Raw genomic sequence first — 55,891 nt, forward strand, 5'->3', positions numbered from 1 at the left:
TTCGACGAGACCGGCACGCAACAGCATCGGCGTGTTGCCCGCCATGATGACCTGCTGCCACGACCGCTCGCCCGAGCGGCGCATGGTGCGACCGTCGCGGAGCATCGTGGTCCACTTCATGCCGGTCATCTGCTTGAACTCGTTGGCGTTCCGGGCCGCGGCGTAGAGTGCCTTGGCTCGACTGCCACTCTCGAGTGCCTCGACGAGCGGGGTTCGCAGCACCCGGTGCGGCATGCCGTCGACCTTCACCGACACGACGGTGTCGCCGAGTCCGCGCTGCAGGTACTCCTGTTTCACCGAATCCGGCACGGCGCTGTCGGAGGTGAGCAGGAAGCGGGTGCCCATCGCGACACCCTCGGCGCCGTAGGAAAGTGCGGCCACCAGGCCACGACCGTCGAAGAATCCGCCCGCCGCGACCACCGGAATGTCGATCCCTTTCGCCGACAGCGCATCCAGCACCGACGGCAGCAGCAGGGTGGTGGCCACCGGTCCCGTGTGGCCCCCGCCCTCGCCGCCCTGCACGATCACCGCATCGGCACCCCAGGACGCCACCTTCACCGCATGCTTGGCCGCCCCGATCGACGGGATCACCACCACCCCGTGGTCCTTGAGCTTGGCGATGAGTTCCTGCTTCGGGGCCAGCGCGAACGACGCGACCTTCACACCCTCGCGGATGAGGAGATCGATCCGCTCCGGAGCGTCGGTGGCGTCGGCGCGGATGTTGACGCCGAATGGCTTGTCCGTCAGCGACTTCGTCTTGGCGATCGCCGCCTCGAGTTCGCCGAAGGTCATCGTCGCCGACGCCAGGATGCCGAGGCCACCGGCGTTGGATGTCGCCGAGGTCAACGACGGACCGGACACCCAGCCCATGCCGGTCTGCACGATCGGGTATTCGATGCCGACGAGGTCGGTGAAGCGTGTGGATAATCCGGCGGCCCGGGCTGAGGCGGCGCCGGATCCGCCCGCTCGCTCCGCTCCCGGCGCGGCACCGGATCCGCCCGCTCGCTCCGCTCCCGGCGCGGCGCTGGATCCGCCCGCTCGCTCCGCTCCCGGCGCGGCACCGCCTGAGGGAGTCATTTCACTTCTCGATTCCGTACGCCCTTGGGATCGAGCACATCCCGGATGAGCGACAGTTCCTCGGCGGACGGCGTGCGGGTGGTGGGGGCCGCGTCAAGGCCGGCGATCTCGAAACCGGTGTTCTCCGCGACCTCGTCGGCGGTGACGCCGGGATGCAGCGATCGCGCCCGCATGGTGTGGCCGGGTCCCTCGAAGTCGAAGACACCCAGATTGCTCACCACCCGCGGGATGTTCAGGAACCGGAACGCCGGGTTCTCCGGATCGACTTTGTCGTAGCCGATTCCGGACACGATGTCGACGGTGTCGGTGAACACGCGTGACGAGTGGCGGGGCACCCAGTAGCTGGTCGGATGGTTGATGGTGTTGCCGGGCGCGCCACGCACCCCGAACATCTGGCGGGTCGGATGCTGAAGCGGTCCGAAGGCCGAGAGGTTCTGGTTGCCGTGGCGGTCGATCTGGTTGGCACCCATCACCACATGCCGTCGCCCGGAGGCGACCACTTCGAACACCTTGCGGAACGGCATCCAGCCCTCGATCGGGCCGGACTTGCCGATGCCCGGGGTGTCGGCGAGGATCAGCGCCTCACCGTCTGTGATCAACAGATCGGGTTCGGTGGTGAGGCGGGCCAGGCGAGCGCCGAGCAGCGGTGTCGGGGCCATCGGCGATGCCATGATCTCGCCTGCGCCGGAGAAGATCTCGGCACATGCGACGACGCAGATCTCGGCGCGGGTGATGGTGGTCTCGACAGGCTCAACCGACGAAGAATTGGTCGTGGTGCTCACTTCTGGTCCTCCTGCTCGCCCTGCCATTCGGTGACGGCACGTTGGTAATCGGTCTCGTCGACGTCGAGGAAGCGCTTCGAGAACGCGGCCCAGGTTTCCGGGTCCTTGGCCGCCTCGACATAGAACTGCTGGAACTTCTCGTCGCGCCCGTAGTCGCCCGCAAAGGTGAAATGGGCGCCATTGGGGGTGTGCACCACCCGGTCCACGTTCATGCGGTTGAGCAGTAGGCGTTGCGTCGGAACGGTTTTGACCAGCACCTCGGTGGACACCAGCTGATCGGTCTCCAGATAGCGCCGTTCGGCCGCGGCGCAGAAGAGGTCATCCATGTACGGGTCGACGCCGGTATAGGCGGCGTTGCCGCGGCTGTCTGCCAGATCCAGGTGGACGAAGGCCGCGTCGAGGCGGAGCGCGGGCATGGCGATCAACGTCTCTGCCCGGCCGTCGGTTTCAGGGTAGGGCGAGGTGACCGTCTTCAGCTCACCCTCCCAGAAGTTGGGCACATCGGAGCCGAGGCCGGCACGAATCGGCAGGAACGGCAATCGGGCGGCGGCGGCCTCGAGGCCACACTTGACCATGCCTTCGTCCATCTCGCGCGCCTCGAGCGAACCCGATGTACGTGCCTTCGCGAACCACGGATCGTAGAACGGTGCGGAGTCCAGGGACACGAATCCGTAGTAGGCGCGGCGGACCTTGCCTGCCGCGCAGAGCAACCCGAGGTCGGGGCCACCATAGGTGACCACCGTGAGGTCCTTCACGTCGGACCGGGCGAGGGCGCGCACCAGCGCCAACGGCTTGCGGCGCGAACCCCAGCCGCCGATGCCGATGGTCATGCCGTCGCGCAGCTCGCCGATGACGTCGTCGAGGGAGCTGGTCTTGTCGGTCGGGGTGGCCGTCATCAGGCGCGTCCTCCAGTGCTGTTGGATCCGGCGGTGTTCAAGGTCTTTCCGGTGCTGACGAACGCATCCCGGTGCTCATCGGCGACGCCGGCGAGATTGAGCTCGAACGTGAAACCCTGTTCGAGTCGATAGCTGCTCTTCACGTCGACCGGATCGATGTGGTTGATGGCCTCTTTCGCGGCGCGGATCACCCGGGTGTCCTTGGCCGCGATCATCTCGGCGACCTCCATCGCCGCGTCGAGCAGACCTGCCCGAGGGACCACACGGTAGACCGATCCGAAGTGTTCGAGCTGCTGAGCGGTGACATTCTGTGCCGTGTAGTACAGCGTGCGCATCATGTGCTGCGGGACCAGACGTGCCAGGTGGGTGGCCGCGCCCAAGGCGCCGCGGTCCACCTCGGGCAGTCCGAAGACCGCATCGTCGGAGGCGACGATGACGTCGGCGTTGCCGACCAGACCGATACCGCCACCCACGCAGAACCCGTTGACCGCGACGATCACGGGCACCTTGCAGTCATAGACCGCGGAGAACGCCGCAGCGCACCCGCGATTGGCGCCGATCAGGGCATCGAAACCTTCGGTGGCCTGCATTTCCTTGATGTCGACACCGGCATTGAACCCGCGTCCCTCGGCCCGCAGGATGACCACATGGCTGGACATGTCCTCGCCTGCCGCGGTGATCGCATCGGCCAATTCGAACCATGCCGCCGACGGCAGCGCATTCACCGGTGGGTAGTCGACGGTCACCGTCACGATGCCGGTCTCGGTGCGTGTCGTGGTGATCGGCACACCTGCTCCTCTCGGGTCCAGATAGCAACCAAGCAAGTGCTTGGTTGTTTGGTAGGGTAGCACTCATGAAGGCGCAGTCACAGGTCGCAGGTCATGGGGTGGACCTCGGCTTGGAGCAGAAGATCATCCTGGTCACCGGTGGGACGCGGGGCGTCGGCGCGGGTATCACGCGGGTGCTGGCCGAGATGGGTGCGGTGCCGGTGGTGTGCGGCCGGACCCCGGCCACCGATCTCGACGTCGAGTTCCGGGCGTGCGACGTCCGTGATGCCGATGCCGTCGAGGCGCTGATGGCCGAGATCGTCGACAGCCATGGGCGGCTCGATGCCGTGGTGAACAACGCGGGCGGTTCACCGTTCGCGCTCGCGGCGGAGTCCTCGCCGAGGCTTACCTCGAAGATCGTGGAACTGAATCTCCTCGCCCCGTTGACCGTTGCGCGCGCGGCCAACGCCGTGATGCAGCAGCAGGACGGTGGTGGTGCCATCGTGAACGTATCCAGTGTGAGCGGGCATCGGCCGTCGCCGGGAACGTCGGCATACGGTGCGGCGAAAGCGGGCCTCGACAACGCGGTGACGTCGTTGGCCATCGAATGGGCGCCACGGGTCCGGATCAATTCCGTCGTCTGTGGTGCCGTCCTGACCGAACAGGCGCATCTACATCTCGGCGACGATGAAGGGGTCGCCGCGGTCGGAGCCACCATTCCGATGGGACGGCTCGCGGAACCGGCCGATGTCGGTAACGCGGTCGCGTTCCTGCTCAGCCCGCTGGCCGAATACATCACCGGCTCCACACTGACGGTGCATGGTGGTGGGGAACGGCCGGCATTCTTGGCCGCGGCCACCGCTGACAACAAGGTCTGACCGCGTCTACGCGGCATCGCAACAGAAACATGATGAAGGGGAGAAGTCTTGGCTGACAAGCTGAATGAGGGTCGCGTCGCAATCGTGACAGGTGCCGGGCAGGGGATAGGCCGCGCCCACGCGCTGGCGTTTGCCGCCGACGGGGCGAAGGTCGTCGTCAACGACTTCGACACCAACTCGGCGCACGCCGTTGCCGACGAGATCGTCGCATCCGGTGGCGAGGCCATCGCCATCGTCTCCGATGTCGCCGACTGGGCCGGTGGCGCCGCGATAATCGACACCACGGTCAAAGAGTTCGGCGGCCTGGACATCGTCGTCAACAACGCGGGATTCGTCCGCGACCGGATGCTCGTCGCCATGTCCGAAGACGAATGGGATGCGGTGATCCGGGTGCACCTGAAGGGGCATTTCGTCACGCTGCATCATGCGGCCGCCTACTGGCGCGCGCAGTCGAAGGCGGGCAGTCAGCCGACGGCGCGCATCATCAACACGTCGTCGGGGGCCGGCTTGTTCGGGTCGGTCGGGCAGGGCAACTATGTTGCGGCCAAGGCCGGCATCACCGCTCTGACCATTCAAGCCGCGGCCGAACTGGGCAACTACGGCGTGACCGCGAATGCGATCGCACCGTCGGCGCGGACTCAGATGACCATGGGTGCCGGCGACGCGATGGCCGCGCAGATGGCTGCGCCGGCCGATGGTTCGTTCGACGCGATGGACCCGGCGAACATCTCGCCATTGGTGGTCTGGCTCGGGTCGCCGGAGTCGTCGGCGGTCACCGGCCGCGTCTTCGAGGTCGAGGGCGGCAAGGTCACCGTCGTCGACGCATTCCAGCGAAGTGCCGAGCAGGACAAGGGTTCTCGATGGAAGCCGGGTGAGTTGGGGCCGGTGATCGAGGAGATCCTCGCCAAGTCGCCCGTGCCGGTACCCGTCTATGGTGCGCGGTAGCCGTGACACCCGACCTCGACCCGGAACGCGCGGCTCGGCGCGTGGCTGCCGCCCGCGCGTACGTTGACGCCCTGGTCAGTCACGACCCGTCGGCGATCTCGTTTCATCCTGAGTGCACTCGCACCGAATTGGGCATCAAGACCGGGCGCAATGCGGCGCACCTTGCGCGCAGCCTCCGTCGCGGGCCGCAGTACCGGTTGATCCACCGCATCAGTGAGTTCAGTGCCGACGTGGACGGGCACATGGTCTCCACGCGCTATTGGGTTCACGTCCGGCCGAAGGTGCTGGGCCTGGCGGCGCACGTCACCGAGTCCTTCGTGGTGGATGAAGATGACCGTATCCGCAAGATCGTGGCTCGGTTCGGGGTGCCGCGGCGACGCGTCTGAGGCTCGACTTTGTGCATCGAGATTACATACGGCCGATTTGATCGTGTACGATTGATTCGTGCCTGAGCAGTCGATGACCCGTGACCAGTCCCGCCCCAAGGGGCTGCAGTATGTGCGATACGCCTATGGGGCAAAACTGCCGTCGTCGATGACCGAATGGGTGGCCAACGATCTCGCCGGCCCCGGCGCGACGCGCCGAATGGTGCTCCGGTGGTTGGTGCCGTGCCTGATCCTGGTGCTGCCCTTCATGTTGGTGCCTGCGCCCTGGGATGTGCGGATCACCATGGCCCTCCCGATTCCGATCGCCTACGTCTTCTTCTCGTTCGCCCTGAACCGCGTTTACCGGCGTCACCGGCTGAGCCAACACGGTCTCGACCCCGACCTGATCGACAAGCGCGAACGTGAACGCAACGCGGATCTGTACGACGAGTACTACCGCAAGTACCGCGGGAGATGAGCGATGAGTGACCTGGACGAAGCGGTGGCCGAGGAGGCGAACCCGCTGCTACTGGAGCGGCAGGTGTGCTTCGCGCTGGCTGTCGCGAATCGGTCGGTGCTGAAGATCTATCGCCGGCTGCTCGAGCCTCTCGGACTGACCCATCCCCAATATCTGGTCATGCTGGCGCTGTGGGAGACCTCGCCCCGCGCTGTGAAGGACATCGGTCATGTCCTGCAACTGGATTCGGCGACTCTCTCGCCCCTGCTCAAGCGCCTCGAGTCGGCCGGCCTCGTCATGAGGCAACGTCGCGGCGACGACGAACGCAACGTCGACATCGCCCTGACCGACGAGGGTCGAGCGCTGCGCGAGCAGGCGCTGGCCATCCCTCCGGCCGTCGTCGAGGCGCTCGGCGTCGACCTCGAGGTGCTCGAAGAACTCCATGGGGTACTCACCCGCGTGAATGCCGCTGCGGTGCAGGCTGATTCGTGATGCGGCGCCACCGATCCCGGTGGTGCGGTCACCGTCCCGTTGGGGGTTCGGTGACGGTATGCCACATGTGCCGTGGATTCGGGTCAACCGGTGACTCGAATTCACGGCAGATCGCGGAAGTCGGTTACGAGGAGTCGGAGTGCTGGCGCCACCTCCCGGTCGCTGTGGAGGTCGGGGGGGTCGGTGGCACCACCGGGTCGCCGTGGTGGTTTGGGGCGGTAGCGGAGTAACGTCACGAAGGGCCGCCCTTCGTGACGCTCGCAAGCTCGCTCCTCAGGGACCAGTGTGGGCTCATTCCAATCTCGCGCCGGGGACCGGGGTGACGTTCATTCCAATCGGCGCCAGGGGCCGGGGTGGGGTTCATTCCAATCTCGCCCCGGGGGACCGGGGTGGGGTTCTCATTCCAATCTCGCGCGGGGGACCAGGGTTGGGGTTCATTCCAAACTCGCCTCACGCACCGGATGACGCCGGTCATGTCGCCCCGACGGGAAGCGGCTGATCCCTTACGAACTCGGCGCGCGGACCACCATCGGGACACCGGGGAAGTAGGCGGCCATCTCCGAGCGCGACTTACGTAGGCACGCAGTGCCGTAGCCCTTCTTGCGATGGTCGGGGTGAATCCAGATGCGGACGTCCACTTCACCACCGGACAGCTCACCGAAGACGAAGCCGACCTTGTCGCCGCCGTCGATACCGACCAGCCAGACCGCATCCTCGTTGTGCACGCGCTCGGTGGCCTTGGCGATCTCGTCGGCGATCTCACCGGCAGGTGTGCCCGAACCGTCGCCGGCGACCTTCAGCTCCTCGGTACGGACCTTGAACAGGTCGGCGTCCTTGGCCGCATCGAAGGGGCGGAGATCCAGGGAGTCTCCGCTGCTGGCCGGGCGCTCGGCGAGCGTGAACGTGATCGCGTTGTTCAGGTCGTCGAGCTCGGCCTGATTCTTTCGCCGCTCGTCCTTGGTGAGCTGGTAGAAAGACATGCCGAGGATCGCCTCGGCACCCAGCGTGGACTTGTCGAGCAGCGTGGCGATCGCCTCGACCGCGTCATCGCGGTTCTCGGCGTCGACGATGGCGTCGAGGACCTCATGACGACGCTCTAGCGCGGTCAGGAGAGCGTCGGTGATGTCGCGGCGGGTGGTGGCCAGGTCCAGATCGGTCATGGTCACAGATCCTAGTTGAGAGTGCCGACGGATGTGACGGTGACCGCAGGGCGGCATTACCAGAAATGAAACGTGTTCTATTCCAGTAATCGGCCTGGATCGGGAAGAAATGTCCACTTCATGGCCTTCGATGCCAGCCGGTTCTTCCGTAACTCTGTAACACGTCCTAGTCTTGATCACCATGACTGATGATCAGAATTCGACGTCCGACTTCGACCATCTGCGGGGCGGCACCCATCTGGGTGATCTGCTGGTGGCCGCGCTCCGTCGGCATGCCGACCGCAAGGTGCTCTTTCTCGGGGACACCGAACTCACCGGCCGGGAGATGGCTGACGCGGTCAGCCGCTACCAACAGGCGTTCGAGGCGATGGGTGCCGGCACCGGTTCGACAGTCGGCCTGCTGGCGCTGAATCGCCCCGAGGTGTTGCTGGTGATCGGCGCCGGGCAGACACAGGGGTGGCGTCGCACGGCGTTACATCCCCTCGGTTCGCTCGACGACCACGCCTACGTGCTGTCCGACGCGGGCGTCACCACGCTGGTCATCGATCCCGTGCCGATGTTCGTCGAACGTGCGGTCGCGCTCGTCGAGCGAGTCGACAGTCTCAAACAGGTGCTCACGCTGGGCCCGGTGCCCGAGGAACTCGCCGCCTACGGGCGCGACGTCATCGCCGAGGCGGACAACTACCGGCCCCGACCACTCGTCGCCGCCGATCTGCCGCCGGAGCACGTCGTCTCGATCACCTACACGGGTGGCACGACCGGTAAACCCAAGGGCGTCATCGGAACTGCCCGGGCCATGTCGACGATGACCCAGATCCAGCTGTCCGAGTGGGAGTGGCCGGAGAACCCGCGATTCCTCATGTGCACGCCGCTCTCGCACGCCGGTGCCGCATTCTTCGTGCCGACGCTCATCAAGGGCGGATCGATGGTGGTGATGGCCAAGTTCGATCCGGCGGAGGTGTTGCGCGTGATCGAGGCGGAACGCATCACCGCGACGATGCTGGTGCCGTCGATGTTGTACGCGCTGATGGATCACCCGGACTCCAAGACCCGTGACCTGTCGTCGCTCGAAACCGTGTATTACGGTGCGTCGGCGATCAATCCGGTGCGGCTGGCCGAGGCCATCGAGCGGTTCGGCCCGATCTTCGCCCAGTACTACGGGCAATCCGAGGCGCCGATGGTGATCAGCTACCTGGGAAAAAACGACCACCCGAAGCCGGGGGAGGATCCGCGCAGATTGAGTAGTTGCGGTCGGCCGTCGGCATTCTTGCGGACCGCGTTGCTCGGTCCCGACGACAAGCCGGTGTCTCCGGGCGAGCCGGGTGAGATCTGTGTCGCCGGACCGCTGTTGGCAGGTGGCTACTGGGGACTGCCCGAGCAGACCGCCGACACCTTCCGCGATGGTTGGCTACGGACCGGCGACGTGGCGCGCGAGGACGCCGACGGGTTCTGGTACATCGTCGACCGCACCAAGGACATGATCGTCACCGGCGGCTTCAACGTGTTCCCGCGCGAGGTGGAAGACGTTGTGGCCGAGCATCCCTCGGTCGGCCAGGTCGGCGTGATCGGCGTGCCCGACGACAAGTGGGGCGAGGCGGTCACCGCTGTCGTCGTGCTGCGCGGCGACGCCGAGCAGAGCGAGGACGCCAAGACCCGCGTCACCGCCGAGATCCAGCAGGCGGTCAAGGACCGCAAGGGTGCAGTGCAGTCGCCGAAGCAGGTGATCTTCGCCGACTCGCTGCCGCTGACCGCGCTGGGAAAGCCGGACAAGAAGGCCTTGCGGGCGCAGTTCTGGGCGGACGCCGGTCGCAGCGTCGGCTGAGGGGTTCCGCGGGCGGGCAGGTGGTTTCGATACGCGTCGGGCTCGCTCCGCTCGGCCGACGCTACTCAACCAGCGGGTGGGGACGACCCATTCCGATCCCTGAGGAGCGTGCTTGCGAGTGTCACGAAGGGCGGCCCTTCGTGACGCATCCTCGCAAGCTCGGAGGCTCCTCAGGGACCGGAATGGTAGTGCCCGCAAGCGCGGAGGCTCCTCAGGGACCGGAATGGTAGTGCCCGCAAGCTCGGAGGCTCCTCAGGGGTCGGATTGGTAGCGCTCGCAAGCTCGGAGGCTCCTCAGGGACCGGAATGGTAGTGCCCGCAGGCTCGGAGGCTCCTCAGGGACCGGAATGGTAGCGCTCGCAAGCTCGGAGGCTCCTCAGGGACCGGAATGGGTAGCGCTCGGAGGCTCCTCAGGGACCGGAATGGGTAGCGCACCATTTCGCTGGTCGAGTAGCCGCCGAGGCGCCAGCCGAGGCTGCGTATCGAGACCGCTCGACATCACAGCTCAGCCCAGGTACGACACCTGCAGATCCTTGACCCCGTGTAGCCAGCCGGACCGGACACGTTGCGGTTCGGCGAGTTTGGTGATGTCAGGCACGAGGTCGGCGAGCGTGTTGAACATCGTACTGACCTCGAGGCGTGCGAGATTGGCGCCGATGCAGAAGTGCGCGCCGTTGCCGCCGAACGCGAGATGTGGGTTCGGGTCGCGGGTGATGTCGAAGGTGAACGGGTCGTCGAAGACTGTCTCGTCGTAATTGGCCGAGCTGTAGAACAATCCGACCCGCTGATCCTTGGCGATCCGAACACCGGCCACCTCGGTGTCGGTCTTGGCCGTGCGCTGGAAGCAGTGCACCGGTGTGGCCCAGCGGATGATCTCGTCGATCGCCGTCACCGGGCGCTCCCGCTTGTACAGGTCCCATTGGTCGGGGCGGTCGAGAAACGCGTTGAGGCCGTGGCTGATCGCGTTACGGGTCGTTTCGTTGCCCGCGATCACGAGAAGGATGACGAAGAACCCGAACTCGAGGTCGGTCAGCGCGTGTCCGTCGACATCTGCCTGGACCAGGGTGGTCACGAGGTCGTCGCGCGGCGTTGCGCGTCGATCCTCGGCCATGGTGTACGCGTAAGTGAGCAGGTTCGCGTTCGCGGTGAACGGGTCATATTTGTTGTCCGGGTCGTCGGGGTTGACCATGGAATCGGCCAGGTCGCACAGGTATCCGCGGTCGGTCGCCGGCACCCCGAGGAGATCGAGGATCGCCCGCAGGGGTAGGTGGACTGCGACGTCGTCGACGAAGTTGCCGGAGCCCTTGGCGGCCGCCTCGTGCACGATCTCACGTGCGTGCGCAGTCATCTGCTCCTCGAGCGAGGCCACCGCGCGCGGGGTGAACATCCGGGACACGATCTTGCGCATGCGCGTGTGTTCGGGTGGGTCCATGTTCAGTAAGAAGGCCCGCCCTGCATGCACCTGCTCGCGCGTGGCGGATTCCGGCACGCGCACCACAGCGCCCTTTTCGTAGTTGGACCACGTCGCGGTGTCCTTCGAGATGGCCCGGATGTCCACGTGACGGCTGATGACCCAGAAACCCTCGTCGTCGAAGAAGGCCGGCCCGATGGCCTGTTTGTTCCACCAGACCGGCGCGGTTGCGCGTCGCGCCGCGAATTGGGCAAGCGGAAGTCCTTGCTCGAGGAGATCGGGGTCGGTGAAGTCGATGTCCTCGAACGGCTGGGTGGTCGATGCGGTCATGTCATCCTCGCGATCCGCGCCGGTGTGCCTTACGTCACACGACGGTACCTTGTGAGTAGCGGACCGGGAGGTCCTTGACGCCGTTCAGCCATCCCGACCGCACTCGTCGCAACTCGCCGATCCGGGTGATGTCGGGCAGGGCGTCGGCAATGGCTGTGAAGATGAGATCCAATTCGAGTCGGGCCAGGTTGGCACCGATGCAGAAGTGTGCTCCGTTGCCGCCGAACGCGAGGTGCGGATTGGGATCGCGGGTGATGTCGAAATCGAACGGGTCGGTGAAGACATCCTCGTCGTAGTTTGCCGAGCTGTAGAACAGGCCGACGCGTTGACCACGCGCGATGTCGACGCCACCGACCTGGGTGTCGGCCAGTGCGGTCCGCTGGAACGCGTGCACCGGCGTTGACCAGCGCAGGATCTCGTCCACAGCGGTCGACGGCCGCTCGCGCCGGTACAGCTCCCATTGGTCCGGGTGGTCGAGGAAGGCGTTCATCCCATGGCTGGTCGCATTCCTGGTGGTCTCGTTGCCGGCGGTGATCAGCAGGATGACGAAGAAGCCGAACTCGGCCTCGTCGAGAGCGTCGCCGTCGAGATCAGCCTGTACGAGCGTGGTGACGATGTCGTCGGTGGGATTCCGGCGACGCTCCTCGGCCATTGCATAGGCGTAGCCGAGCAGTTCGGCGTTGGCGGTTGTCGGATCGATCGACTGGTCGGGATCGTCGCTGTTGATGATGGCGTCGACGAGCTCGTGGATGCGCGCGCGGTCGGCGTCGGGGACGCCGATGAGATCGAGGATGGCCTGCAGCGGCAGGTGGATCGCGATGTCGTCGACGAAGTTTCCGGCGCCCTTCTCTGCCGCCCGCTGGACGATCTGTCGCGCGGACTCGGTCAACCGCTCCTCGAGTGCCGCGACGGCCCGAGGCGTGAAGAGTCGCGACACGATCTTCCGCAGACGGGTGTGCTCCGGCGGATCGTGGTTGACCAGCAATGCCTTGGTGAACTCCAGCTGGTCAGGGGTGATGTAGTCCGGCAGCCGGATGATCGCACCGTTCGCGTTGGTCGACCACAACTGGTTGTTCTTGGAGATCTCCCGGATATGGGCGTGTCGGGAGATCACCCAGAAACCACCATCGTTGAATCCGGAGGTGCCGGACGGCTGCGCGTTCCACCACACCGGGGCGGTCTTGCGGAGTTCAGCGAATTGGGTGATCGGTATCCCGGTGGCCAGCAGGTCGGGGTCGGTGAAATCGAAATCCTGGCCGAACGGGCACACGCCCTGAGTTGCTGTCGTCATCGCTACCTCTCCGCCGTGGTCAGCTGTCGGCTGCGGCAGGCATCGACGAATATCGATGTGGCAGCTATCACTACACCATACACTTATGAAATATGCGTATGGTCTGTGGTCGGTCGCGATGGGCCGGGAGGTGCCCGTCGGAGCTCGGTTGCGGGGGTCGCGATTCTGGTCTACTCTCGAACATGCATTCGAACTTTGGTCCGCTGGGGGGTGGGTATGGCCGAGCCGAACACGCACGACACGCAGGACGCGCAGGAGTCGTTGTCGGAGGTGCCGGGTCTGCTCACCGAGTTGCATGCGGTGTTGGATCGGTTGGCGGCGGCGGATCTGACGCGCTGTAGTGATGCGGAGGTGCTGGCGGTGGCGCGGGCCTCGGAGCGGGCGGTCAATCGGCAGTTGTTCGAGGGTAATCGCCAGATTCTGGAGTTGTCGGATCGGGGTGTGCCGCGGGCGATGGGGTTTCGGAGTTTGACGAACTTCCTCAATGTCGAGGTGCGGGTCTCCGAGCCGGGTCGGCGGAAGGATCAGATCGCGGCGACCGGGCGGATGCGGCAGTTGGGTGGGCAGTGCGCCGAGCCACGCTATCCGGAGTTGGCGGCGGCGTTCGCGGCCGGTGAGGTCGGGCCGGCGCATCTGAGTACGGTGATCGACATTCTGGAGACGATCCCGCAGCAGGCGCCCCACGACAAGAAGGTGGCCGCGGAGGCGTCGTTGGCCGAGTTGGCGGTCAAGCACACCCCGGATGAGATCGTGATCCTGGGTCAGCGGGTGTTGGCGCATCTGGATCCGGACGGCGAGTTGACCGACGACACCGACCGTAAACGTAAGCGGAATCTGTGGCTGAATCGGCAGAACGCGCAGCAGATGTCGAAACTGACCGGCCATCTGGATCCGGAAACCCGGGCGTTGCTGGAGATGATGCTGGCCGCGTGGGCCAAACCCGGCCTCAACAACCCCGAGGATCCCGACGCCCCTTCGGGTGCCGAGGAGGACGCCGACCCCGAGGCACTGAAGGCGGCCGCCGCCCGCGACACCCGCACCCAGGCCCAGCGCAATCATGATGCGTTGGCAGCGTTGTTGCGGGCAGTGTTTGAGGATGGGTTGCTGGGCAAATCCCATCGGGGGTTGCCGGTGCAGTTGATCGTCAAGGCCGACCTCACCGATCTGATCCGGGAGACCGGGTTCGGTACCACCGCGACCGGGTCGCTGTTGCCGATCACCGATGTGATCCGGTTGGCCGCCGAGGCCCAACAGTATTTGGCGGTGTTCGCCGATGCGAGCCCGCAGCCCTTGTATTTCGGGCAGGCCAAACGGTGTGCCACCCGGGCTCAACGGTTGGCGTCGTTCGCCCGCCCGGATGGGGAGGTGTGCTCGGCACCCGGCTGTGATCAGCCGGCCTCCCACGTCGAACTGCATCACGCCCGCCGCGACTTCGCTGCCGGCGGGTTGACCGACATCGTCGATCTGGCCCCGGCGTGTCCGAAACACAACCGGATGGTCGGACCCGGGATCGGCCAGTTCACCACCGGCATCTACGAGGACGGCCCCCACACCGGCCGCACCTGGTGGCGGCGCAACAGCGCCGACGGTGCACCGCCGAACCCGCAGGAGTTCAACCGGCGCCCCGACATCGCCGTGCTGTACGCGCAGCACCTCGAACAGGTCCGCGCACAACTCCACCCACCACCGCAACCAGACGCGCCGCCCCCCGACGACGGCCCGCACCTACAGCTCACCGAGACGATCCCCACACCGATCTCGGTCATCGAAGCACGCCTGGCACTCGCGCTGCTCACAACCCACCGCTGAGATAACGCCAGAAACGCTTCTCTGCCGCACCAGACGCCGTTTCGATCGGGTCGACCGCCGGTAGGGTGATCAGTCATGCGCACGCACGGCTGGGGCGGTCGGGTGCCTCTCAACGACGACGAGGCGAAGAGTCGGATACTCGCTGCGACCCGCTCGACGATCGACCGTCGTGGTGCTGCGACCAGCATCGCCGACGTGGCCAGGGAGCTCGGGGTCACCCGACAGACCGTGTATCGCTACTACGGCAGCACCGACGAATTGCTCACCGCGACCGCCATCGGTGCGGTGGACGCGCTGCTCGATCGGATGGCGCTGCGGCTGCGCGGGATCGGATCGGCCGACAAAGCGGTTGTCGAGGGACTCGCGGCGGTCCTCGAGGAACTCGAGTCGGACGACTATGTGGGCCTGCTGTTACGCGCCGACCGGGTGAGCGTGCCCGTCGTCGGCGAGTTCACGTCCGAGATCGGGCGTACCTTCGCCTGGTCGATGGTCGACAAGATGGACGTCGACTGGGCCGCAGATGGCTACGACGCTGCCGCCATCGACATCGTCGTCGAGATCATATTGCGCACACTGCAATCCATGGTCCTCGACCGAGGAGATCCGCCGCGCGACGGGCCGGCGCTGCGTACTTTCTTGGACCAGTGGACAGGTGCGTCCATTCGTGCGCTGGCGCACTGATCAGCGCGGCTCGCAGATCAGCACCGGGATCGTCGGCTCCGCCGTGACATGTGGGTGGCCGGGAGCTCCGTCAGCGCGGCTCGCAGATCACCACCGGAATCGTCCGCTCCGTCCAGGCCGCGTAAGTGTCGAAATCGGCATAGAGGTCGACCAGATCGGGCCACAGTTCGTCACGTTCGGTCTCGGATGCCGTGCGTGCCACCAGCTCGAACTTGTCGCGGCCCACCTGAATGGTGACCTCGGGGGTGGCCTGCAGGTTGAGGTACCAGGCGGGATTCTTGGCGAGACCACCCTGCGACGCGACCACGATGAACGCGTCGCCGCGCCGCAGGTAGATCAGCGGAGCGGTACGGGGTTCGCCGGTCTTGCGTCCGATCGTGGTGAGCAGACAGACCGGCGCCGGCTTGCGCATGGCCGCGCCGATCCGCCAGGTGTTGCCCAGCCGTCCGCCGGTTGCCTTGTACAGCTTTGTGTTCAGGCGCGAACCGAGCTTGATCGCCTTGGCGACCACGGGTGAGTCCAACTGGTCGGGCCGTGCATCCGCATCCATCTCAGATGCGCTCGATGATCGTGCCCGTCGAGAGTGCGCCGCCTGCGCACATCGTGACCAACGCGGTCTGCTTGTCGGTGCGTTCCAGCTCGTGCAGCGCTGTGGTGATCAACCGGGATCCGGTGCTGCCCACCGGATGACCGAGTGCGATGGCGCCGCCGTTGACGTTCACCCGATCCATGTCTGCGTGGTGTACCTGTGCCCAGCTGAGCACCACCGATGCGAAGGCCTCGTTGATCTCGACCAGGTCGATGTCCGAGAGGGCCATTCCGGACTTCTCCAGCACACGTTCGGTCGCCTGCACGGGGCCGTCGAGATGGTAGTAGGGCTCGGCACCGACGAGCGCCTGGGCCTTGATGCGCGCGCGGGGCGTGAGTCCGAGCGCGCGTGCCTTCGACTCATCCATGATGAGCACGGCGGCGGCGCCGTCGGAGATCTGTGACGACGTCCCCGCGGTGTGAATACCGCCGTCGATGACCGGCTTGAGCGCAGCGAGGGACTCGAGCGTCGTGTCCCGCAGACCCTGATCGCGGACGACATCGAGAATGTTGCCGGTGAGCTCGCCGTCTTTGGTGCGTTCAGGGGCCTTCAGCGTGAGGACCTCGCGGTCGAACCGTCGCTCGTCCCACGCCTGCTTCGCCAATCGCTGACTGCGTTCGCCCAGCCAGTCGACGTCGGCGCGGCCGATGCCGCGTCGCTTGGCGATGCGCTCGGCTGCCTCGAACTGGTTCGGCATGTCGATGTCCCACGAGTCTGCGTGGTACGGACCGGCATTCGTGCCGACGTTGGCGCCGAGGGGAACCGTCGACATCATCTCGATGCCACACGCGACACCCACATCGATGGCGTCGGTCGCGATGAGGCCGGCGATGAGGTGGTTGGCCTGTTGCGCTGAGCCGCACTGGCAGTCGATGGTGGTGGCGCCGGCGGTGTCGGGGAGCCCCGCAGCCAGCCAGGCCTTGCGGGTGATGTTGCCCGCCTGGGCGCCGGCCTGCGTGACGCAGCCGCCGATCACCTGCTCGACGATCCCCGGGTCGACACCCGCCTTGTCGAGGAGTCCGCGCTGGGCCGCTCCCAGGAGTTCCTCGGCGTGCAGGCCCGAGAGCCATCCGGCTCGCTTGCCGATCGGCGTCCGAGCTGCCTCCACGATCACGGGCACACCCATGCCTGTCTCCTCGTCTGTTGGTCTACGTCGACATCATCAAATTAGAACAAGTTCCTGTTCCAGTCTACGGCGGGGTTCATCGCCGACGGGGGTTGGGGATCGAACAGGTTCTCACAAACGCCGCATGGGTGGTGGTGGGCCGGATCGGACATCGGTGGTGCCCCCGACCGGCGGCCGCGCATCGATTTCGCAATGAATATTGATACTATTTCTGCACTTCGCAGCGTTCTGGCGCCGCCAAAACTAGAACAAGTTCTCGTTGGGGACTGTTATCGGCGCCACAATGTGCTTCAATGAGATTGAAACAGGTTCTAATCTCACAGCGAGGTGGTGTGACGTGACCCAGGCTCAGGGTGCGACGACCGGCGCCGACACGGGGGGCGCTGAGGCAGGATGTCCGTTCATGGAGGAGGAGGGCTGGGACTTCACCAGCCCGGCCCTGCTCGAGAAGGGCATCCCGGTCAAGGAGTTCGCGCAACTCCGCAAAACGGCTCCGGTCTGGTGGAATGCCCAATTGCCGGGCAAGGGGGGTGGCTTCCACGACGGAGGCTATTGGGTCGTCTCGAAGCACGCCCACATCCGGGAGATCTCCAAGAACAACGACGACTGGGCGACCGCGCCCAACGGCGTCATCATGCGTTTCGAAGACGAGATGACGCAGGAACAGCTCGACGTCACCAAGGCGTTGCTGATCAACCACGACCCGCCGGACCACACCCGTCTGCGCAAGCTGGTGTCCAAGGCGTTCACCCCGCGTGCCGTGCAGGCGCTGGAGGACAAGCTCGACAACGCGGCACGCACCATCGTCGGCAAGGCCGCGGAGAAGGGAACCGGTGACTTCGTCCACGACGTGGCCGTCGACCTCCCGCTGTTGGCCATCGCCGATCTGTTGGGCGTTCCCGAAGTCGACCGCGAGAAGCTGTTCGACTGGTCGAACTCGATGATGAACTACGACGATCCCGACTTCACCGAGGACCCGCAGCTGGCCTCCGCGGAGATCCTCGGCTACGGCTACACGATGGCCGAGGAACGTCGGAAGTCGCCGGTCGATGACATCGTCTCCACTCTGGTGAATGCCGACATCGACGGACAGAGTCTCGACGAGACCGAGTTCGGCTTCTTCTTCATCCTGCTGACCGTCGCCGGCAACGAGACCACCCGCAACGCGATCAGCCACGGCATGAACGCGTTCCTGGAACACCCCGATCAGTGGGAGCTGTTCAAGAAGGAGCGACCGGCCACCGCCGTCGACGAGATCGTCCGGTGGGCCACGCCCGTCAACTGCTTCCAGCGAACCGCCAAGCGCGACACCCAGATCGGTGGCGTCGACGTGAAGGAAGGCGAGCGCGTCGGCCTGTTCTACGGCTCGGCGAACTACGACGAGGACGTCTTCGACGACCCGTTCGACTTCAATATCCTCAGGGACCCCAACCCGCACGTCGGATTCGGCGGCAACGGCGCTCATTTCTGTGTCGGCGCGAACCTGGCCCGGATGGAGATCAACCTGATGTTCAACGCGCTGGCCGACCTGGTCCCCGACATCAGTCGGCTCGAGGCCCCCCGTCGTCTCCGTCACGGATGGATCAACGGCGTGAAGGAGCTGCAGGTCGACTACGGGACGAAATGACAACCCAGCAGGCCGGACCGGGTCATGACACCCCGGCCTATCTGAACATCGATCGCGAGAATCATCCCGCGGTCGTGGCCGGCCGTCGATCTCGTGAGCTGGTCGCATCGCGCGACAAGCAGGCGTGGGTGGACAACTTCGCCGCCGAGGGGTCGGTGGAGGATCCGGTCGGGCCGTCCATGTTCGATCCCGAGGGCAAGGGCTTCCGCGGGCACGGACAGATCGCCGAGTTCTGGGACAAGTCGATCGCGACGACGGAGAGCATCGAGTTCGTCTTCGACGACGAGATCATCTGCGGTAACGAGGTCGCCTATGTCGGCAAGATCGTCACGCACATAGCGGGGCACGTCTCCGAGGCGCACGGTGTGTTCACCTACCGGGCCGACGATGATGGCAAACTCCTTGCGCTGCGGGCATTCTGGGAGGTCGAGAAGACCATCAACTCGGTTCGTCGCGCCTGAGGAGCAGATCACGAATCCACCCCGCCTCTTGTCAGACACCTTCGTCGCGTACCAAGGTGAATGACGAGAGGCGGGGTGGATGTCGTCACCGCCCCGTACCGCACTCGGCTGCAAAGGTGGAGCGATGCGCGCTGTCGGAAGAATCGGCAACTATGGCAGGGCGCTTCGCGCGTCGAAGCGGCACCGCACCGACTTGTACCGATGGCTCCTGCGCCGGCCGCAGCTGGCCGGTGCGACCGGGATCTACGAAACCGCACTCCTGTTCAGCAACCGACTCGATCCGAGTCTCAAAGAACTCGCCGAACTCAAGACCGCCGGAATGGTGAGCTGCGAATTCTGTCTCGACATCGGCTCGGCGCTCGCTCGCGGCAGCGGAATCACCGAAGAGCAGCTACGCGACCTACCCCGGTTTCGCGACAGCGGCGCCTACAGCGCGCTGGAGAAGCTCGTCATCGGCTACGCCGAGGCGATGACCCGCACACCCGCTGTCGGCGACGACCTCACCGAACTGCGTACCCAGCTCTCGGCGCATCTGTCGCGTACCCAGATCGCCGAACTCGCCGCGACCATCGCCTGGGAGAACCAGCGGGCACGGCTGAATCAGGCCCTCGGCGTGCGCCCGACGGGGATGTCGGATGGCGCGGCGTGCGCGCTGCCGGAGGTCGAGTAGGGGTTCGGGGCGCTGTCGTGTCGGACTCGGTTAGTACCGGACTCCGTTCCTGCCGAGAGAACCCATTTTTGCGCCGAGAGAACCCTCGTTTGCGCCGACGGCATCCGTTGGGAGCCGGAGGGCGGGTTCTCTCGACGCAAAAATGGGTTCTCTCGGCACCCGTGCTGGGCGCGCTGGGAGGTGACCTTTCGGGCGGCAGCCGTGCTGGGCGCGCTGGGAGGTGACCTTTCGGGCGGCAGCCGTGTTGGGCGCGCTGGGAGGTGACGTTTCGGGCGGCAGCCGTGCTGGGCGCGCTGGGAGGTGACGTTTCGGGCGGCAGCCGTGCTGGGTGCGCTGGGCGGTGACGTTTCGGGCGGCAGCCGTGCTGGGTGCGCTGGGAGGTGACCTTTCGGGCTAGTGAATGGGCTTGTCGGCCCCCACCAGCCACATCGAGAAGTATTGCGAGCCACCGCCGTAGGCGTGTCCGAGCGCCTTGCGGGCGTCGGCGACCTGATGGTCGCCCGCCTTGCCCATCACCTGGATGGCGGCCTCGGCGAAGCGGATCATGCCGGACGCGCCGATCGGGTTCGACGACAGCACGCCGCCCGAGGCGTTGAGCGGGATGCGCCCACCGATCTCGGTCTCGCCGGCCTCGGTGAGTTTCCACCCTTCGCCCTCAGGCGCGAATCCGAGGCTCTCCAACCACATCGGTTCGAACCAGGAGAACGGCACGTACACTTCGGCGACGTCGATCTCCTCGACGGGATTGTCGATGCCGCCGGCCTTCCACAGCGCGGCGGCGGCATCTCGGCTGGCCTGCGGGCTCACCACGTTGCGGTGTGCGAACGACAGCGGTTCTGTGCGCATCGCGGTGGCGTGAATCCAGGCGACCGGATTGCCGCCCGCGATGGCGTCGTCGGCGACCTGCTCGTCGCCGATCACCACGGCGCACGCGCCATCGGAGGAGGGACACGTCTCGTCGTAACGGATGGGGTCCCACAGCATCTGGCTGGCCATCACCTTCTCGACGGTGAGGTCGGACTGCTGCAGGTGAGCGAGCGGGTTGAGCGAGCCGTTGCGCCGATCCTTGGCCGCGACCATCGCACCGATGTGCTCGGGTGCGCCGGACTGCCGGATGTAGGCGCGTACGTGGGGGGCGAAGAATCCGCCGGCCCCGGCGCCCACCGGCTTGGTGAACGGAACCGGGATCGACAGTGCCCACATGGCATTCGACTCCGACTGCTTCTCCCAGGCGACCGCCAGCACACGTTTGTGCACACCGGCGAACACCAGCGACGCGGCCACGTTTGCTGTCGAACCACCGACGGAACCCGCCGTGTGCACCCGGATCATTCGTTTGCCGACCGCGCCGAGCGCCTCGGCCATCGCGAGTTCCGGCATCATCGAACCCTCGAAGAGGTCCGGCGCCTTGCCGATCACGATCGCATCCACGTCGTCGAGTGACACGCGGGCGTCGGCCAGCGCGGCGTCGATGGCCTCACGGCACATGCCGGCCATCGTGACGTCGTGGCGTTTGGCGACGTACTTGGTCTGCCCGGTGCCGATGACAGCTGCGCGGTTGTTGTGTGCCATCAGTTCTCGTCTCCTGCCAGAGTGACCACCATGTTCTGCTGCAGCAGCGGACCGCTCGACGCATGCGCCAGCGCGGTGCCCGCGTTGCCCCTGAGGATCTCGTGCGCCGCGTAACCGACGCGCTGCAGGCCCGCGGTGAACAGTGAGTTGCCGGCCAGCGAGCCGCCGGACGGGTTGACTCGCACCGACTCCGGCAGTCCGAGTGCGTTGCGCACGATGAGTTCCTGGTGGGTGAACGACGCGTTGATCTCCGCCACGTCGACGGCGCGGCTGCGATCACCGAATGCGGTGTCGCCGGCCAGCTTCGTCGACGGCGACTCCGTGAGGTCGCGGGCCCCGAAGTTCGGTGTGTCGATGCGATGATCCCATCCGGTCACGAAGGCCGGGTTGGCGACCAGTTCGCGGGCCTTGCGTTCACTCGCGATGATCACCGCCGCCGCGGCGTCGGTATACGGCGCGATGTCATGGGCGCGCAGCGGATTCGCCATGTAGTCCGCGGCGAGCAGATCGTCCACCGACGATCCGGTGGTGCGGGCGGCGACTGCCGCCATGTCCGCCTCGGTCCAGGCGCCGGAGTCGATGCCGGCCCGGGCCTGCAGGGCGCCGAGCGATCGCGCGTCCGGCCACAGCGGCCCGACGGTGTACGGGTCGAGCTGAAGGGCCAGGGTCTGATCCATGTTGCCCGAGGTGGACTTGCCGAAGCCGTAGGCCAGGGCCAGGTCGACTTCGCCGGTGGCGATCTTGACCCACGCCTCGTACAGGGCCCACGCGCCGTCCATCTCGACGTGCGACTCGTGGATGGGCGGCATGGCCCCGATCGAGTCGATCGCCGAGATGAACGAGAATGCCCGTCCGGCAAGGTAATCAGATGATCCGCTGCACCAGAACTCGATGTCGGTGCGGGCGATGCCGAGGTCGGCGTAGAGCTTGTTGAAGCATGGGATCAACATCTCGACACCATTGGTGGTGCCGTGTGTCCCGACGACGTTCGGGCTGTGTGCGAACCCGATGATCGCGATCCGGGGGAGGGTCACAGGTACTCCTTGAAGATGGAAGACGGGTCAGAGGTGGTCGCGGTAGGACTCGTAGTCGGCGTCCGGTTCACCCGTCGGGGCGAAGTGGCTGATGTTGCCGATCGAGTACTCCCATTCGTCCTCGGGTTGCCACACGGCCTTGACCCGCATGCCCATCCGGACATCGGCGGCCTCGCAATCCAGGATGAGGTGCAGGAACGGGATGTCGGTGCCGTCGAGCAACACGTAGGCCGCCACATACGGCGGCTTGATCCGCTGTCCCTGGAACGGGACGTTCACGATGCAGAAGGTCGTGACGATCCCGGTGTGCGCCAACTCGACTCGCTCGACCGATGCCGAACCGTCTGACGGGCTGACCGCCTTGGGTGGGAAGTAGACGCGACCGGCGTCGACACCCGATCCGATCCGAGAGCCGTAGAGTTTGCCGGCCTTGAGTCCCTTGAGGTACCAGGACTCCTCCTCGGTGGCCGAATGGATGATCTCGGTGGTGATCGGGGTGGGGATGACCACCAGGTCGCCCTCGGGATTGTCTGCTTCGTTCGCCGGAGCGGCGTCGGCGGTGTCTCCGGGCGCGAAGTGGGCGATGTCGTCGATGCGGCCGATGCGGGCGGCTTTCCAGACGGCGTGCACCCGCAGCCCGGTCGAGATGTCGGCTGGTGAGTCGACGGCAACGGCATGCAGGAGTGCGGTATCGGCCCCGTCGAGCTTGATGAGCGCCCACGCGAACGGCTTGTCGAGGGGTTGGGGGGTCAACGGATCCGGTTGCCACGACCAACTGACGACCGTGCCCACCGTGGCCACATCGACCAACTCGGTGGTCTTGGCGCCGCCGACCTGATCGAACTCGCGCGGCGGTACCGACACCGAGCCGTCGCTGCTGCGCGAGCCGATGATGCGGCCGTCGCGCAGGGCGAGAGCGAATTGGCTCAGCACGGGGCCGAGGGACCGTGTGTAGTCGAACGAGTTCTTCAGCGGCGCCGACAGGATCTCCGACTGCGGCTCGGGAACCTCGGCGACCGGGCTGGCCGGGGCAGGGCGGGGTGCAGTTGTGCTGGTGCTCACCCATCGAGTAGAACACGTTCTAGTATTGGGGCACAAGGTGCACGTCACGGAGCCGTGGAGGACGAACAGGTGAAGCTCGGACTACAACTCGGATACTGGGGCGCCGGACCCATCGACAATGCGCCGGAACTCATCGCGGCCGCCGAGGAATCCGGCTTCGACGCTGTGTTCACCGCGGAGTCATGGGGTTCGGATGTCTACACCCCGCTGGCCTGGTGGGGTGCGGCGACCGAGCGTATCCGGCTTGGCACCGCGGTGGCGCAGTTGTCCGCGCGGCCACCGACCTCCCTGGCGATGGCTGCGCTGACGCTCGATCATCTATCGGGCGGCCGCCACATCATCGGGCTCGGGGTGTCCGGGCCACAGGTCGTAGAAGGGTGGTACGGGCAGCCGTTCGGCAAGCCGTTGGCGCGGACCCGCGAGTACGTCCGGGTGGTGCGCGATGTCCTCGCTCGTGAGGGCGTGGTGTCCAATTCCGGCCCGCACTATCCGCTGCCGTACCCCACCGACGCGCCCGGATCGACCGGATTGGGCAAGCCGCTCAAGCCGATCACTCATCCGTTGCGGGCCGACATCCCGATCTGGCTCGGCGCCGAGGGGCCGAAGAATGTCGCGCAGACCGGCGAGATCGCCGACGGATGGCTGGCGATCTTCTACAGTTTGCGTCTGGCCGATCAGTACGAGGAATGGCTGGCGGAGGGTTTCGCCCGGCCGGGTGCCCGACGCATCCGCGGTGAGTTCGAGGTCGCGGCCACCGTCCAGGTGGTGATCACCGACGACGTGGCATCGGCCGTCGAACGCTACCGGCCGTCGACTGCGCTGTACGTGGGCGGAATGGGCGCCAAGGAGAAGAACTTTCACGCCGAGCTATACCGCCGGATGGGCTATGGCGATGCGGTCGACGAGATCGGGGCGCTGTTCCGGGAAGGCCGCAAGGCCGAGGCCATGGCGGCGGTGCCCGACGAGATGGTCCGCGAGACGATGATTGCCGGGACCCCGGATGAGGTGCGCGCACAGATCAAACAGTGGGAGGCGGCCGGCGTGAGCATGCTGATGGTGACGGCGCGTGACGAGGGCACCATCCGTCAGTTGGCCACGCTGGTATGACCCTTCGTGACGCTCGCAAGCTCGCTCAGCTCGATCCCTGAGGAGGTCCGGAGCGCTAGCGGCAATGCCGCGCAGTTAAGGATGTGACTTCTGATGCAGAAGTGACACGCGGTATCGGCGTGTCGGAATTATAAACAACGGAACTCACGGTATCGATTGGATCGTCCGCCAAGACCATCCATCAACCAGGAGTTCCGTTGCCTGATCAGTCTGTCATGCCGACCACCGTTGTGACCGGTGTCGACCCGTTTGCTGCAGGTCAGCTCGGCGAGTTGACCCAGATCATTCCCCCTGAGATGGCCGATGCGGCACTGGCCGAAACCCGCACCACCCAGCGTCGGGTTCGGGTGCTGCCCTCCCGAGTCGTGGTGTATCTGCTGCTCGCGGCGGGACTATTCGCCGAGCTGGGCTATCAGCAGGTGTGGGCTCGGTTGACGTCCTCAGTACCCGCAGCGGCCTGCCCGGGCAGCTCGGCGTTGGCCCAGGCCCGCCGCCGGATCGGCCCGGCACCATTGCGCGCGTTGTTCGAGTTACTCGCCGGCGACACCGGCGGCGCCGCCCGCTGGCGCGGACTGCACGTGTGTGCGATCGACGGCACGACGATGGTGATCCCCGACAGCCCGGCCAATGGTGGCCGCTACCGACACGTCAAAGGCACCCACGGTGGCTCGACCTACCCGATCGTGCGGCTGGTGGCGCTAGTTACCTGCGGTACCCGCACACTGTGTGATGCGGTGTTCGGACCCGACACCATCGGCGAAATTGACTACGCAACACAACTATTACGATCAATCAGGCCCGGGATGCTCATCCTCTACGACCGCGGATTTGATGCCGCGGACCTGATGACCGCCATCCACGACACCGGCGCCGATTTCCTCATCCGCGGCCAGCGCACCCGCAAATCGCCCCGGTATGGCAGCTACCCCGACGGCAGCTGGCACACCATCATCGGCGGTGTCACGGTCCGCATCATCGACGCCGTCATCACCGTCAACACCACCACCGCCGACGGCCACACAATCGTGGGCACCGGACACTACCGGCTCCTGACATCGCTGACCGACTACCGCAGCTACCCCGCGGCCGACCTCGTCGAGCTGTATCACCAGCGATGGGAGATCGAAATCACCTACCTGGAACTGAAATCGAGCATCCTGGGCGGACGGGTGCTACGCGCCCGGACCCCGTCCGGGATCACCCAAGAGGTCTATGCCCTGCTCGTGGTGTACCAAGCACTACGCCTGGCCATCGCCGAGGCAACGATCAGTACCGACACCCAACCCGACCGCGGCAGTTTCACCGTCGCCCTCAACACCGCACGCGACGAAATCATCAAGGCCCGCAACATCATCGCCACAACCACCAGCACCGTCGACCTCATCGGCGCCATCGGCGCCGCCGTCCTTGCCCACCTACTCGGCCCCCGCCGCAACCGCCGATGCCCCCGCGTCACCAAACGTGCCATCTCCAAACACCGCGCGAAAGGAACCATCGACCGCACCAACTACCAGACCACCTACAACCTCACCATCGAACAATCTGCACCCGACGGTTGACAACACACCCCGAACACTAACTACGCGGCATTGGCGCTAGCGGAGGACCGTCACGAAGGGTCGGCCCTTCGTGACGCTTCGCTCGTTCCTCGCGAGGCTCCTCAGGGGCCGGGTGGGCGTGCTCGTTCCTCGCGAGGCTCCTCAACAGGGGGCGGGTGGGCGTGCTCGTTCCTCGCGAGGCTCCTCAGGGGCAGGGTGGCCGTGCTGGTTCCTCGCAAGCTCCTCGGGGGCCGGGTGGGCGTGCTGGTTCCTCGCAAGCTCCTCGGGGGCCGGGTGGGCATGCTCGTTCCTCGCAAGCTCCTCACGGGCCTGTGGGCAGGCTGTGCACTTCGTCGAGTAACTGAGTGGCAGCGTGAAGAGTGAAGTCGCGCAGCCACTCTGCCGGTCTTCCGCGGTCGGGAAGGTGTCGCCGCACGGCGGCGTACGGCAGGTCGACCACGGCGAAGGTGAGTCGGTCCATCACCTCGGGGCCGTCGGAGCCGAATCGTCGCCGGGCGTAGGCGCGCACGGCGTCGCGGGTGGATCGGTTGTGCCTCGTGAGTTCGGCGGCGAGTGTATCCGGCCAGGATCGTGTCAGATCCTGTTTGTCGTATTGCACGAGCAGAGCCGACTCTCCCGGATGTGCGGCGGTCCAGTCGAAGCAGTGCAGGACTGCTGACATGGCGGCCTCGACGACATCGTCTGTGCGCAGCGCAGCGACAAGGCCTTCCTGGTAGCTCACTATGGCGCGCAGCCACAGTCGCGCCATGAGTTCGTCGCGGCTGGCGAAACGGTGATAGACCGAACCCGACGGCGCGCCGATCCGTTGTGCGATGGCCGTCGCGGTGGCCGCGGTCGGTCCTGATTCGACGACGATCGCGAGTGCCGCGTCGAGGATTTCGTCAGTGCTGAATCGCGCTGTTCGACCCATGGCCCCGGACCATGCTCGTGCCCTGCGCGGCTGCTACCACGCGCTGTGTCCCGTCGCTGCCCACCATGCTGATGTCACAGCGCGCAACGGCTTTGGTCCGCCCCGCATGGACGAGAGTCGCGCGCGCCACCAACTCGCTGCCGTCGCGTGCGGGAGCGAGGTATTCGATCGAGAAGCCGCTGGTGACGATGTCCGTCCCGAGGCCGAGTGCAGCAGCGTAGGTCAGGGCATTGTCAGCGAGGTAGCTCAAGACACCACCGTGGATGTATCCGTACTGCTGACGCAGGTCGTCGCGAACATCCACGGCCAGTGTCACGCCGTCGTCGTCGACATGAGTCAGGCGGGCGCCGATCAGTCGACTGAACGGCTGCGCGTCGAGCACTTTGCGCGCGAGGTCGAGGTCCATCATTTATTAGAGAATCCTCTCTAATATTCTCGGTGTCAAGGTTGCCGGTCGAGGCGGATCTCCACCCGCAGATGGATTGACATCGGCTGCGGGCGGGCGCAAGGTCGAAATCGTGGTCAGGAAACTGAAGAACGACTGGTCGGGGCAGTCCTTTCCGCACGCCGGCCGGCGCAAGCCAATCGTCGGGGATCTCGGGGTGTCAGATCCGCGGCACCCGCTGCTCGATCTGCTCGTATGGGGCGCGGACCTCGGGCCGATCTACGAGATGCAGATCTTCCGGCAGAAGTTCGTATTCGTCTCGAGTGCGGAGCTCGCCGCCGAGCTGTGTGACGAGACCAGGTTCTGCAAAGGTTTGCCGCCGGCGATCACCGCGCTGCGGCAGTACGCCGGCGACGGCCTCTTCACCGCGTACAACGACGAGCCGAATTGGCAACTTGCGCATGAACTCCTGATTCCGGCGTTCACGAAGTCCGCGATGCAGTCGTATCACCCGATCATGCTGGCGACCGCAAGTGAGCTGTTCGAATACTGGGACAGGCAGGACGGGCCGGTCGACGTCACGCGCTCGATGACCAAGCTGACACTCGAGACACTCACCCGCGCCGCCTTCAGTCGCGACTTCGGTTCGTTCACCACCGCGGAGCCACATCCGTTCGTGGGTGCGATGATCCGCGCGCTGGAAACGGGACGACGCAAAGGAGCGCTGCTGACCGCGCCCGGTGGGGGACTGCTCGGCCGATACCTCGACCGCCGCAACGCCGATCAGCAGGCCTACGTCGACAGCCTGCTGGACGAGCTGATCGCCGACCGCGCCGAGTCCGACGACCAGCACGACCTTCTCGGCATCATGCTCAACGTCTCCCATCCGGAATCAGGGGAGAGATTATCGCCGTTGAACATTCGCTACCAGATCCTGACGTTCCTCGTGGCGGGACATGAGACCTCATCGGGTGCATTGTCTTTCGCGCTCTACTATCTGTCTCGCAATCCGGACTGCCTCGCCGCAGCGCAACGCGAGGCCGACGACATCCTGGGCGCTGATCCTGTCGCGACCCCGACCTTCGAACAGGTACCCAAGTTCCGATACATCCGGCGCTGCCTCGACGAAGCGCTGCGGATCTGGCCGACGGTACCGGCCTTCGCACGAAGCCCGCGCGAGGAGACGATGCTCGCCGATCGCTACCGCATGAGGCCCGAGGATTGGGCGGTCATCGTGCTCGGTCAGGTGCATCGGGACCCGGCGGTGTGGGAGAACCCCGACGTTTACGACCCGGACCGGTTCCTGCCCGCCAACGTCAAACGGCGGCCCGCGCACAGTTACAAGCCCTTCGGCGCCGGGCTGCGGGCGTGCATCGGACGTCAGTTCGCGCTGCATGAGGCGGTGCTCGTGCTCGCCTGCCTGCTGCACCGCTACGACTTGGCCGGCGACCCCGACTACGAGTTGGCCATCGACGAGCGTCTGACGATGGTGCCACGGGACTTCGAGCTGTCGTTGGAGCCGCGGCGGGCGGTCACCGGGTCTCGATACGTCCTCGGCTAGCGCCTCGGTCTACTCGACCAGCGGCGGAGTTGTCGTCGGCTGGTGGCTGGGGCTACTGGATCGGGGCGGGTCTCGATACGTCCTCGGCTAGCGCCTCGGTCTACTCGACCAGCGGGGGAGTCGTCGTCGGCTGGTGGCTGGGTCTGCTCGACCAGCGGGGGAGTTGTCGTCGGGTGGCGCCTCGGTCTACTCGACCAGCGGCGGAGTTGTCCTCGGCTAGCGCTTCGGTCTGCTCGACCAGCGGAATGGGATCACTCGCCCGTGAAGACCGGCTTCTCCTTGTTGGCGAAAGCCTTTGGCCCGACCTTGGCGTCCTTGCTCTTGAACACCGCGATGCCGAGCTTGGATTCGATCTCGAAGGCGTCGAGTTCGTGCATGCCCTCGGTGTCGCGCATGGTCTTGAGGATCGCCTGCACCGCGAGCGGTCCGTTGGCGGCGATGGTCTCGGCGATCTCGAGCGCTTTGTCGAGCGCTGAGCCGTCGGGCACCACGTAGCCGATCAGGCCGTACTCCTTCGCCTCGGCCGCCGTGATGTGCCGGCCGGTGAGCAGGAGATCGGCGGCGATCGTGTACGGGATCTGGCGCGGGAGCCGGACGGCGCTGCCGCCCAGTGGGAACAGTCCCCAGCGTGCCTCGGCGACACCGAATTTGGCGGTCTCGCCGGCCACGCGGATGTCGGTGCCTTGCAGGATCTCGGTGCCACCGGCAATCGCCGGGCCTTCGACGGCCGCGATCAACGGCTTGGTGAGTCGTCGGCCCTTGAGCAACGCCGGCAGGCTGGCCGGATTCCAGCTGCCCTGCTCGGCGGTGTCACCGGGCGAGTTCTGGTTCATCGCCTTGAGGTCCATGCCCGCGCAGAAGGCGCCGCCGGCACCGGTCAGGATCGCCACGCGAATATCAGGATCGTCGTCGACCTGGTCCCATGCCTCGACCATGATCCGCATCATCTCGGCCGACAGTGCGTTACGCGCTTCGGGACGGTTCATGGTCACGATCAGAACGTGGCCGCGCTTCTCGACGAGGCAATCGGGTCCTCGGTCGGTGGTGGTCTCGGAGCCGGCAATTGTGGTCATCGTCGTCCCTCGCGAATTCGGTGCGTGATTGCTGCTTGCTCGAAACGATAACACGTTCTAATTTTGAAGCCATGGCCTATACGATCGCCGATCTCATCGAGCATGCCGTCGACCTGGTCCCGGACCGGGTCGCCCTGGAATCCGGAGACCTGTCCCGCACCTACGCCCAACTCGAGGCGCGCTCGAACGCGCTCGCGCACAAGTTACGTTCGCTCGGCGTCCAACCGGGCGACCGCGTGGGGCTGTACAGCAGGAACACGCTCGAGGCGGTCGAGTCGATGGTCGCCATCTTCAAGGCCCGGGCGGTGATGGTCAACGTCAACTACCGCTACGTCGAGGCCGAGCTCGAGCACATCTTCACCGACTCGGGGATGAAGGTGCTCATCCATGAGCGGCAGTATTGCGAGCGGGTGTGCAACACGTTGCCGAAGGCGCCCTCGATCGAGCATCGGATCGCGATCGAGGACGGTTCCGACGTCTCGCTCGGGTGCGCGGGGTACGAGGACACCATCCGCTTCGAGGACGCCATCGCCGAGTCTTCGACCGAACGCGACTTCGAAGAGCGCAGCAACGACGACCTGTACATGCTCTACACCGGCGGCACCACCGGGAAGCCGAAAGGTGTCGTCTGGCGCCAGGAGGATGTCTGGCGGGTCCTTGGCGGCGGAATCGACTGGTACACAAGCACCCCGGTGGCCGACGAATGGCAACTCGCGCGGGAAGGGGCCGACGGCGGTCAGCTCGTGCGGTTCCCGATCCCGCCGTTCATCCACGGCGGGTCCCAGTGGGCCATCTTCCAGGCGCTCTTCGGCGGCGGCAAAGCCGTGGTGTATCCCGAATTCAGTGGCGCCCGGGTGTGGGAGATCATCGAGCGTCACGGCGTCAACGTCGTATTCATCACCGGAGATGCCATGGGGCGCCCCATGATCGAGGCGCTGTCGGAGAAGGACGACTACGACCTGTCCAGCGTGCTGTCCATCGCATCGTCGGCGTGCCTGTTCTCGCCGAGTATCAAGGAACAGTTCATCGACCGGTTCCCGAACGCGGTGATCATCGACGCGATCGGATCGTCGGAGACGGGCTTCGGTGGTCTCGGTGTCGCGTCGAAGGACTCACCACACACCGGCGGGCCACGCGTCAACGCCGACAGCGAAACCCATGTGCTCCGGGAGGACGGCACGCGGGTCGAACCGGGCAGCGGCGAGATCGGTGTGCTCGCCCGGACCGGCCACATCCCGCTGCGCTATCACAACGATCCGGAGAAGTCGGCGAAAACCTTCAAGGAGTTCAACGGGATTCGCTACTCACTGCCCGGTGACTTCGCGCAGGTGGACTCCGACGGCACCATCACCATGCTGGGTCGCGGATCGGTCTCCATCAACACGGGCGGGGAGAAGGTGTTCCCCGAGGAGGTCGAGGGTGCGCTCAAGGCCCACCCCGACGTCTTCGACACCGTCGTCGTCGGGGTCGCCGACGACCGCTTCGGCCAGCGTGTGGCCGCCGTCATCGCCACGCGCGACGGGGTGCGAACCACCCTCGCCGACCTCAACGATGTGGTCCGCAAGGAACTCGCCGGCTACAAGTGCCCGCGCAGTGTGTGGTTCGTCGACGAGATCAAGCGATCCCCGGCCGGCAAACCGGACTACCGGTGGGGCGCCGCCATCACCGCAGAACGACCCGCAGACGAGGCGCTGTCCGCGCCGGAGAAGAGCTGATCATGCGTACCGAAATCGCCGATCGTTTCGGCATCGAGTACCCGATCTTCGGGTTCACGCCGAGTCAGGACGTGGCGGCCGCCATCAGCCGGGCCGGTGGACTCGGGGTGCTCGGCTGTGTGCGCTTCAACGAGGCCGACGAACTCGACGCGGTGCTCGAATGGATGCACGAGAACACCGACGGCAAGCCGTTCGGCGTGGACATCGTGATGCCGGCCAAGATCCCCACCGAGGGCAGCAAGATGGACCTGGACTCGATGATCCCGCCGGAGCATCGAGCATTCGTGGAACGCACTCTCGACGATCTGGGCGTCCCGCCTTTGCCCAACGGCGAACGGGTCGACGCCGGCGTACTGGGCTGGCTGCATTCGGTGGCCCGGTCGCACGTGGACATCTCGATGGAACACGTGCGCAAATATGGTCAGATCAAGCTGATCGCGAATGCGCTCGGTTCGCCGCCGGCCGACGTCATCGCGACATCGCACGACAACGGTGTGCTGGTGGCCGCGCTGGCCGGCGCCAAGGAGCATGCGCTGCATCACGTCGAGGCCGGGGTCGACATCGTCATCGCCCAGGGTTACGAAGGCGGTGGCCACACCGGCGAGGTCACCTCGATGGTCCTCTGGCCTGAACTCGTCGATGCGATGGGCGATTCGGCGCCGGTGCTGGCTGCCGGTGGCGTGGGCAGTGGCCGCCAGATCGCCGCGGCCATCGCCCTCGGTGCGCAGGGTGTGTGGATGGGCACCTACTGGCTGACCGCCGCGGAGTACAAGCTCGGTATGGAACCCGACGCCGACGGTCCGTCGACGGTCCAGAAGGCGCTGCTCAAGGCGACGTCGCGGGACACGGTTCGTCGGCGCATCTACTCGGGCAAGCCGGCGCGACTGCTGAAGACCAAGTGGACCGACGCGTGGGACGCTCCCGGCGCTCCTGATCCGCTGCCGATGCCGCTGCAGAATCTGCTCGTCGCAGAGGCGCACGCCCGGATCTCGGCCGCAGACGATCCCGAGGTCGTCGCCATGCCCGCGGGCCAGATCGTCGGCCGATGCAATGAGATCGTGCCCGTCGCCGACCTCATCGCGGGTCTGGTGTCCGAGTACGAGCAAGCGGTCGCCCGGATGAACGACACGCTGAAGACGCCGGTGAGCTGAGACGGGCCATCGCGGGTTCCTCCGTCGGATCTCCATTCGTCCGCCGGAAGTAACGACAGGAAGAGTCAGGGTCCGTCGGAAGAACCCAGTGGCGCGAGCCGAGAACGGTACCGCGCATTTGACGTTCGTGGTGGACTGGTCTGGAGACCCGCACTCGACGAATGGACATCGATGTCACGTAACCAGGTGACCCAGACCGTGGACCGTGTCACCGACAGCGACTGGTTCGAACGCGCGGCTCGCGCCGGCTACGTGGTGACCGGGCTGCTGCACCTGCTGATCGCCTACATCATCGTGCGAATCGCATTCGGTGACGGTGGCAGCGCAGACAACTCCGGCGCGCTGGCCGTGTTCGCGGGCGAACCGGGCGGACGCCTGGTGCTGTGGCTTGGGGTGGTCGCGTTCGCGGCGCTTGCTTTGTGGCGCCTCGCCGAAGCGATCGTAGGCGGGAAGGCCAATGAGCAGCGCTCCTCCGACGACGGGCTGAGTGGTTGGTTCGATCGGGGCAAGGCGCTCGCTCTCTGTGTGGTCTACGTGGGACTCGCCTGGTCCGCCGCCACATTTGCGATGGGCAGCGGAAAGTCGAGCAGCAAACAGAACGCGACGATGAGTGCTCGCCTCATGCAGCACACCGGCGGCCGGGTGGTGCTCGTGATCGTCGGGCTGGTGATCATCGGGGTAGGTGTGTACTTCGTCTACAAGGGCGTGACCCGCAACTTCCTCGACGACCTGCGCACCGGCGGCGGGAAACTGGTCACCACGACCGGGGTCGTCGGCTACTCGGCCAAGGGCGTGGTGCTCGCGGGCGCCGGTGTGCTGGTGATCGTGGCGGCCGTTCGCGCCGATCCGGCGAAGGCTGCCGGAATGGACGCCGCGATCAAGACGCTCGCCGGTCTGCCGGCCGGTCAGTTGCTCCTCATCCTCGGCGCCCTCGGGCTCGCCGCCTACGGCGTCTACTGCTTCGTGATGTCGCGCTGGGCGCGCATGTAGCCCGGCGGCGTCGCGCCGTCGCCGGCCGTCGTCGCGCCGTCGCTCAGTGTTCTTCCCCCGCATGTTGTTTCGTTCGTCCCCAGCAGGCCGGGGACGAAGTCATACCCGGGGGACGAAGCGATGTTGGGCCGGGGGCGGTCAGGCGGGACGGTAGGTGTGGCCCGTGCGCAGCCACGTCGGCGCAGTCGCCGCGTCGCGCAGCGTGCGCTTGACGGTCTTGAACGTCGCGGTCTCGGGGAGGCTATCGGTCAGGCGCACCCGGTGGGGCCACTGTTTCGGGCCGAGATCAGGTTGTGCGTGGAGGAATTCGGTGAACGCGTCCGGGTCCACGTCGCCGTCGACGACCAGCACCGCCTCGATCTCGTCGCCGATTTCCACCGGCACGCCGTATACCGCGGCCTGTCGGACATCGGGATGCCGTAGCAGGATTCGTTCTATCGGGCCCGTGCCGAGGTTCTCCCCGTCGACGCGTAGCCAGTCGCCGAGCCGGCCGGCGAAATGCAGGTATCCGGCGTCGTCGACCCAGGCGAGATCGCCCGTGTGATAGACGCCGCCGCGCATCCGGTCCGCCGTGGCCTCGGGGTCGTTGTGGTACCCGCTGAACAGGCCCGGGCCCGACGAGTTGACGATCTCCCCGACCTGCCCCGCCGGCACCGGGTCACCCGTTGCCGGGTCGACCACGCACGTCGGGGCGCGCAGGGGACCCAGCGCATCCGGGGGAGTATCGGGGGTGCGGGTGATGGCCACACCGCCCTCGGTGGAACCGAATCCGTCGACGACCCGGCAGCCGAACCGTTCGGCGAAACGAGTCCGGTCCCGCGCCGACGCCTCGTTGCCGTACATGATGCGCAACGTGTTGTCCGCGTCATCCCCGGCCTCGGGCGTCGCGAGAATGTAGTTGAGCGGCTTACCCACATAGTTGGCGAAGGTGATGCCATAGCGGCGCACATCCGGCAGGAACCCGCTCGCGGAGAAGCGGCGGCGCAGCGCCACCGACGCCCCACCGGCCAACGCCACCGACCACCCGGCGATCACGGCGTTCGAGTGGAACATCGGCATCGACAGATAGACGACGTCGGCGGGTCCGATCTCGAAGCGTTGCGCCAGCATCGCGCCGCTCTCCGCGAACTTACGTTGGGTGCATCGAACGGCCTTCGGATCGCCGGAGGTGCCGGAGGTGAAGATGAGCATCATCAGGTCGTCGGGATCGACCGGCCGGTGCTGCACCCAGTGCTCGGGGGACTCCTCTCGCTGATCGAGCGGCGAACGAAGTGAGTCGCGCATCGAGATCACCCAGCTCTCGTCGTCGACGTCGATCACCCGGACGTCACCGATGTCGGTGCCGTCCAGGAGGTGGCGGGTTCGGCTGTCGGTCAGCACGATCTGGCAGTCCGACCGGCCGATGTCGTCGGCCAATGCCTGTCCACGTCGGGTGGTGTTGAGCCCGACGAGCACGAACGAGCCCTGCGCCGCTGCACCGAGAAGGTAGCTGAACTCCGGCGAGTTCTCCAGCAGCACACCGACATGCGGTGGCCGCGCGGGCGCCAACAGTTCGCGCAGAACTGCGCCGCGAACCGCCGACCTGTCGACATGATCTCGCCACGAGACGAACAGGTCGTCGCAGAACAGTCCGCGGTCCTCGACGTCGGAGACCGCGGACAGCAGCGCTCCGAGGGTCACGCCGGTGTGGCGGCGAGTTCGGCACCGATCGCCCGCAGGGACGCCGATGCCGAACCGCAGGTGAACTCGTTCTGCTTGGCGCGCAGGAAATAACGGTGCACCGGGTGGCTGGTGTCGAGTCCGACGCCACCGTGGACGTGCACGGCCGTGTGCGCGATGCGATGTCCGGACTCGGCGGCCCAGAACTTGGCCGTGGCGATCGCGGTCCGCAGTTCCGCGTCCGGTGCCGCGCCACCGGAGTTCGCCAGCATCCACGCTGCCTGCGTGGTGGTCAGCGACAGGCCCTGGGCGTCGATGTAGCCGTCGGCGAGGCGCTGGGCCACCGCCTGGAAGGAGCCGATCGCGCGGCCGAACTGCTCGCGTTCACGCGCATACTCGGCCGTCAGTTCGAGGGCACGGGCAACGATTCCGGATTGCTCGGCGCAGATCGCCAGGGTCAGACGATCAGCGACGACGAGGACCGTCGCCGCCCCGCCGTCGAGGATGCGGGAAGGGTCGACGGCGACGTCGACGAGGTCGACCTGTGCGGTCGGGATCTTGCCGGTGGAGGGTGTCGCGGTGACCTGCACACCGGCATCGTCGGTACGCACCACCACCACGACAGGTCCGTCCGGGCCGAGCGCGTTGACGAGCAGGGAGTGCGCGGCCTGCGCATAAGGGACGTTGACCTTGGTGCCGCTCAGGGTACCCGCGGTCGTCAGTGTGGTTGTCGGCGAGGTGAACTCGCCGCCGAGGTCTTCCTCGAAGCCGACGGTCAGCACCACGTCCCCGCGGGCACCTGCACTCAGCAGCTCGTCGCGCAGCGTCGCGGACCCATGGGCCGCGACGACCGGCAGTGCGGCGACGGCATGCGGGCCGAATGGAACTCGGGCGAGGGTGCGGCCGAGTTCTTCTGCGACGACGGAGTTCTCGACGGCGGTGAGGTCCCCGCCGCCCTCGCCCGCCGCCGCCGAGGTGAGCTCCAGGCCCAGCAGGCCGGCGGTGCCGAGTTCGCGCCACAGGTCGGCGTCGATCGGCGCGTCGGCCGTCTCGAGGTCGGCGACCCGTTCGGGGGTGCTGATCTTGGCGGCGATGTCACGGGTGAGTCCGCGGACGTCGTCACCGGACTCGGGGAGGGTGAAATCCATTGGGGTGGCTTTCTGTGTTTGGGTGGTGTGGTGGTGGTTTCGATACGCCCTCGCCTAGCGGCTCGGACTACTCAACCATCGGAGGAGGTCTAGCGGCTCGGGCTACTCAACCAGCGGAGGAGGCCTAGCGGCTCGGGCTACTCAACCACCGGAGGAGGCCTAGCGGCTCGGGCTACTCAACCACCGGAGGGCGCCTAGCGGCTCGGGCTTTGCTACCAACGGTTGGCCCGGGCCTAACGACGCTGGTGGGGCAGACCGAGGGCGAGCATGCCGATGATGTCGCGCTGGATCTCGTTGGTGCCGCCGCCGAACGTGAGGATCAACGACGACCGCTGGAAGCGTTCGAGCCGGCCCTGCAGATGTGCACCCGCACTACCGCGACGCAGGGTTGCCGCGGGGCCCAGGACCTCCATCATCAGGCGGTATGCCTCGGTGGCGAACTCGGTGCCGAACACCTTCGTCGCCGACGCATCGGCGGGGCTCGGCGACGCGCCAGACGCGGCGATCGAGGCGATCTTCCAGTTGATGAGTTTCAGGAACTCGACCTTGGCGTGCACCCGGGCCAGGTTCGCCTGCACCCAGGGTGCGTCGATGACGCGCTGTCCGTCACCGGTCTTGGTGTGCTGCGCCCACTCGACGGTCTCCCGCAGGGCCGTCTGGATCGGAGCGGCGCTGCACAGTGCGACCCGTTCGTGGTTGAGCTGGTTGGTCACCAGCGGCCAGCCGCCGCCCTCCTCACCGACGAGCGCGGACGTGGGTACCCGCACATCCTGGTAGTAGGTGGCGCTGGTGTCGACGCCGGCCATCGTGTGCACCGGGGTGTAGCTGAAGCCGTCGGCGGTGGTGGGCACGATCAGCATGGAGATGCCCTTGTGCTTCTTTCCGCCCGGTTCGAGGGCCGAGGGGTCGGTACGGCACGCCAGCCAGATGTAGTCGGCGTAGGGGACCAGACTGGTCCACATCTTCTGCCCGTTGATGACGTACTCGTCGCCGTCGCGGATGGCCGTGGTCCGCAGGGCCGCGAGGTCGGTGCCGGCGCCCGGTTCGGAGTAGCCGATGGAGAAGTGCAGCTGACCGGCGGCGATCTTGGGCAGGAAGAAGGCCTTCTGCTCATCGGTGCCGTAGTGCATGATCGTCGGCGCCACCGAGTTGATGGTCAGGAACGGCACGGGCGCACCTGCGATGGCCGCCTCGTCGGTGAAGATCAACTGATCCATCATCGAGCGATTCTGTCCGCCGAATTCGGTTGGCCAACCCAGCGCGAGCCAGCCGTCGGCGCCCATCTGAGCGACCACATCCCGGTAGGCGTCGCCCTCGCCGAGCTCTCCCTCACCGCCGTGCAGCGCGGCTCGTCGTTCCTCGGTCATCAAGCCCGCGAAGTACGACCGCAACTCCTTGCGGAGGTCGGCCTGTTGATCGGTGTAGGCGATACGCATCGGGGTCTCCGTGTCATAGTGGACAGCCGTGTGGCGGCGAGCACATGCTCGCCAAGTTCTGAAACACGTTCTAACCTGTAGAACACAACCCGTCAACCAGACGATCCGTCGGGAGAAGGAGTTCGGTATGCGAATCAAGGCAGATTTCGACCTGTGCGAGTCCAACGCCGTGTGCGTGGGCATGGCGCCTGACGTGTTCGATCTGGACGACGACGACTACCTGGTGATTCTCAAGGAGGAAGTGCCCGCCGAGCGCGAAGAGGAGATGCGTCAGGTGGTCGCCAGCTGTCCGAAATCGGCGCTGTCGCTGGAGTGAGCGTCCGGCCCAATTCCGGGTAACTGGTTCCGGTTCGCCCGCGTTCGTGCTAGAACAGGTTCTAGTTTTGATCGGGTTCCAGTTTCATCAGCGAAGGGGAGTGGCGTGGGCCAGTCGTTGGACCGACGTGTCGCGGTCGTTACCGGTGCGGGCGGAGGCCTCGGCCGGGCGGAGGCGATCGGCCTGGCCGCCGAGGGTGCCACGGTGATCGTGAACGACCTCGCCTCCTCGCTCGATGCAAGTGACGTCATCGACGTGATCGGCGTAGCCGGGGGGCGCGCCGTTCCGGTGGCCGGTGACATCGCTGAGTCGGCGACCGCGACCGAGATCATGCGCACCGCGACACAGGATCTCGGCGGGCTCGACATCGTGATGAGCAATGCGGGCATCACCCGCGACAAGATGCTCTTCAACATGACCGACGACGAGTGGGACCTGGTCATCCGGGTTCACCTGCGCGGACACTTCCTGCTGAACCGCAACGCCGCGAGCCACTGGCGGGCGGCGTCGAAAGCGGCCGGCGAGCCGGTGTACGGGCGCTTGATCAACACGGCGTCCGAGGCGGGGCTTCTCGGACCGGGCGGTCAGGCGAATTATGCCGCGGCGAAGTCGGGCATCATCGCGCTGACGGTGTCGGCTGCGCGTGCTCTCGGACGGTATGGCGTCACCGCCAACGCGATCTGTCCGCGTGCACGGACGTCGATGACCGCAGACGTTTTCGGAGAGGCGCCGGTCGACGGGGTGGACCCACTCGGCCCGGAGCACGTGGTGAGTCTGGTGAAATATCTGGCGGCGCCCGATGCCGAAAAGGTCACCGGGCAGGTCTTCGTCGTCTACGGCGGCAAGGTCATGCTGATGGCCGCACCGACGATCGAGGAGACCTTCAGCGCGGTGGGGGCCGCGTGGGAGGACGCGGATCTGTCGAAGACTCTGACCAGCTACTTTGCCGGTCGTGACCAGGGTCGGACGTTCTCGGCGAGCGACCTCGCCAACTGACGATCACGAATCGGTCATGCGACCAGAACGATTCGGATCTGCGTGATAGGTTCGCGGTGTTCGGCGGGGCGAGCGCGGCGGTGGGGCATGTCCCCCGGGGGGTAAGGAGAGTTGGTGTTTCAGAAGCTCGCAACGCCGATGGCAGGTGTTGGAGACTTCGTCGCCCTAGGGGTGGAGTCTTCTCGGGAGCTGTTTCGCCGGCCATTCCAGTGGCGCGAGACGGTAGAGCAGTCCTGGGCGATCGCCCGGGTATCGATGGTGCCCACGCTGCTGGTCGCGATCCCGTTCACCGTTCTGGTCAGCTTCACCCTCAACATCCTGCTGCGCGAGATCGGTGCGCAGGATCTCTCGGGTGCCGGTGCGGCGCTGGGCACGATCACCCAGATCGGTCCCATCGTCACCGTGCTCATCGTCGCCGGCGCGGGTGCCACCGCCATCTGCGCCGACCTCGGCGCGCGCACCATCCGCGAAGAGATCGATGCGATGAAGGTGCTCGGCATCAACCCGATCCACCGGCTCGTCGTCCCTCGCATCATCGCGTCCACCGGCGTGGCGATCCTGCTCAACAGCCTGGTGTGCACCATCGGCATCGGCGGCGGCTTCATGTTCTCGGTCTTCCTGCAGGACGTGAACCCGGGAGCATTCATCGCCAACCTGACCCTGCTCACGGGCTTCGGCGAACTGATGATCTCGATGGTCAAGGCGGCTCTCTTCGGCCTGTTCGCCGGCATGGTCGGCTGCTACCAGGGGCTCAACGTCAAGGGCGGGGCCAAGGGCGTCGGCGACGCGGTGAACGAGACCGTCGTGTACTCGTTCATGGCGCTGTTCGTGGTCAACGTCGTGGTGACCGCCGTCGGACTCAAAGCGACGGCGGGCTGAGCAATGGTTCTTCCGTTCACGACTCGGTTCCGCACTGCACGTGTCGCGGTCAAACGCGCGGGTGAGGACTGGGATCAGATCGGCGATCAGGCGCTGTTCTACTGGGACAGCATCATCGCCATCCCCCGTGCCCTCAAGCACTACAAGAAGGAGACACTGCGCCTCATCGCGGAGATCTCGATGGGTACCGGGGCTCTCGCGATGATCGGCGGCACCGTGGTGGTCGTCGGCTTCCTCACCCTCTTCACCGGCGGCACCATCGCCGTGCAGGGCTACAGCTCGCTGGCCAATATCGGCGTCGAGGCCCTCACCGGCTTCTTCTCCGCCTTCATCAACGTGCGCATCGCCGTGCCGGTGATCGCGGGTATCGCCCTGGCCGCCACGATCGGCGCGGGTGCGACCGCGCAGCTCGGGGCCATGCGGGTGAGCGAGGAGATCGACGCACTCGAGACGATGGCGATCTCGTCGATCCCCTACCTCGTCAGCACCCGCATCATCGCGGGTCTGATCGCGATCATCCCGCTCTATGCACTGGCCTCGCTGGCGTCGTTCCTGGCCAGCCGGTTCGCGACGGTGTTCATCTACGGGCAGTCACCGGGGGTCTACGACCACTACTTCAACACCTTCCTCATCCCGTCGGACATCCTCTGGTCGTTCGTGCAGGCGATCTGTATGGCGGTCGCGGTGATGCTCATCCACACCTACTACGGCTACAACGCCTCGGGCGGGCCGGTCGGAGTGGGCGTCGCGGTGGGGAACGCGGTTCGCGCATCACTAGTTGTTGTGGTCGTGATCACACTGCTCACCTCCCTCGCCATCTATGGCGCCGACGGCAAGTTCAACCTGGCGGGGTAGATGATGGCGAGACGACAGGAGCGCAGCAGAGCGGTCCGGCGGACCGCGGCGACGGTGATGATCGTGGGGCTGGTCGCCGTGATCTCGGCGGCGGCCGGACAATTCCTCGGCTGGTTCGCATCGACCGAGACCGTCACCCTGCAGGCGCCGCGCGCGGGCCTGGTGATGAACCCGGACGCGAAGGTCAAACTACGCGGCGTCGAGGTCGGCCGGGTCGGTTCGATCACCCAGAGCGACGGTCACGCCGTGCTGAAACTCGACATCGCGTCGGATCAGATGTCGATGATCCCGGGGAACGTCGGTGCCGACATCAAATCCAACACGATATTCGGTGCCAAAGCGGTGAATCTCGTCGTGCCGGACTCCGGAGCGTCGGGAACGTTGCAGCCGGGCCAGACGATCGAGGCCGACCACGTCGTCGTCGAGCTGAACACCGTCTACCAGCAGCTCGTCAACGTGCTCGCCGAACTGCAGCCGGAGAAGCTGAACGCGACGCTCGGTGCGATCAACACCGCGCTCACGGGCCGTGGCGACGCCGTCGGCAACGCACTCGATCAGCTGTCGGTGCTGGTCGGCAAGGTCGACCGGGACCACCTGCCGGAACTGAACTCGCTGTTCCGGCAGACGGCGACGGTCACCAACGTCTACGCCGACACCATGCCGAACCTGATGCGCACCGTCGACAACTTCACCTATATCGGCGACAACCTGGTGGACAACACGGCCAATCTGGACGCTCTGCTGATCAACGCGACCGGGATGGCCAACACGATCGACGGGGTGATCGCGCCGTCGAAGAACACGCTGATCGCGACACTGTCGAACCTGACCCCGACCGCTGAGCTGCTCGGCTATCAGGCACCGGGGCTGAAGTGCTTCATCCAGACCACCGCGATCGGCGGCAAGATGGCGGCTCCGGTGTTCGGCGTCAACGACGGACTGCTGAAGCTCAACGCGGGCGTGCTGCCGGGCAAGGAGCCCTACCGATATCCGGAGGATCTGCCGCGGGTCGCGGCGGCCGGCCCGCCGACCTGTGCCGGTGGCCTGAGCGATCCGAGCACCAAGGTGCACGCACCGTTCTACGTGAGCGACGACGCCCCGCAGCCCTATCAGCCGCGCACCACCCCCAAGCTCGACAAGCAGAAGATCTTTCAATTGTTGTTCGGAGCACCTCCTCGTGGATAACCGCGCGCGCGCCTTCCGCGCGACCCTGATCAAGCTGGGAGCGTTCACCATCGTGATGCTCCTGGTGTTCGTGGCGCTGGTCGTCGTCTTCAGTCGGTACCGTTCGGGCAAGACCGAGGAGTACACCGCGCTGTTCACGAGCGCGTCGGCGATGAAGCCGGGCAGCAAGGTGAAGATCGCGGGCGTAGAGGTCGGTTCGGTCAAGAATGTCTCGCTGACCCGTGACAACCAGGCCGAGATCGGCTTCACCGTCGACGAGCAGTATCCGCTGCCTTCCTCGGTCCGTGCACTGGTGCGCTACGAGAACCTGACCGGTGACCGCTACCTCGAACTGGAGCGGGGGACCGGCGACCCCGGCGAGAATCTGTCGCCGGGCTCGCAGATCCCGGAGACCCAGACCGAACCCGCGCTCGACCTCGACAAACTGCTCGGCGGGTTCAAGCCGCTGTTCCGCACCCTCAATCCGACCGAGGTCAACGAGCTGTCGTCGTCGTTGATCGCCGTCTTCCAGGGGCAGGGCGGTGAACTCAACAGCCTGCTGTCGAACACGTCGCAGTTCACCAACGCCCTCGCCGACCGGGATGCGCTCATCGACAGCGTCATCGACAACCTGAATCAGACGTTGACCACCCTCGACGGCGACCGCAAGGGTTTCGACGAGAGCGTGGATCTGCTCCAGCAACTCGTGTCCGGACTGTCCGCGCAGCGCGGCACGATCGGCAACGCACTGACCCAGACGTCGCAACTGACCAACAACCTGTCGGACCTGTTGGTGGCTACCCGGCCCGACATCCAATCCACCACAGCCAATCTCGGCAAGACGTCGGAGGAGGTCCTCAAGGGGCAGGGCTACGTCCGGGGTCTGATCCAGCGGCTGCCCGACGACTTCCACAAGCTCTCGAATCTCGGTAGTTACGGTGCGTGGCTGCAGATCTGGCTGTGCAAGGTCCGGATCATCTTCACCGGTCCGGGTGACAAGCAGATCGAGTGGACCAACATCGACGCCACCGGGGACACGACGGGCCCCGGCGGGAGGTGCAAGGCGCCGTGAGCATTCCGTTCGGCGGTATCTTCCGCAACAAGCGCACGACGTCCGACGAGGCCGACGTCGCCCGGGAAACCAAGCGCGGCGGCCGTAGTCGCGCGCAGATCGGTGTCATCGGCGTCGTCATCACGGCACTGGTGGTGATCGTCGCGCTGCAGATGGACAAGCTTCCCTACCTGTCGCCGATCAGCACCTACAAGGCGTACTTCGACGATGCGGGCGGCCTCGTCTCCGGCGACATCGTGACCGTGTCGGGTGTCAATGTCGGTACCGTGCAGGCGGTTTCGTTGGCCAGTACCGACGGCGGCACCAAAGCGCAGGTGACGTTCCGGATGAACGACACCGTGCTGATGGGCGTCGACTCACAGGCCGCGATCAAGACGGAGACGGTCCTCGGGCGGCGCAACCTCACCATCATCCCGCACGGCCCCGGTCGAATCCGTCCGGGCGGGGAGATCCCGAACGAGAACACCGTGGCGCCCTACTCGCTGACCGATGCCCTCGAAGGTGCCACCGACACCATCGCCGAGACCGACACCGATCAGGTGAACAAGGCGCTCGACGTCCTGTCGGACACGTTCTCCGAAACACCGTCGCAGGTCCGCGGCGCGGTCGACGGTGTCGCCCGGCTGTCCAAGGCCGTGGCCGACCGTGACGACGCCCTCCGTGGGCTGCTGGCCAAGGCCAATCAGGTCACCAAGATCGTCGGCGATCGCAGCCAGCAGATCAATCAGCTCCTGGTGGATGCCAATTCGCTCTTCGGTGAACTCCAGATGCGGCAGGCCGCCATCGCCCAGTTGATCACCGGTACCCGTGACGTGAGCGCGCAGATCAGCGGTTTCATCGACGACAACAACGCCCAGCTGACCCCGGTGCTGACCAAACTCGACGGAGTGCTCGACATCCTGACCGACAACGAGCAGAGCCTCAAGGACGCGATCGACGAGCTCGGGCCGTACGCGAACGTTCTGGGCGAGGCCGTTGCGTCGGGACCGTACTTCTCCTCGCTGGTCGGTATCCCGACATTCGGTGACTACACGGCCGTGTTCATGAAGGTGCTGCAGCGCAAGTATCCGGAGGTCTGGAAGGCGTTCAGTTACACGAACCCGCTGAACCCCGACCACATCAAGCTGGTGCCCGGCTTCGATCAGAACCGTAAGATCACGCCGCCGAGCCTGCCGTATCCGACCGGGCCGTCGACGACGCCGAAGCAGGGGGGCTGACATGGGTGTCGGCAAACGGGTCTGGCAGGTGATGGCCGCCGTCGTGCTCGCGATCCTGGTGATCGTCGCGGGCTACTTCGGCATCACCCGTGCCACGACGAACACCATCACCGCCTACTTCCCGTCGGTCACCGGGCTCTACAACGGGGATCCGGTGCGCGTGCTGGGGGTCAACGTCGGCAAGGTGGCGTCGATCTCACCGCGCGACGGCGACGTGAAGGTCACCATGCGGGTCGACAAGGACACGCCCGTCCCGGTCGACGCAAAGGCCGTCGTGGTGGCGCAGAGTCTGGTGTCGGGCCGATTCATCCAGCTCACGCCGGTGTACACGGACGGGCCGAAGATGGCCGACGGCGCGGACATCCCGATGGAGCGCACCGCGGTCCCGGTCGAATGGGACGACATCAAGAAGGAACTCACCAAGCTGACCAAGGCCGTCGGACCGAAGGGCGCCGACCCGGGGTCGGCCGCCAAGCTGATCGACGTCGCCGATCAGAACCTCGACGGCAACGGCGCCGCGCTCAACGAGTCGATCAAACAACTCTCCGATGTCATGGGCACGCTGTCGGCGGGGCGTGGCGATCTGTTCGCGACGGTGCGCAGCCTCCAGAAGCTGACCCAGGCGCTGTCCACCAGTCACGAACAGCTCGTCCAGTTCAACGGCCGGATCGCGTCGGTCAGCAGCGTGCTGGCCGGCAACACCGACGCGCTCAACGGCGCGCTGCACAACCTCGACAGTGCCTTGAGCGATGTGCAGAACTTCATCGACACGAACGGCAAGACCCTCTCGGGGTCGGTCAGCAAACTGTCCGACGCGACCAAGATCCTCGCCGACAAGGACGAACAGATCCGCGGTCTGCTGCACTCCGGGCCGAATCAGCTCGCGAACTTCTACAACATCTACAACCCGCTCACCGGATCATTGTCGGGCATCTTCGGTCTCGGCATGGGTGCCAACCTGATCACCCTGCTGTGCGGAACCATGCAGGCCAACGATCGGCCCGGCCAGAGTGAGGCCGAGGTGGAGAAGTGCGTCGACGTGTTGGCGCCGGTGCTGTCGTCGATCTCGATGAACTATCCGCCGTTCCTCACCAACCCGGTCACCGGCATCAACGCGCGGCCGGACCAGATCCAGTACCAGAACGCGAGCGTCAAGGCCCGGGCACAGGCCGGCATCCGCCAGCAGGATGCCCAGACGCGCAAGGACAACGGCGGCGGGGCCCTCGGCAATCTGCTCGTACCTTTCGGGGGTGAGGGCTGATGCGCCGAGTGGGTGTGGCGCTGGTCCTCGCCGCGGTGATGGCCACCGCGTCGGCGTGCGGCTTCCAGGGCCTCAACAGCATGGCGATGCCCGGAGCGCAGGGCACCGGAACCGGGTCCTACGAGATCTCGGCGATGATCCCCACCGCCGCAGGTCTGGAGTCGAATGCGCCGGTGATGATCGACGACGCGACGGTGGGCAGCGTAGGCAAGATCGAGGTCAAGGACTGGAACGCGCAGGTGGGCATCCGTCTCGATGAGGGTGTCACCGTGCCGAAGGGGTCTCACGTGATGGTGGGGATGACCAGCGTGCTCGGGTCATCGCATCTGCAGATCGTGCAGCCGGAGAAACCGACCGGCGGGGTGTTGGCGCCGGGGGACCAGATCCCGCTGACCAAATGTCCGGAGCAGGCGAACATCACGACCGATCCGGACGTGCCCGCGGTGCCGGACATCAACTCGGCCCAGCAGGTGGCGGCCTGCACCTACCCGACCACCGAGCAGGTGCTGAGTTCGTTGTCGGTGGTGCTCAACGGCGGCGGCCTCGCCCAGTTCGGCGACATCGTGCACGAGATGAACGACGTGCTGACCGATCGGCAGGACGTGATCCGCGAACTCGTGCCGCGGCTGAACACACTGATCGGCGACCTGAACCGGCAGAAGGCCAACATCATTCGTGCGACGGAGGGACTCGACCGGCTGTCGGCCGCGATCAACGCGCAGACCCCGACGGTGGAGAAGGCACTCGCCGACGCCCCGTCGATCCTGGGTCTGCTCGTCGATCAGCGCCAGCAGTTCACCGACACCCTCGCCGCGCTCGGCAAGCTGTCGAAGACGAGCAACGACATCATCAACGCCAACGATCAGGACATCAAGACGATCGTGTCGAACCTGTCGCCGGTGCTCGATCAGCTCGCGGCGACCGGCCCGGCCCTGACCCAGTCGCTCGGCATCTTCCTGACGTTCCCGTTCTACGAGGAGGCGATCCCGAAGATCGTGAAGGGCGACTACGTCAACGCCGATCTCGTCCTCGATCTCTCCTTCGGCCGACTGTCCCGAGGACTGGCGTCCTCGGTCGGCCTGGTCGGTCCGGAGGGGATCGTCGGCCAACAGGCAGGAGCGGCCAAACGTGGACTCGACCCGTTCACCTCGCCGCTGAGCCCTGCGGGCATGCAGCCGAAGAAGGACAAGGAAGGGGGTAACTGATGAAGATCACCCGGTTCGTCCGCATCCAGTTGCTCATCTTCTCCATCGTCACGGTGGTTGCCCTGATCGCGGTCGCGGTGTACTACATCCGGGTTCCGGCGATGTTCGGTATCGGTCAGTATCGGGTCGAACTCCAACTGCCCAGCACCGGAGGGCTCTACCAGAACGCCAACGTGAGCTTCCGCGGCGTCGACGTCGGCAAGGTGACAGGCGTCCGGTTGACCGAGAACGGTGTGCAGGCGGAACTCTCGATCGGCAGCGACGCGCAGATCCCGGCGTCGTCGAATGCGGCTGTTCGCAGCGTGTCCGCGATCGGTGAGCAGTATGTCGAGTTCACCCCCGTTCCCGACGGGCCGTCCGGGTATCTGCACGAAGGTTCGGTCGTCACCAGTGACGATGTGCCCGTGGAGATCTCCAGCATGCTCGACCAGGCGAACGCTCTGCTCGAGAAGGTCGGCGACACCAAACTGCGATCGGTGATGGACGAGGCGTTCGTCGCTTTCAACGGCACCGGTGAGGAACTGCAGCGGTTGCTGGACTCGATGACATTGCTCGTCGACGACGCAACGAAGAACACCGATCAGCTACTGGATCTGGTGGACCAGGCCGGGCCGTTGTTGGCCACTCAGTCGGCCACCACGGACGAGATCCGCTCGTGGACAGCCGATGTCACCAAGTTCACCGACCAGCTGCGCGCCAACAACCCGGAGATCACCGACATCCTGTCGAAGGGGCCGTCGACGGCATCCCAAACACAGCAGCTCTTCGAGTCGATGAACCAGACCCTGCCGATGCTGATCGCGAACCTGGGTGTGACGTCGAAGACGCTGGCGGTCTATCACCCGAACCTGCAGCAGATCGTCGTGATCTATCCGCGACTGATGGCATCGCTGCTGACCGCGTTGAACACCGAGAACGGACAGTACGGCGCGAACGTGGACTTCGCGTTGGGATTCCAGGATCCGGGGACCTGTACCGTCGGGTTCATGCCTGCCAGCCAGTGGCGGTCACCGGCGATCCAGACCGCGCGCGACATCCCGCCCGGCATGCTGTGCCGGGTGCCGCAGGACTCCAACGTCGCCGTCCGCGGCGCCCGCAACTTCCCGTGCGCGGAGTTCCCGGGCCGTCGCGCCTCGACACCGGAGGAATGCCGGACGGGTTACAAGGCGGTCGGGGAGAATGTCCCTTTCCCGCAGGGTCTGCCGTTCGGGCTCAAGGTTCCCGGGCAACCCGCGACAGGTCAGCCCGCCGGCCAGACCGCACAGGCGACGCCATCGAACTACACCCCGGGGCCCGCGGTCTACGCCACCCCGTACGATCCGAAAACGGGTGACTACATCGGTCCGGACGGCAAGACGTACAACGCCGGTCTCGGACAGGATTCGCAAGGACAAGACACCACATGGCAGAGCCTGATAACGAAGACCGTGCAGAAGTGACGTCGGAGCAATCCGACTTCAGCGCAGCACAGAACGACGGCGAGACGCCCCCGCAGGAGCTCGAGGCGTCGGAGACCGCGGCGCAGGAGACCGAGGCGTCGGAGACCGACGCTCAGGAGACCGCGGTGCAGGAGACGGCGGTGCCGGAAGCGTCCGATCCGTCCGGCCCGGTGCGTCGCGCCCCCGTTCGCAAGGCTCCCATCGGGCGGGGACGCAAGAAGTCCGGCCGCGCAGAGGAACCGAATGCGGCCGAACCCGCCTCCGATCACGACGCCGACGAATCCAAGGCTGACGAATCCAGGGCTGACGAGTCCAAGGCTGAGGAACCCGAGGCCGTGGGATCGCGAGCCGAGGCGGGGACAGCCGAACAACCGACGGTCGAGGAGCCCGCGGCCGAGGGCGTGGAAGGCGGTGCTCCGCCGAGTGAACGGAGCATCGGCTACCGGGAGCGCAGGCGCGCACGCAAAGCCGCGCAGCGTCGGGGCCGGGACAGGCGGGTCGGGGAAGGAGCGGCCGACGGTTCGCCGGTCCGCTACCGCGGTGCCAACTCGTCGAAGGCGCGGCGGATCGTGCTGGGTGTCGTGTGTGGCGTCACGATCCTCGCCTGCGTCGCGGCATCGATCGTCTTCGCGGTCGGAATCAACAGGTACGACGACAAGAATGCCCTGCGTGCCGAGTACTCGGACTTCGCCGACCAGATGATCGTCAACCTCACCTCACTCAACCCTGACAACGTTGACGGTGCATTGAAAACGCTGCAAGACAAGACAAGTGGCAAAGCGCAGCAGCAGATGCAGGACTCCATGAAGCAGGCGGTCGGCCTGATCAAGGACGAGAAGATCACAACGAAGACCACGATCCTGTCCGACGCGGTCACCAAGGCAGAACCAGACGAAGGCACCGTGATCGTCGTCTACGGGTGGCAGATGAACAACCCGGATCCCAAGGAGCAGACGATCGTTCAGACGTTCCGCTGGCGGGTCCAGATGACCCGCATCAACGGTGACCTGAAGATGACCAATTTCGAGTGGGTGACCTAGATGAAGATCACGACCGGCCGTGTCGTCGCGGCAACCCTCGTGGTCCTGGTGGTCGCCTCCGCGGCTGTCGCAGTCTTCCTCGGCCTACGGTTCTTCGACGCGCGCGCCACCGAGGAGGCGCGGGATTCCTCACTCGCGGCGGCAAAGCAGTACGCCACCACGATGTTCGGCTACACGCCGGACAACGTCAGTCAGCACATCGATGAGTCGATGGACGTGGTGACCGGTCCCGCGAAACCCACGTACAACGACCTGGTCACCAAGAACAATCTCGCCGCCGAGGTCCGCAAGCAGAACGTGGTGTCCGCGGTGACCATTCAGGACGCCGGCGTCGTGACCAACACCAAGGACACCTCGACTGTCCTGATCTTCATGAACCAGTCGGTGACCCGCAACGACAAGGAGCTCGTGCGCGTCGATCCCAGCCGCCTCACGTTCTCGATGGTGAAGCAGGACGGGCGTTGGATGATCAACGGCATCGACGTGATCACCGACGATTCGTTCCGCAGCCGCATCGAGCAGACCGACACGCCGCCGCCGGGCGCGGTGCCGCTGCCGGCCCCGAGCGCGTCGGCGACGCCGTCCGCAACCCCGGCTCCCTCGGCGGCACCGGCGGGCTGACTCCACCCGGTCCCTGTGGCGCGACTTGCATGCGTCCTTGTCGGTCCCTGAGGAGCGAGCTTGCGAGCGTCCTGTCGGTCCCTGAGGAGCGAGCTTGCGAGCGTCCTGTCGGTCCCTGAGGAGCGAGCTTGCGAGCGTCACGAAGGGCCGCCCCCCGCATTCCTTACACAAGAAAAGGGGTCGGCCGCCGTCGGCGACCGACCCCACTTCCCCTGTGAGAGATCAGGATTCGGAAGAATATCCCATCGGCATGAGGATCGATTTGTGCTCCAGGTAGGACTCGAGCCCCTCGCGGCCGTTCTCGCGACCGATGCCGGAGTTCTTGTAGCCGCCGAAGGGGGACGCGGGATCGATTGCGTACCAGTTGATCCCGAGGGTGCCGGTACGGACCTGCCTGGCGATCTCGACGCCGCGCTCGACGTCGGAGGTCCAGATCGAGCCGGCCAGACCATAGTCGGAGTCATTGGCGATGGCGATGGCCTCGTCGACCTCGTCGTAGGCGATCACGCTGATCACCGGTCCGAAGATCTCCTCGCGGGCGATGGTCATGTCGTTGGTGACGCCGGTGAAGATCGTGGGCGTCACATAGAAGCCGTTCTCGAGACCCTCGGGCCGAGTGCCCTCCAGGACTGCTGTCGCGCCCTCTTCCTTGCCCTTGGCGACGTAGCCCTCGACCTTGTCGCGCTGCTTGGCAGTGATGATCGGACCGAGCATTGTGCCCTCGGCGGTCGGTAGGCCCGGCGTGAACGACTTGGCGGTTTCGACCATCGCGTTCACGATCTCGTCGTGCCGCGAGCGGGGGACCAGCACGCGCGTCTGCGCGACACAGGCCTGGCCGGCATTGATCAGGCCCGCCGAGAACACCAGCATGTGGATGTTGGCGTCGAGGTCGACGTCATCGAGGACGATGGCGGCCGACTTGCCGCCGAGTTCGAGCGAACAGCGCTTCAGGGTCTCGCCGCACCGCGCGGCGATCGCGCGGCCGGCTGCCGTCGAGCCGGTGAAGGTGATCTTGTCGACGTCGGGGTGGTCGACGAGCGCCTTGCCGGTCTCGACGTTCCCGGGCACCACCGAGATGACACCCTCCGGGACGCCGGCCTCGACAAAGATCTGTGCGAGCAGGTTGGCGTTCAGCGGTGTCTCGGGCGCCGGCTTCAACACGATCGAGCAGCCCGCGGCCAGGGCGGGACCGAACTTGTTGCACAGCAGGAACAGTGGCACATTCCAGGCGATGATCGCGCCGACGACACCGACGGCCTCGCGGGTCACCAGGGTCTCGCCGAACAGACCGGTGCGCTTCTCCTCCCACGGGAAATCGGCGGCGGCCGCGGCGTATCCCTGCAGCACACCGGTCGCGGGCAGCTGTTGCAGAGTGGCGACGTCGGTCGGGGTCGCGCCCATCTCGGCCGACACCAGGTTGGTTATGTCGGCGGTGCGTTCGTTGATCAGCTCGGCCGCCCGGTTGAGCACGGCGGCGCGGTCGGCCGCCGGGGTCTGGCTCCAGATGCCGGAGTCGAAGGCGGCGCGCGCCCGCTGGACTGCGGTGTCGACATCCACCTTGTCGGCAAGCGGGACCGATCCGACACGTTCCCCGGTGGCCGGTGAGAACACCTCGAGCGTCTCGGTCGAATGTGGATCGACCCACTGCCCCCCGATGAACAGCTGGGGCTGGTCTCCGGCGCCGACGAGGGTGGAAGGTGGACGGGACTCGACGGTCTCGGTCATGAATGTGCTCCTAGAACGACGTGGGTCCACGGGGGCTCGACCCCCGTGCGTTCGGTGTGAACTACTCCACAACCGATACTAGAACACGTTCTAACTTCGCGGCCAGGGGTGGCCCGGTTCCGAGGTCGGGAGCGTCAGCGACCGAACCGGATCATCGCCGTCAACCCCTCGAGCACATCGTCGAGAACCGCGACCTGATCGGCGACCGAATCGCACTCGAGGAGCCGCTGACGATCCGCCGCACCGATCGGCAGCCGGATCGCCCACGCGAACAGGCCGGCCTCGATTACGTCGTCGAGATCGAAGGCCGGCAGATCGACCGGGACGGCGTCCGGCTGAGTTTCGGCCACCTCGTCGACGAATGCGCGCAACGCCTGGCCCAGCTCGATCAGGCGTGGATGGTCTGCGGGGGAGATCACCGGGTCCGGCAGCGGGGTGGTGATCGCCCGAGGATACGGATCGTCGGGCAACCACTCGACGACACGAAACCGCTCGGTGCCCGTGCAGGTCAACGAAGCGCGTCCATCCGGTTGCTGCAGCAGATTCTCGATGCGGGCGAAGGTGCCGACGTCGTAGCGGACGTCACCGCCGCCCACCTCATGCCCGCGTGCGATCAGGACGACACCGAATCGGCCCGCTCGCTCCGCTCCCGGCGCCGGCCCGAATCGGCCCGCTCGCTCCGCTCCCGGCGCCGGCCCGAATCGGCCCGACTCCGCCGACGTGCCGAGGCAGTCGGACAGCATCTGTCGGTAGCGCGGTTCGAAGATCCGCAGAGGGAGCGGCTCGCCGGGCAGCAGGGCGGTTCCCAGCGGGAACATCGGCGTCACCGGCGAGTCGGTCATGCGCAACCGTCAGGTCGACGGTTTGGCGTCGAGCACGACCTCGAACTCGAGTAGGTCTGCCCCGCTGGCCACAGGCTTGGCGCGCTCACCCGAGTGGGCTTCGCGGGCGGGTCCCGAGGCCCACTCCTGGAAGTCCTCCTCGGATTCCCACTGGGTCACCACGAAATACCGGTCGTCGCCCTTGACGGGGCGCAGCAACTGGAAACCCAGGAATCCCTTGGAACCGTCGACCGAGTGTGCTCGGTTGGCGAAACGCTTCTCGAGCTCGGGTCCGGCACCTTCGGGGACAGAGATCGCATTGATCTTCACAACAGCCATGGGGTCAGCCTACTGGCACGCTGGAGACGAACATCAGTTCTTTCACCAACGACGTTTCGCCTCGGATCGGAGTTTCGATGTCGCGCCAGAAGCTGATACCAGGACCGGATCACCCGATCACGGTGTCCCCGACGGGCACCAGGGTCGTCGTCCGTGTCGGCGAGGTCGTCGTGGCCGACACCGCGAACGCGCACACCCTGCGCGAGGCGCGGTATCGGCCGGTGCATTACGTGCCGCTCGCCGACGTCGACACGTCGCTGCTGCGCGACAGCGACACGACGACCTACTGCCCCTTCAAAGGCGACTGCAACTACTACGACATCGTCGTCGACGGCGGGGTCGTCGAGGATGCCGTGTGGACCTACCGCGAGCCCTACGATGCCGTCGCCGACATCGCCGGGCACGTCGCGTTCTATCCGGACAAGGTGGACATCACCGTCGATGTGACGCCCGACTGAAACGGTTCCCCAGAATCGAATGCACCGTGCCATACCCTTGAGTCCGTGACCGCCATGCCCACCACGCCGAACGACGGGATCGGCGGTGCCACAGCCGACATCGGATTGCTCGATCACGGCGGTCCGATGACACCGGACGGTCAGCCGATGCACGGAGTCGGGCCCATCGTGTTGTTGCACGGTCTGATGGGGCGCGGTCGCACGTGGCGTCGCCAGATCCCGTGGCTGCGACGACACGGCCGCGTGTTCACCTTCGATGCCGCGTTTCACACCGGCCGCGATGTCGCCATGCCCGATGACCCGGCGGAATTGAGCACCGAACGTTTCGTCGCGGATCTGGCCGAGATCCTCGTGTGGATCGATCAGGGCCCGGCAGTGCTCATCGGTCACTCGATGGGCGGCCTGCACGCCTGGTGTGCCGCGGCCGCATATCCGGAGATGGTGTCGGCGTTGGTGATCGAGGACATGGCACCCGACTTCCGCGGCCAGACCACCCGCACCTGGACACCGTGGTTCGACAGCTGGCCCGACCGCTTCGAGTCGATGGACCACGCGCAGGAGATGTTCGGTGCGGTGGCCGGCCGGTATTTCTATGAGGCCTTCGACGATGGTCGCCTGCACGGGAGCCTGCCGGTCTGGACCGAGGTCGCAGAGGAATGGGGAGGCCGCGAGTTCTGGACGCAGTGGAAGTCGGTGCGAGTGCCGGCACTGCTGATCGAGGCCGAGTACACGGTGACGCCGCCGGGTCAGATGCGCACGATGTGTTCGGTCAACCAGCGCGCGCAATACCTGCGGGTCCCGGGCGCCGGGCATCTGGTGCACGACGACGCGCCCTGGGTCTATCGAGGAGCCGTCGAGGCCTTCCTGTCGGCATTACCGCACTGAGCTCCGGGTGCCTGCGGGTTCGTCGTGAAGGGTCGGCCCTTCGTGACAGTGAGGATGATGGTGGGTAGTCGAGGAGGCGTCGTTGGGGTCTGACCTTCTTCGTGACTGACTTCTCATCGGTTGGATGGGTTGGTCTTTGACAGCGACTTGTCGGCATCAGGGATGTCTGTTCGGCTGCTCGTGAACAACTGGAGACCTTGCTAGGAACCGGGGCGGGTGTGACCTGATAAGGACCTTGCCCGACCACTGCGAGTCGTGGCTCTTCACTGTCCTGTCCACCCGCCCCGGCGAGGTCATCCATCACGTTGAGTGAAGGAGACATTCCCACCATGACTGTGATTACGCCTGACATGCAAATAGTTCTCGGCGTCGATACTCATCAGCACACCCATCATGCTGCGGTGGTTGGCGCCGCTACCGGCCAGGCGGTGGCCGATCAGCCGTTCGCGGCCACCGCGCAGGGCTATCAGCAGTTGCTGCGGTGGGCTGGTGGGTTCGGTCGGATCGAGGCGGCCGGCATCGAGTCCAGCGCCTCCTATGGGGCCGGGTTGACCCGGGCGGCGCGTGCGGCCGGTGTCGAGGTCATCGAGGTCAACGCCCCGGATGAGGCGGTGCGCCACCGCGACGGCAAATCCGATGCGATCGATGCCTACAACGCGGCCCGCGCGGTGCTCTCGGGTCGGGCCAGCGCCGCGGCCAAAGACACCACCGGCATCGTCGAGTCGATCCGCATGCTGCACCTGACCCGCAAGTCCGCAGTCCATTCACGTACCACCATCACCAACCAACTGCGCGATCTGTGCACCACCGCGCCGGCGGTGATGGCTGATCGGTTGCGCGGGCTGAGCAAAGCCCGCCGGATGGCGCTGATCGAGTCGCTGCCCGAACCCGACGCGACTCAGATGGCCGATCCGGGCACCGCGTTCGTCTGTGCCGCCCAGTCGCTGCTACGTCGCCACCGTGAGCTCGACACCGAGATCGCCGCGCTGGACCGCCACCTGCGCAGGCTGGTGACCACCGCGGCGCCCACGCTGATCGCTGCACCCCAGATCGGTACGGTCTGCACGGCACAACTGCTGGTCACCGCGGGCGAAAACGTCGACCGGATGCACAGCGAAGCCAGCTTCGCCAAACTCTGTGGCGTCGCCCCGCTACCGGCCTCCTCAGGCAAAACCAACCGGCACCGCATCAACAAAGGCGGTGACCGCCAAGCCAACAGTGCCCTGCACATGATCGCGGTCGGACGCCTCAAACACCACCAGCCCTCACGGGCCTACCGCGAACGCCGCGAACAGGAAAAACTCACCCACAAAGACATCATCCGATGCCAGAAACGCTACATCGCCCGAGAAGTGTTCCACGCCCTCAAAAAAGACCTCGCACGGCTTGACAAACTATAGGACCGTCGCATCCTCGCAAGCTCGGAGGCTCCTCAGGGACCGGTTGGCAGGGTGCCGGCGGAGGGGTTCTACTCCCGGGTGCTGGGGTTGGCAGGGTGCCGGCGGAGGGGTGTCCAACCCCGATCCCTGAGGAACCCCGGAGCGCCAGCGGAGGGGTGTCACGAAGGGTCGGCCCTTCGTGACGCATCCTCGCAGGCTCGG

General features: G+C 66.0%; 53 protein-coding genes (1 of these 53 cut by a window edge). 32 read left to right on the forward strand and 21 right to left on the reverse strand.

The window, feature by feature from the left end:
- The 4 genes in view from AC4AMJ_RS01525 to echA20 are tightly spaced (each overlapping or abutting the next) and all read right to left on the reverse strand, a layout consistent with a single transcriptional unit that may run on beyond the window.
- Nucleotides 1-1,077 carry the 5' portion of an NAD(P)H-dependent flavin oxidoreductase gene (locus AC4AMJ_RS01525; protein ID WP_489916851.1) on the reverse strand. The gene continues 138 nt to the left of window position 1, outside the view, so only the first 1,077 of its 1,215 coding nucleotides appear in the window; it begins with the start codon at nt 1,075-1,077; its stop codon lies off the left edge, out of view.
- A complete protein-coding gene (locus AC4AMJ_RS01530; protein WP_489916853.1) occupies nt 1,074-1,859 on the reverse strand; it encodes a CoA-transferase subunit beta in 786 nt (261 codons plus the stop codon). Before AC4AMJ_RS01530 ends, AC4AMJ_RS01525 begins: the two co-directional genes overlap by 4 nt.
- Nucleotides 1,856-2,755 (reverse strand): CoA transferase subunit A, encoded by a 900-nt coding sequence (locus tag AC4AMJ_RS01535; RefSeq protein WP_489916854.1) that lies wholly within the window; start codon nt 2,753-2,755, stop codon nt 1,856-1,858. Before AC4AMJ_RS01535 ends, AC4AMJ_RS01530 begins: the two co-directional genes overlap by 4 nt.
- Nucleotides 2,755-3,543: a (7aS)-7a-methyl-1,5-dioxo-2,3,5,6,7,7a-hexahydro-1H-indene-carboxyl-CoA hydrolase gene (gene echA20, locus AC4AMJ_RS01540; protein ID WP_489897334.1), complete on the reverse strand. Its 789-nt coding sequence runs from the start codon at nt 3,541-3,543 to the stop codon at nt 2,755-2,757. The genes AC4AMJ_RS01535 and echA20 overlap by 1 nt, the downstream gene beginning before the upstream one ends.
- A gap of 65 nt (nt 3,544-3,608) precedes the next feature.
- Between echA20 and AC4AMJ_RS01545 the strand changes: the two genes are divergently transcribed.
- The 5 genes from AC4AMJ_RS01545 to AC4AMJ_RS01565 all read left to right on the forward strand — a co-directional run bounded on the left by AC4AMJ_RS01545 (nt 3,609) and on the right by AC4AMJ_RS01565 (nt 6,659).
- The gene (locus AC4AMJ_RS01545) at nt 3,609-4,400 is read left to right on the forward strand and encodes an SDR family oxidoreductase (protein ID WP_489897333.1); all 792 of its coding nucleotides are present in this window, start codon (nt 3,609-3,611) and stop codon (nt 4,398-4,400) included.
- A 48-nt stretch (nt 4,401-4,448) separates the two neighbouring features.
- Nucleotides 4,449-5,345 carry an SDR family oxidoreductase gene (locus AC4AMJ_RS01550; RefSeq protein WP_489916856.1) on the forward strand — a complete coding sequence of 299 codons (897 nt, stop codon included), beginning with the start codon at nt 4,449-4,451 and terminating at the stop codon, nt 5,343-5,345.
- Between the two features lie 2 nt (nt 5,346-5,347).
- Nucleotides 5,348-5,731: a DUF8021 domain-containing protein gene (locus AC4AMJ_RS01555; protein WP_489897331.1), complete on the forward strand. Its 384-nt coding sequence runs from the start codon at nt 5,348-5,350 to the stop codon at nt 5,729-5,731.
- Nucleotides 5,732-5,804: 73 nt separating this feature from the next.
- A complete protein-coding gene (locus AC4AMJ_RS01560; RefSeq protein ID WP_489918351.1) occupies nt 5,805-6,188 on the forward strand; it encodes a DUF5313 domain-containing protein in 384 nt (127 codons plus the stop codon).
- A 3-nt stretch (nt 6,189-6,191) separates the two neighbouring features.
- On the forward strand, nt 6,192-6,659 hold the full coding sequence (locus AC4AMJ_RS01565; protein WP_489916858.1) for a MarR family winged helix-turn-helix transcriptional regulator: 468 nt from the start codon (nt 6,192-6,194) through the stop codon (nt 6,657-6,659).
- Nucleotides 6,660-7,162: 503 nt separating this feature from the next.
- On the opposite strand, the gene AC4AMJ_RS01570 is transcribed toward AC4AMJ_RS01565, so the two are convergent.
- The gene (locus tag AC4AMJ_RS01570; RefSeq protein ID WP_489916860.1) at nt 7,163-7,819 is read right to left on the reverse strand and encodes a GNAT family N-acetyltransferase; all 657 of its coding nucleotides are present in this window, start codon (nt 7,817-7,819) and stop codon (nt 7,163-7,165) included.
- A gap of 181 nt (nt 7,820-8,000) precedes the next feature.
- On the opposite strand from AC4AMJ_RS01570, the gene fadD8 reads away from it, so the two are divergent.
- The gene (fadD8, locus tag AC4AMJ_RS01575; RefSeq protein ID WP_489916862.1) at nt 8,001-9,641 is read left to right on the forward strand and encodes a fatty-acid--CoA ligase FadD8; all 1,641 of its coding nucleotides are present in this window, start codon (nt 8,001-8,003) and stop codon (nt 9,639-9,641) included.
- 504 nt (nt 9,642-10,145) lie between these two features.
- On the opposite strand, the gene AC4AMJ_RS01580 is transcribed toward fadD8, so the two are convergent.
- Both AC4AMJ_RS01580 and AC4AMJ_RS01585 read right to left on the reverse strand, forming a co-directional pair.
- Complete coding sequence (locus AC4AMJ_RS01580) at nt 10,146-11,381, reverse strand: cytochrome P450 (RefSeq protein ID WP_489897326.1); 1,236 nt, start codon at nt 11,379-11,381, stop codon at nt 10,146-10,148.
- Nucleotides 11,382-11,415: 34 nt separating this feature from the next.
- The gene (locus tag AC4AMJ_RS01585; RefSeq protein ID WP_489916864.1) at nt 11,416-12,672 is read right to left on the reverse strand and encodes a cytochrome P450; all 1,257 of its coding nucleotides are present in this window, start codon (nt 12,670-12,672) and stop codon (nt 11,416-11,418) included.
- A 216-nt stretch (nt 12,673-12,888) separates the two neighbouring features.
- Here AC4AMJ_RS01585 and AC4AMJ_RS01590 point away from each other — a divergent pair, with 216 nt between their 5' ends.
- Together AC4AMJ_RS01590 and AC4AMJ_RS01595 are read left to right on the forward strand one after the other, a co-directional pair.
- A complete protein-coding gene (locus AC4AMJ_RS01590) occupies nt 12,889-14,481 on the forward strand; it encodes an HNH endonuclease signature motif containing protein (protein WP_489916866.1) in 1,593 nt (530 codons plus the stop codon).
- 75 nt (nt 14,482-14,556) lie between these two features.
- Nucleotides 14,557-15,162: a TetR/AcrR family transcriptional regulator gene (locus AC4AMJ_RS01595; RefSeq protein ID WP_489897324.1), complete on the forward strand. Its 606-nt coding sequence runs from the start codon at nt 14,557-14,559 to the stop codon at nt 15,160-15,162.
- 70 nt (nt 15,163-15,232) lie between these two features.
- Here the strand turns inward: AC4AMJ_RS01595 and AC4AMJ_RS01600 are convergent, their stop codons facing one another.
- Both AC4AMJ_RS01600 and AC4AMJ_RS01605 read right to left on the reverse strand, forming a co-directional pair.
- A complete protein-coding gene (locus AC4AMJ_RS01600; RefSeq protein ID WP_489897323.1) occupies nt 15,233-15,712 on the reverse strand; it encodes a nitroreductase family deazaflavin-dependent oxidoreductase in 480 nt (159 codons plus the stop codon).
- A 1-nt stretch (nt 15,713) separates the two neighbouring features.
- Nucleotides 15,714-16,877 carry a steroid 3-ketoacyl-CoA thiolase gene (locus tag AC4AMJ_RS01605; protein ID WP_489916868.1) on the reverse strand — a complete coding sequence of 388 codons (1,164 nt, stop codon included), beginning with the start codon at nt 16,875-16,877 and terminating at the stop codon, nt 15,714-15,716.
- Between the two features lie 337 nt (nt 16,878-17,214).
- On the opposite strand from AC4AMJ_RS01605, the gene AC4AMJ_RS01610 reads away from it, so the two are divergent.
- The 3 genes from AC4AMJ_RS01610 to AC4AMJ_RS01620 all read left to right on the forward strand — a co-directional run bounded on the left by AC4AMJ_RS01610 (nt 17,215) and on the right by AC4AMJ_RS01620 (nt 19,635).
- On the forward strand, nt 17,215-18,504 hold the full coding sequence (locus AC4AMJ_RS01610; protein ID WP_489916870.1) for a cytochrome P450: 1,290 nt from the start codon (nt 17,215-17,217) through the stop codon (nt 18,502-18,504).
- Nucleotides 18,501-18,965, forward strand: coding sequence for a nuclear transport factor 2 family protein (locus tag AC4AMJ_RS01615; RefSeq protein WP_489897320.1), 465 nt, complete (start codon nt 18,501-18,503; stop codon nt 18,963-18,965). The genes AC4AMJ_RS01610 and AC4AMJ_RS01615 overlap by 4 nt, the downstream gene beginning before the upstream one ends.
- Before the next feature lie 124 nt (nt 18,966-19,089).
- Entirely contained in the window at nt 19,090-19,635 is a 546-nt protein-coding gene (locus AC4AMJ_RS01620) for a carboxymuconolactone decarboxylase family protein (RefSeq protein ID WP_489897319.1), read from the forward strand.
- A 393-nt stretch (nt 19,636-20,028) separates the two neighbouring features.
- On the opposite strand, the gene AC4AMJ_RS01625 is transcribed toward AC4AMJ_RS01620, so the two are convergent.
- From AC4AMJ_RS01625 to AC4AMJ_RS01635, 3 genes are read right to left on the reverse strand one after another with little or no spacing between them, the layout of a single operon-like run.
- On the reverse strand, nt 20,029-21,207 hold the full coding sequence (locus AC4AMJ_RS01625) for a thiolase domain-containing protein (RefSeq protein ID WP_489897318.1): 1,179 nt from the start codon (nt 21,205-21,207) through the stop codon (nt 20,029-20,031).
- On the reverse strand, nt 21,207-22,241 hold the full coding sequence (locus AC4AMJ_RS01630; protein ID WP_489916872.1) for a thiolase domain-containing protein: 1,035 nt from the start codon (nt 22,239-22,241) through the stop codon (nt 21,207-21,209). Before AC4AMJ_RS01630 ends, AC4AMJ_RS01625 begins: the two co-directional genes overlap by 1 nt.
- Nucleotides 22,242-22,268: 27 nt before the next feature.
- On the reverse strand, nt 22,269-23,303 hold the full coding sequence (locus AC4AMJ_RS01635; RefSeq protein WP_489897316.1) for a Zn-ribbon domain-containing OB-fold protein: 1,035 nt from the start codon (nt 23,301-23,303) through the stop codon (nt 22,269-22,271).
- A 69-nt stretch (nt 23,304-23,372) separates the two neighbouring features.
- On the opposite strand from AC4AMJ_RS01635, the gene AC4AMJ_RS01640 reads away from it, so the two are divergent.
- A complete protein-coding gene (locus AC4AMJ_RS01640) occupies nt 23,373-24,410 on the forward strand; it encodes an LLM class F420-dependent oxidoreductase (RefSeq protein ID WP_489918352.1) in 1,038 nt (345 codons plus the stop codon).
- A 215-nt stretch (nt 24,411-24,625) separates the two neighbouring features.
- Nucleotides 24,626-25,969 carry an IS4 family transposase gene (locus AC4AMJ_RS01645; protein ID WP_489916874.1) on the forward strand — a complete coding sequence of 448 codons (1,344 nt, stop codon included), beginning with the start codon at nt 24,626-24,628 and terminating at the stop codon, nt 25,967-25,969.
- 301 nt (nt 25,970-26,270) lie between these two features.
- Here the strand turns inward: AC4AMJ_RS01645 and AC4AMJ_RS01650 are convergent, their stop codons facing one another.
- Nucleotides 26,271-26,879 carry a TetR/AcrR family transcriptional regulator gene (locus AC4AMJ_RS01650; protein WP_489916876.1) on the reverse strand — a complete coding sequence of 203 codons (609 nt, stop codon included), beginning with the start codon at nt 26,877-26,879 and terminating at the stop codon, nt 26,271-26,273.
- Entirely contained in the window at nt 26,851-27,288 is a 438-nt protein-coding gene (locus tag AC4AMJ_RS01655; protein WP_489897314.1) for a PaaI family thioesterase, read from the reverse strand. Before AC4AMJ_RS01655 ends, AC4AMJ_RS01650 begins: the two co-directional genes overlap by 29 nt.
- A 109-nt stretch (nt 27,289-27,397) precedes the next feature.
- Here AC4AMJ_RS01655 and AC4AMJ_RS01660 point away from each other — a divergent pair, with 109 nt between their 5' ends.
- Nucleotides 27,398-28,825: a cytochrome P450 gene (locus AC4AMJ_RS01660; protein WP_489916878.1), complete on the forward strand. Its 1,428-nt coding sequence runs from the start codon at nt 27,398-27,400 to the stop codon at nt 28,823-28,825.
- A 251-nt stretch (nt 28,826-29,076) separates the two neighbouring features.
- Here the strand turns inward: AC4AMJ_RS01660 and AC4AMJ_RS01665 are convergent, their stop codons facing one another.
- Nucleotides 29,077-29,898 (reverse strand): crotonase/enoyl-CoA hydratase family protein, encoded by an 822-nt coding sequence (locus tag AC4AMJ_RS01665; protein WP_489897312.1) that lies wholly within the window; start codon nt 29,896-29,898, stop codon nt 29,077-29,079.
- A 71-nt stretch (nt 29,899-29,969) separates the two neighbouring features.
- Here AC4AMJ_RS01665 and AC4AMJ_RS01670 point away from each other — a divergent pair, with 71 nt between their 5' ends.
- The 3 genes from AC4AMJ_RS01670 (at nt 29,970) to AC4AMJ_RS01680 (ending at nt 33,754) form a co-directional block, all read left to right on the forward strand.
- On the forward strand, nt 29,970-31,613 hold the full coding sequence (locus tag AC4AMJ_RS01670; RefSeq protein WP_489916880.1) for an acyl-CoA synthetase: 1,644 nt from the start codon (nt 29,970-29,972) through the stop codon (nt 31,611-31,613).
- Between the two features lie 2 nt (nt 31,614-31,615).
- A complete protein-coding gene (locus AC4AMJ_RS01675) occupies nt 31,616-32,764 on the forward strand; it encodes an NAD(P)H-dependent flavin oxidoreductase (RefSeq protein WP_489916882.1) in 1,149 nt (382 codons plus the stop codon).
- A gap of 171 nt (nt 32,765-32,935) precedes the next feature.
- Nucleotides 32,936-33,754, forward strand: coding sequence for a DUF1206 domain-containing protein (locus AC4AMJ_RS01680; protein ID WP_489916884.1), 819 nt, complete (start codon nt 32,936-32,938; stop codon nt 33,752-33,754).
- Nucleotides 33,755-33,892: 138 nt separating this feature from the next.
- Here AC4AMJ_RS01680 and AC4AMJ_RS01685 read toward each other — a convergent pair whose 3' ends face one another.
- From AC4AMJ_RS01685 to AC4AMJ_RS01695, 3 genes are all read right to left on the reverse strand, one after another.
- On the reverse strand, nt 33,893-35,434 hold the full coding sequence (locus AC4AMJ_RS01685; RefSeq protein WP_489916886.1) for a long-chain-fatty-acid--CoA ligase: 1,542 nt from the start codon (nt 35,432-35,434) through the stop codon (nt 33,893-33,895).
- Complete coding sequence (locus AC4AMJ_RS01690; protein WP_489897307.1) at nt 35,431-36,561, reverse strand: acyl-CoA dehydrogenase family protein; 1,131 nt, start codon at nt 36,559-36,561, stop codon at nt 35,431-35,433. The genes AC4AMJ_RS01685 and AC4AMJ_RS01690 overlap by 4 nt, the downstream gene beginning before the upstream one ends.
- 233 nt (nt 36,562-36,794) lie before the next feature.
- On the reverse strand, nt 36,795-37,997 hold the full coding sequence (locus AC4AMJ_RS01695) for an acyl-CoA dehydrogenase family protein (RefSeq protein WP_489916888.1): 1,203 nt from the start codon (nt 37,995-37,997) through the stop codon (nt 36,795-36,797).
- 127 nt (nt 37,998-38,124) lie between these two features.
- Between AC4AMJ_RS01695 and AC4AMJ_RS01700 the strand changes: the two genes are divergently transcribed.
- The 12 genes from AC4AMJ_RS01700 to AC4AMJ_RS01755 all read left to right on the forward strand — a co-directional run bounded on the left by AC4AMJ_RS01700 (nt 38,125) and on the right by AC4AMJ_RS01755 (nt 50,062).
- The gene (locus AC4AMJ_RS01700) at nt 38,125-38,313 is read left to right on the forward strand and encodes a ferredoxin (RefSeq protein ID WP_489897305.1); all 189 of its coding nucleotides are present in this window, start codon (nt 38,125-38,127) and stop codon (nt 38,311-38,313) included.
- Nucleotides 38,314-38,418: 105 nt separating this feature from the next.
- Entirely contained in the window at nt 38,419-39,309 is an 891-nt protein-coding gene (locus tag AC4AMJ_RS01705) for a 3-oxoacyl-ACP reductase (RefSeq protein WP_489916890.1), read from the forward strand.
- Between the two features lie 138 nt (nt 39,310-39,447).
- On the forward strand, nt 39,448-40,188 hold the full coding sequence (locus AC4AMJ_RS01710; RefSeq protein ID WP_489901048.1) for an MlaE family ABC transporter permease: 741 nt from the start codon (nt 39,448-39,450) through the stop codon (nt 40,186-40,188).
- 3 nt (nt 40,189-40,191) lie between these two features.
- Entirely contained in the window at nt 40,192-41,043 is an 852-nt protein-coding gene (locus AC4AMJ_RS01715; RefSeq protein ID WP_489897303.1) for an MlaE family ABC transporter permease, read from the forward strand.
- A gap of 3 nt (nt 41,044-41,046) precedes the next feature.
- The gene (locus AC4AMJ_RS01720) at nt 41,047-42,228 is read left to right on the forward strand and encodes an MCE family protein (RefSeq protein ID WP_489897302.1); all 1,182 of its coding nucleotides are present in this window, start codon (nt 41,047-41,049) and stop codon (nt 42,226-42,228) included.
- Nucleotides 42,221-43,279: an MCE family protein gene (locus AC4AMJ_RS01725; protein WP_489897301.1), complete on the forward strand. Its 1,059-nt coding sequence runs from the start codon at nt 42,221-42,223 to the stop codon at nt 43,277-43,279. Before AC4AMJ_RS01720 ends, AC4AMJ_RS01725 begins: the two co-directional genes overlap by 8 nt.
- Nucleotides 43,276-44,496, forward strand: a complete 1,221-nt coding sequence (locus AC4AMJ_RS01730; protein WP_489916892.1) for an MCE family protein — start codon at nt 43,276-43,278, stop codon at nt 44,494-44,496. The genes AC4AMJ_RS01725 and AC4AMJ_RS01730 overlap by 4 nt, the downstream gene beginning before the upstream one ends.
- Before the next feature lies 1 nt (nt 44,497).
- On the forward strand, nt 44,498-45,757 hold the full coding sequence (locus tag AC4AMJ_RS01735) for an MCE family protein (protein WP_489916894.1): 1,260 nt from the start codon (nt 44,498-44,500) through the stop codon (nt 45,755-45,757).
- Nucleotides 45,757-46,962 carry an MlaD family protein gene (locus tag AC4AMJ_RS01740; RefSeq protein WP_489916896.1) on the forward strand — a complete coding sequence of 402 codons (1,206 nt, stop codon included), beginning with the start codon at nt 45,757-45,759 and terminating at the stop codon, nt 46,960-46,962. The genes AC4AMJ_RS01735 and AC4AMJ_RS01740 overlap by 1 nt, the downstream gene beginning before the upstream one ends.
- Complete coding sequence (locus tag AC4AMJ_RS01745; protein ID WP_489916898.1) at nt 46,962-48,401, forward strand: MCE family protein; 1,440 nt, start codon at nt 46,962-46,964, stop codon at nt 48,399-48,401. The genes AC4AMJ_RS01740 and AC4AMJ_RS01745 overlap by 1 nt, the downstream gene beginning before the upstream one ends.
- Entirely contained in the window at nt 48,365-49,441 is a 1,077-nt protein-coding gene (locus AC4AMJ_RS01750; protein ID WP_489916900.1) for an Rv1363c family protein, read from the forward strand. Before AC4AMJ_RS01745 ends, AC4AMJ_RS01750 begins: the two co-directional genes overlap by 37 nt.
- A complete protein-coding gene (locus AC4AMJ_RS01755) occupies nt 49,442-50,062 on the forward strand; it encodes a hypothetical protein (protein WP_489916902.1) in 621 nt (206 codons plus the stop codon).
- A gap of 222 nt (nt 50,063-50,284) precedes the next feature.
- Here AC4AMJ_RS01755 and AC4AMJ_RS01760 read toward each other — a convergent pair whose 3' ends face one another.
- The 3 genes from AC4AMJ_RS01760 to AC4AMJ_RS01770 form a co-directional block, all read right to left on the reverse strand.
- The gene (locus AC4AMJ_RS01760; protein WP_489916904.1) at nt 50,285-51,787 is read right to left on the reverse strand and encodes an aldehyde dehydrogenase; all 1,503 of its coding nucleotides are present in this window, start codon (nt 51,785-51,787) and stop codon (nt 50,285-50,287) included.
- Between the two features lie 134 nt (nt 51,788-51,921).
- Nucleotides 51,922-52,605 carry an LON peptidase substrate-binding domain-containing protein gene (locus AC4AMJ_RS01765; RefSeq protein ID WP_489918353.1) on the reverse strand — a complete coding sequence of 228 codons (684 nt, stop codon included), beginning with the start codon at nt 52,603-52,605 and terminating at the stop codon, nt 51,922-51,924.
- A gap of 33 nt (nt 52,606-52,638) precedes the next feature.
- A complete protein-coding gene (locus AC4AMJ_RS01770) occupies nt 52,639-52,947 on the reverse strand; it encodes an antibiotic biosynthesis monooxygenase family protein (RefSeq protein ID WP_489916906.1) in 309 nt (102 codons plus the stop codon).
- 77 nt (nt 52,948-53,024) lie between these two features.
- On the opposite strand from AC4AMJ_RS01770, the gene AC4AMJ_RS01775 reads away from it, so the two are divergent.
- From AC4AMJ_RS01775 to AC4AMJ_RS01785, 3 genes are all read left to right on the forward strand, one after another.
- Nucleotides 53,025-53,405: a DUF427 domain-containing protein gene (locus tag AC4AMJ_RS01775; protein WP_489897292.1), complete on the forward strand. Its 381-nt coding sequence runs from the start codon at nt 53,025-53,027 to the stop codon at nt 53,403-53,405.
- Nucleotides 53,406-53,459: 54 nt separating this feature from the next.
- Nucleotides 53,460-54,290, forward strand: coding sequence for an alpha/beta fold hydrolase (locus AC4AMJ_RS01780; protein WP_489918354.1), 831 nt, complete (start codon nt 53,460-53,462; stop codon nt 54,288-54,290).
- Nucleotides 54,291-54,619: 329 nt separating this feature from the next.
- Nucleotides 54,620-55,690, forward strand: coding sequence for an IS110 family RNA-guided transposase (locus AC4AMJ_RS01785; RefSeq protein ID WP_489916908.1), 1,071 nt, complete (start codon nt 54,620-54,622; stop codon nt 55,688-55,690).
- The last annotated feature ends 201 nt before the right edge of the window (nt 55,691-55,891 follow it).

The sequence above is a fragment of the Gordonia sp. LMA484 genome (assembly GCF_058129505.1).

What these genes read in the sequence shown, in the direction of transcription:
- AC4AMJ_RS01535 (WP_489916854.1), bottom strand. Translation starts at nt 2,755, where the DNA reads ATGACGGCCACCCCGACCGACAAGACCAGCTCCCTCGACGACGTCATC.
- AC4AMJ_RS01580 (WP_489897326.1), bottom strand. Translation starts at nt 11,381, where the DNA reads ATGACCGCATCGACCACCCAGCCGTTCGAGGACATCGACTTCACCGAC.
- AC4AMJ_RS01780 (WP_489918354.1), top strand. Translation starts at nt 53,460, where the DNA reads ATGCCCACCACGCCGAACGACGGGATCGGCGGTGCCACAGCCGACATC.
- AC4AMJ_RS01655 (WP_489897314.1), bottom strand. Translation starts at nt 27,288, where the DNA reads ATGATGGACCTCGACCTCGCGCGCAAAGTGCTCGACGCGCAGCCGTTC.
- AC4AMJ_RS01625 (WP_489897318.1), bottom strand. Translation starts at nt 21,207, where the DNA reads ATGGCACACAACAACCGCGCAGCTGTCATCGGCACCGGGCAGACCAAG.
- AC4AMJ_RS01670 (WP_489916880.1), top strand. Translation starts at nt 29,970, where the DNA reads ATGGCCTATACGATCGCCGATCTCATCGAGCATGCCGTCGACCTGGTC.
- AC4AMJ_RS01665 (WP_489897312.1), bottom strand. Translation starts at nt 29,898, where the DNA reads ATGACCACAATTGCCGGCTCCGAGACCACCACCGACCGAGGACCCGAT.
- AC4AMJ_RS01675 (WP_489916882.1), top strand. Translation starts at nt 31,616, where the DNA reads ATGCGTACCGAAATCGCCGATCGTTTCGGCATCGAGTACCCGATCTTC.
- AC4AMJ_RS01615 (WP_489897320.1), top strand. Translation starts at nt 18,501, where the DNA reads ATGACAACCCAGCAGGCCGGACCGGGTCATGACACCCCGGCCTATCTG.
- AC4AMJ_RS01785 (WP_489916908.1), top strand. Translation starts at nt 54,620, where the DNA reads ATGACTGTGATTACGCCTGACATGCAAATAGTTCTCGGCGTCGATACT.
- AC4AMJ_RS01565 (WP_489916858.1), top strand. Translation starts at nt 6,192, where the DNA reads ATGAGTGACCTGGACGAAGCGGTGGCCGAGGAGGCGAACCCGCTGCTA.
- AC4AMJ_RS01585 (WP_489916864.1), bottom strand. Translation starts at nt 12,672, where the DNA reads ATGACGACAGCAACTCAGGGCGTGTGCCCGTTCGGCCAGGATTTCGAT.
- AC4AMJ_RS01590 (WP_489916866.1), top strand. Translation starts at nt 12,889, where the DNA reads ATGGCCGAGCCGAACACGCACGACACGCAGGACGCGCAGGAGTCGTTG.
- AC4AMJ_RS01775 (WP_489897292.1), top strand. Translation starts at nt 53,025, where the DNA reads ATGTCGCGCCAGAAGCTGATACCAGGACCGGATCACCCGATCACGGTG.
- AC4AMJ_RS01765 (WP_489918353.1), bottom strand. Translation starts at nt 52,605, where the DNA reads ATGTTCCCGCTGGGAACCGCCCTGCTGCCCGGCGAGCCGCTCCCTCTG.
- AC4AMJ_RS01560 (WP_489918351.1), top strand. Translation starts at nt 5,805, where the DNA reads ATGACCCGTGACCAGTCCCGCCCCAAGGGGCTGCAGTATGTGCGATAC.
- AC4AMJ_RS01715 (WP_489897303.1), top strand. Translation starts at nt 40,192, where the DNA reads ATGGTTCTTCCGTTCACGACTCGGTTCCGCACTGCACGTGTCGCGGTC.
- AC4AMJ_RS01695 (WP_489916888.1), bottom strand. Translation starts at nt 37,997, where the DNA reads ATGCGTATCGCCTACACCGATCAACAGGCCGACCTCCGCAAGGAGTTG.
- AC4AMJ_RS01605 (WP_489916868.1), bottom strand. Translation starts at nt 16,877, where the DNA reads ATGGGTGTGCCCGTGATCGTGGAGGCAGCTCGGACGCCGATCGGCAAG.
- AC4AMJ_RS01690 (WP_489897307.1), bottom strand. Translation starts at nt 36,561, where the DNA reads ATGGATTTCACCCTCCCCGAGTCCGGTGACGACGTCCGCGGACTCACC.
- AC4AMJ_RS01700 (WP_489897305.1), top strand. Translation starts at nt 38,125, where the DNA reads ATGCGAATCAAGGCAGATTTCGACCTGTGCGAGTCCAACGCCGTGTGC.
- fadD8 (WP_489916862.1), top strand. Translation starts at nt 8,001, where the DNA reads ATGACTGATGATCAGAATTCGACGTCCGACTTCGACCATCTGCGGGGC.
- AC4AMJ_RS01680 (WP_489916884.1), top strand. Translation starts at nt 32,936, where the DNA reads ATGTCACGTAACCAGGTGACCCAGACCGTGGACCGTGTCACCGACAGC.
- AC4AMJ_RS01750 (WP_489916900.1), top strand. Translation starts at nt 48,365, where the DNA reads ATGGCAGAGCCTGATAACGAAGACCGTGCAGAAGTGACGTCGGAGCAA.
- AC4AMJ_RS01545 (WP_489897333.1), top strand. Translation starts at nt 3,609, where the DNA reads ATGAAGGCGCAGTCACAGGTCGCAGGTCATGGGGTGGACCTCGGCTTG.
- AC4AMJ_RS01570 (WP_489916860.1), bottom strand. Translation starts at nt 7,819, where the DNA reads ATGACCGATCTGGACCTGGCCACCACCCGCCGCGACATCACCGACGCT.
- AC4AMJ_RS01770 (WP_489916906.1), bottom strand. Translation starts at nt 52,947, where the DNA reads ATGGCTGTTGTGAAGATCAATGCGATCTCTGTCCCCGAAGGTGCCGGA.
- AC4AMJ_RS01710 (WP_489901048.1), top strand. Translation starts at nt 39,448, where the DNA reads ATGGCAGGTGTTGGAGACTTCGTCGCCCTAGGGGTGGAGTCTTCTCGG.
- AC4AMJ_RS01720 (WP_489897302.1), top strand. Translation starts at nt 41,047, where the DNA reads ATGGCGAGACGACAGGAGCGCAGCAGAGCGGTCCGGCGGACCGCGGCG.
- AC4AMJ_RS01600 (WP_489897323.1), bottom strand. Translation starts at nt 15,712, where the DNA reads ATGGATGCGGATGCACGGCCCGACCAGTTGGACTCACCCGTGGTCGCC.
- AC4AMJ_RS01645 (WP_489916874.1), top strand. Translation starts at nt 24,626, where the DNA reads ATGCCGACCACCGTTGTGACCGGTGTCGACCCGTTTGCTGCAGGTCAG.
- AC4AMJ_RS01595 (WP_489897324.1), top strand. Translation starts at nt 14,557, where the DNA reads ATGCGCACGCACGGCTGGGGCGGTCGGGTGCCTCTCAACGACGACGAG.
- AC4AMJ_RS01760 (WP_489916904.1), bottom strand. Translation starts at nt 51,787, where the DNA reads ATGACCGAGACCGTCGAGTCCCGTCCACCTTCCACCCTCGTCGGCGCC.
- AC4AMJ_RS01650 (WP_489916876.1), bottom strand. Translation starts at nt 26,879, where the DNA reads ATGGGTCGAACAGCGCGATTCAGCACTGACGAAATCCTCGACGCGGCA.
- AC4AMJ_RS01740 (WP_489916896.1), top strand. Translation starts at nt 45,757, where the DNA reads ATGCGCCGAGTGGGTGTGGCGCTGGTCCTCGCCGCGGTGATGGCCACC.
- AC4AMJ_RS01620 (WP_489897319.1), top strand. Translation starts at nt 19,090, where the DNA reads ATGCGCGCTGTCGGAAGAATCGGCAACTATGGCAGGGCGCTTCGCGCG.
- AC4AMJ_RS01755 (WP_489916902.1), top strand. Translation starts at nt 49,442, where the DNA reads ATGAAGATCACGACCGGCCGTGTCGTCGCGGCAACCCTCGTGGTCCTG.
- AC4AMJ_RS01745 (WP_489916898.1), top strand. Translation starts at nt 46,962, where the DNA reads ATGAAGATCACCCGGTTCGTCCGCATCCAGTTGCTCATCTTCTCCATC.
- AC4AMJ_RS01735 (WP_489916894.1), top strand. Translation starts at nt 44,498, where the DNA reads ATGGGTGTCGGCAAACGGGTCTGGCAGGTGATGGCCGCCGTCGTGCTC.